Source organism: Mesorhizobium sp. B1-1-6, assembly GCF_006443035.1.
Lineage (GTDB): Bacteria > Pseudomonadota > Alphaproteobacteria > Rhizobiales > Rhizobiaceae > Mesorhizobium.
In genome coordinates this window covers 1-57,671 of the sequence record NZ_VFWR01000007.1, presented here as the reverse complement: position 1 = coordinate 57,671, position 57,671 = coordinate 1, and the positions used below count along the sequence as shown (strand labels likewise).

The following is a 57,671-nucleotide window of genomic DNA, read 5'->3' as shown; positions in this document are numbered from 1 at the left end:
CCGTCAAATGGCTAATATGGTGCGCCACGCGCAAGAATGGGAGCAACCCCGCAATAACACCGAGCGGATTGCTCAACACGCGCCCTGCAACTTCATCGGTCGATGCATCCCCACCTCGTCGGTCACGCGGCCCCTTTGCGATCATGACAGTGAGACCCGAAAGTGCTCTCAACGATGGTGTATTAAGGTCCGCGCATGGGCGGCTGGAAGCCTGAGCGATCAGAGGCACCGGCATGTCTTAATGAGGACGAATACGCCCACTTGCGTAAGGCAGCGCCAAAAGCCCCAGGGCGATCCAGAAGCCGGGCTCAGCCATTGCGGCGAGATATGACAGAAGTCGCTTCATGTTGCCCCACCCGTGCCCTGACGAATCCGCGGCCGATCATAAACTCGAGACAAGAGTCCGCTCTTGTGGGAGGAGAAGCGGGCTCTTAGCTGCGACCTAAGACCCAGCGGCCGGCGCAAGAGCCGCCCAGCGGACCCGATCGCCAGAAAAAAAGTCCGCCCGCGCCATTTGGGCGTCACTTTCGCGGCATCGCTGTCGGCCGCGGCGCGAGACAGGAACATCTGCGTCGTCTCGGCGAGATGGCTCTTGAGCCAATCCCCCCATCGCCTCCTCTTCGCGCAGATTGCTCGAAAGTATAGCTGGCGAGCGAGCCCTTCATCACCTCGTCGCCGGCAAACACGCCGCTGATCGACTGGGCCATGGCGGTGAGCTTGCCGCCTGCGTCTTTCATCGCGGAGGATCCCTCTCCGATCCGGTCAAGACAGCTTTTGAGGCGCGAGGCCTGCTGCCGCGTCTCGTCGAGATGCTGACGGATGTGGTTGCGGAGCTCCGGATAGCTCTCGAGGCGTGACAGTTGCCCGGAGAGCATCGTCTCGGCCTGCTCCTCCATAGCGTGAGCGTCCCTCAGCCACTGTATCAACCAGTCGCGCGATTGTGTCATGAAGCTCTCCCTTTGGGTTGCTCGCCCAAACCGCGAGCGGAGAGGATGGCTCCGCCCGGGCTATGGCAGGCTCGGCCAGAGGGCTGTCGACGCGCGGATTAACCACCGACGCGACTTCGAGCAGCGAGCCTCAACTGGCAGAGGGCCGGAGCCTGTAGCTTCTTTAGACCTCGGATAGGTTTTGGCGGTATCTATCGGGAAAAGGAGCGGGAAAGTCATGACCGAGTTCTGGCAGTCACTCCTCGCCAATCTTGCCCTAGTCTCCATCCTCGTGGTCGCCTGGGATCTTGTGGCGGACTTCACTGGGCGTCTGTCGACGCGGATGCAGTCGCTGGTTCTTGGTGTGGTCATGTGCATGGGCGCGATCATTTCCATGGCGACGGGCTTATCCGTCTCCGGCTTCGTCGTCGATCTCCGCGCCGCCTTCATTGCGGCTGCCGCGTTCTTCGGTGGATGGCCGGCGATGTTCATCGCTACTGCCGGCTCCATTGCCTATCGCATCTATCTCGGTGGACAGGGCGCGAGCGTCGGTGTCGTGGGGATCCTCATCACCGCTATAGTCGGTATTGCGTGGCACCACATCGTTACTGCCCGGTCTCGCACCATGTTCGACATATTCGGACTCGGCGTGTCGGTAGCTTTCGCCGGGCTGATCACGCTCCTGATCATCCCCTCGCAAGTCGTTGCCGACCTGGTGCAGCAGAGCACACTCCCATCACTCGTGTTCCGCTTCCTCAGCACCGTCCTCATAAGCGTTCTGCTGGACCGGCAGCAGCGGCGGCGCGATCTTGCGATGTCCAACATGATCTACCGGGCCATGGTCCGCGAACTCCCGGATTGCCTGAACATTAAGGATGTCGACGGCCGGTTCATCGCCGCCAATCCCGCTACTGCCGAAATGATGCGCGCCGCTTCGGTCGAACAGCTTATCGGCAAGACGGATTTCGATTTCTACTCTAAGGACGTGGCCGAGCGCTTCCGGCAGGATGAGATGGGCGCTCTGGAAGCCGGGCAGACGCTGCGCATCGACCAGCCGGCGGTTTTCCCGGACGGCAGACAAGGCTGGCTCTACACGCTGAAGGCACCGTTCCGCGACGAGACCGGCAAGATCAGCGGCGTCATCACCTACAATCGCGACATCACCGAGCAAAAGCGAAATGCCCAGCTGAAGAACGATTTCATCTCGACGGTCAGCCACGAATTGCGCACTCCACTGACCTCCATCCGCGGCTCACTTGGTTTGATCGCGGCCGGCGTCGCCGGCGAACTGCCGCCCAAGGCCGCCAATCTCGTCAACATCGCCCACACCAACAGTGAAAGGCTGGTTCTTCTCATCAACGACATCCTTGATATGGAGAAGATCGAATCTGGCGTGATCACCTTCAAGATCAGGCAGATGGCTGTCCGCCCGGTCCTGGAACAGGCGATTGCCGCCAGCACCAACTACATGGCCGACAGCCGAATCAGGATCGTCCTGGTCGACGATGCCCCGCGCGCCGAAGCCAACATAGATCCGGATCGCCTGCATCAGGTGATGGCCAACCTGCTGTCGAATGCGATCAAGTTCTCGCACACTGATGGCATCGTCACGGTGAAACTCCATCGTCGTGCCCCCGATATGCTGCGCATCTCGGTCGTGGACCAGGGCGCTGGCATCCCCGAGGCGTTCCGCAGTCGCATATTCGGGAAGTTCGAGCAGGCGGACGCCTCCAGCACTCGCAAGATAGGCGGTACTGGCCTGGGCTTGAGCATCGTCAAGGCCATCACTGAAAAGCTGGGCGGCGGCATCTCCTTCGAAACCGAGGAAGGCAAGGGAACCTCGTTTCACATTGACCTCCCCGAAGCGCACAGGCAGACCGAGAAGCCGGTTTCGGTCGAGCGCCGGGCGCGCAAGCGCGATGGCCGCCTGCGTGTCCTCATCTGCGAGGACGAGCCTGACATTGCTGTGGTGATCGCAGCACTTCTCGATGCAGAAGGCTTTGCCAGCGACGTCGCGCCCGATATCGACACCGCCAAGGCGCTGCTGAGCTCGCGCGACTACGTGGCGCTGACGCTCGACATCAAGCTGGCGGGGGAATCCGGAATCAAGCTCTTCCACGACATACGGGCATCACCGGTGAATTCCGACATTGCGGTCATCGTCATCTCCGCCGTCGCCGACGAGGCCAGGCGCTCGCTGAACGGCAGCGCCGTCGGCATCGTCGACTGGCTGGAGAAGCCGGTGGATTCGAAACGGCTTCACGCCGCTCTTGCCAAGATCGTCGGCCGTAGGGTCGAGCCGAAGCCACAAATCCTGCATGTCGAAGACGATGAGGGCGTGCTTGCGGTGATGTCAGAAGGGCTGGGTTCGGGCGTCTCGATCACCTCGGCGAAGACACTAAAGCAGGCCCAGGAGGCGATCGCCCGCTATCGCTTCGACCTAGTCATCCTGGATATCGCGCTTCCCGACGGATCGGGCCTCGACCTCCTGACCGATCTGCCGCTCGAGACTGCGGTCATCGTGTTCTCGGCGGCGGAACTCGACCAGAAGCTCGGCGATCGGGTGCAGGCGATCATGACCAAGACCAGAGCGTCGGAAATCGATGTGGCAAAGTTGGTACGGAACATGTTGGTTTCGTCCCGCAATGGCACTCGGCCTGCCGCGCACGCCAAGGAGTGATGCTAATGCCCGCAAGGATCCTCTATGTAGACGACGAGGACGATATCCGCGAAATCGCCCAGATGTCGCTGGAGCTCGAGCCGGAATTCGAGGTGCGATCCTGTTCTTCGGGCATGCAGGCGCTGGCCGATGCCGCCGAATGGCGGCCCGACCTCATCCTGCTCGATGTGATGATGCCGGACTTGGACGGACCGGAGACGCTGAGGCGCCTGGCCGAGTCCCGGCCGACGGCGTCGATACCCGTGGTGTTCATCACCGCGCGCACCCAGACGCATGAGGTCGAACGCTATCTGGCTATGGGGGCGGTGGGGGTGATCGCCAAACCTTTCGACCCGCTTGCGCTTGCCGGTGAAGTCAAAAGATTGCTTCTATCGCGCACCTGAGCCGACGTATGGCTTGGCCACCGAGCGCAGTTTGTCTGCACACTGTGCGATGCCGTTCAGGGCTCCTATACCATGTCGCCTTATTCATCTACTGATTGTGCCGAGGTGCAGGCGCAGCGAATCAGGTTGTCTATAATCGTGTGGCATCGGCGGACGTCGATGAGAGAGTCGAGACGAATATTTCTGTCTGCATGGACCGCATTGGCGGATGTCGGTTCATGGGATCACTCCGGGGGGCGACGGAACCGGAGCAAGGCTGGTGAACGGAGCGAAGGCAAGAGTTCTGATTTGCGATGACGATCCCTTGTTGATCGAGCTGATGGAATTCAGGCTCAGGGCAAAGGGATATGAGGTCATCAAAGCAGTAGACGGGGCGGAAGCGCTCTCGAAGGCAGAGCATGAGGCGCCGGACATCATCGTGCTCGACGCGATGATGCCCAAGGCCGACGGCCTGGAGGTCCTTGCCCGCATCAAGGGCGATCCGGCTTTGTCCGAAACCCCGGTCGTCATGCTGACCGCCCGCAAGGGCGAAAGGGACATCGTCTCGGCCCTCGAAAAAGGAGCCGACGACTACCTTGTGAAGCCATTCATCCCCGAGGAGCTTCTGGCGCGGTTGGCGCGTCTGCTCGCGCGAAAGAGCGGGAAACGCTGATGCGGCGCTGCCGGTGCGCAGCCCTTGGCGCATGTCTGATCCTGGCGATCGCTGCGCCCCAGGGCGCGGTGCTGGCGCAGACGGTGGATGAACTTTACGAGTTCGGCGTCAAGGCCAGGCAAGCGCAGCATTTTGACGAGGCGGTGGAGTTTTTACGGCGCGCCCTTGCGCTTAAACCCGATAACGCCGACGCCTTGGTGCAACTCGGTTTTGCCGAACTCGGCCGCGACAATCTGTCGGCGGCGCGCGACGCTTTTTCCAATGCCCTGTCCTTGGCCCCAACCTATCGGGACGCCAGCTTTGGCATGGCTGAGGTCGAGTTCCGCTCGGGCAATCTGGATGCCGCGCTTCCGCTAGCCGAAACGGCCCTGCGGGCCGAGCCCGGCAACGCTGACGCCGCCACGCTTATCGCGAATATCCAGAAGGCGAAGCAAGCCGCCGGCAGTGAGGTGAGACGATCTCCCGCGGTTCCGGCGCCGACAAAGAAACCGACTAGCCGGCGGCCCGATCCCGTCGCCGGTCTGATGGAGCAGGGCAGACGCCTGCGAGCGGCGGGAAAGCTGCCCGAGGCGGAGAAAGTCTATCGCCGGGCACTGGGACTGGCGCCGAAGAACACCGACATCCTCGTCGCCCTTGGCCTGGTCGTCGGCTCCAGCCAAAGCTTCGACGAGGCGGGGCTTTTCTTCGACCGCGCGCTTGCGATCAAGCCGGGCCTTCTCGACGCGCGGCTCGGCAAGGTGCGCCTGGCGATCTGGCGGGGCGACGCGCCGAGCGCCCGCCGCTTGGTCGATGGCGTGCTGGCCTCAGTGCCAGGCAATGTCGAGGCGCTCGAGCTGGATGCGAGAGTGGCTTTGCTCGAGGCCGATTACACGCGGGCCGGGCAGTCGTTCCAGCGCGTGCTTGCGGCCGATCCGCGCAATGCCGAGGCGCTGGTCGGGCTCGGCGATGTGCGCCGCGCCGAGGGTAAAGAGGAGGACGCGCGGGATGCCTACAGCCAAGCGCTCGCCGTCGAGCCTGGCTCTTTCGATATCGAGCAAAGGCTGGCCGTGCCGCCGCCGCGCAAATGGCGGCTCGACCTCGGCAGCGAGGTGAGCGATCTCACCAGCGAGCTCGGCGACTGGACCGACAGTTCGGCAGGCCTTGCCTATCGGCTGTCGCCGCGCACCACAATTTCCGGTCGCACCCGGCTGGCCACACGCTTCGGCCGCACCGACGTCCAGATCGAAGGCCGTATCGACCAGGCCTTCTCGCCGGCGTTCTCTGCCCATGCTCTGGCGGCGGCGACGCCGGACGCTGATTTCCTCGCGCGCTATTCGATCGGCGCCGGGGCTTCGTGGCAGGTCATGGCGCCGGCAAAGGCGTTCGGCCCGCTTTCGCTCAACATCGACGCCCGCTACGACAATTTCGCCAACACAAATGTCACCAGCATCTCGCCATGGGTGCAGACCTCTATCCTAGACGGCCGCCTGGGGCTTTCCGCCCGCTGGGTTCATGCGCAGGATGATATCGGCACGGGCGCAGACGGTTATGTGCTTCGCGTCGACCTTGCTGCGACACCGCACTTCAACGTGTTCGGCGGTTATGCCGACGCTCCCGAAATCTCCGACGGCACGCTGGTGCCGACGCGCGCGGTCTTTGGTGGTGTTTCCTGGGACATCAGCGATCCGCTGACGTTGCGCGCCAGCATCGCGCATGAAGAACGACCGAGATTCGACCGGAATACATTCGGTCTCGGCCTGACCGCGCGGTTCTGACCATGTGGTACATCTGGGATCTCTCCATACTGCTCAGCGCTCTTTCGCTGGTGATCATGCTGTTCCTGATCGCGAGACGCGTCCTGCAGGAGCGCCGGAGCAAGGCTGCGGCCGACCAGCGGCGTCAGCTTCTGACTGCGCTGATCGCCTTCACCGAGAGCCGCGACCGCGAGGTGTTGAAAACGGCCATTCTTTCGGTGCCGGCTGGCGTGGCGATCAATACCGGCTTCGAGTTCATTTCGCTTTTGCGCGGCGAGGAGCACGACGATGTCCTTGCTGCTTTCAAGGAATGTGGCCTGCCGGCCCTTGTCGGCAGGCAACTGGAAAAGGGCAACGGCGCCGAACGCATCCATGCGGCCGAGATGCTGGCGGCGCTGCGCTCGGAAGGTGCGGTGGCAAGCCTGCTTTCCGCGCTCAACCACGACCGCTCGCGCGAGGTCAGGATCGCCGTCGCCATAGCGCTCTGCGATCTGAACAGCCTGCCGCCGCTCGGCATTGCGCTGCGCAAGATCGGCGTGGCCGGGCAGCGCTCGCGACGCCTGATCGAGCTGTTCAGGCGCTTTCCGCACGCGCGCCTGGAGGAACTGGCGGACCATGTCGCGCGCGCCGACGCCGTGCCCTTCATAAGGGCGGCCGCGATCGACGCATTGGCCCGCGCCGGCGGCTTCCGCTTCGCCGATCTCTTCGCCCGCTTGGCCGACGACGCCTCGTCCGAGGTTGCCGCAGCGGCACTGCGGGCGCTCGGCCTCACCGGAAATGCCGACGCGCCGGCGATCCTCTCGACCGCGATGACAAAAGGCGACTGGGAGGTGCGCAGCGCGGCCGCCGATGCCGCCGGCCGCCTCGGCCTCGCCGAACTTGGCCGGCCGCTATCCAAGCTGATGGGCGACGAGGTGTGGAACGTGCGCTATGCCGCCGCCAACGCGCTGCGCTCCTTCGGCCAGCCGGGAGAGCGGTTGCTGCGCCAGATTGCCGACAGCGAGGTCTCGCGCAGCCAGCGCACCGCCTCGCTCATTCTTGCCGAGGGACCAGCCGTATGATCGCCGACTGGAGCGACGAGATCGTTCTTGCCGCCACCATCTTATCTTGGTTCATCATCGGGGCCGGGCTGGCGCAGACGACGATATACCTCCTGCAGCTCATCGTCGCCGGCTATGCATTGTCCAAGCGCCCACCGGTCGCGCGCTCGGCGCTGCTTTGGCACCGCTATGGCGATGTCGCGCCGCCGATCGCGCTATTGGTGCCCGCCTACAACGAGGCCTTGAACGTGGTCGAGAGCGTCCATTCCATGCTGGCGCTCGAATATCCCAATTTCGAGGTCATCGTCATCAACGACGGCTCGAAAGACGAGACCTTGCTGCGCCTTATCGAGGCGTTCAAGCTGGTAAAGTTCCATCGGCCCCATGAGGAGGCGCTCGCGCACAATCCGATCCGCGGCCTCTATTCGTCACCGATGACCGAGCGGCTGTTCGTCGTCGACAAGGAGAACGGCGGCAAGGCCGACGCCCAGAACGCCGGCATCAATGTCTGTCGCGCGCCGCTCTTTTGTGTCATCGACGGCGACTCTATCCTTGAGCCCGACGCGCTGATGCGTGCCGCCCAGCCATTCATCGACGACCCCGAGCGCACCATTGCCGTCGGCGGCACGATCCGCATCGCCAACGGCTCCAGGATCGAGGCAGGCAGGGTGCGCGAAGTCCGTCTGCCACGCCGTCTGTTGCCACTGCTCCAGGTGGTCGAATACCTGCGCGCCTTCCTGATGGCGCGGCTTGCCTGGAGCCGCATCAACACACTGATGCTGGTCTCCGGCGCTTTTGGCATGTTTCGCCGGGCCGAAGTGGTGGCGGTCGGCGGCTTCACCAAGGGTTCGATGGGCGAGGACCTCGACCTCGTCATCAAGCTGCACCGCTATATGCGGGATAAAAAGCGCAAATACCGCATCCAGTTCATTCCGGAGCCGGTGTGCTGGACCGAGGCGCCGGAATCGCTGAGCGTCCTTGCCCGGCAGCGCACGCGCTGGCAGCGCGGCTCGCTCGAATGCTTCTTCCGCTACCGCTCCATGCTCTTCAACCCGCGCTATGGCCGCGTCGGCTTTCTCGGCTTCGGCCACATCTTCATTGTCGACGTTCTGGGACCGGTGGCGGAGGTGCTGGGCTATATCCTCATCCCCGCCTTCTGGCTGCTCGGTGTCCTTTCGGCCGAATATCTTCTGGCCTTCACCTCGCTCATCTTCACCTATGGCGTCTGCGTGAGCGTATGCTCCCTCGTTCTCGAAGAGGCCGAGTTGCAGCGTTTTCCCCGCGCCAGGGACCTCGCGGTATTGACGGCGGTCGCCGTGATCGAGAATTTCGGCTACCGCCAGCTCAACAATTTCTGGCGCGTGAAGGGCTGGTGGCAATTTCTTCGGGCCGACCAGAGCTGGGGTGAGATGACCAGGACCGGCCTGGGCGGCGCGAAGAAGTGAGCCCCGTCTGCTGAGTCACTTCAGCGTCCGCTCGATCTCCGTGATAAGCGCATCGAGTGCGGCGTGCGAGGCCCCATCGTCCGCCTGCTCGATCAGCAATGTCTCCAACGCCGATGCCCGCGCGCTGATCTCCGCAAACCCGAATGTCCCCGCGGCCCCGGCGAGCGAGTGCGCGGTGGGAATCAGGGTGTCGTTGGAGCCCACTGACGGGCCTCTCTGACGCGCCGCCCTCAACTCCGCGAGTTGAGTGGCGCACCGAGCCAGGAAACGCTGTTGTAAGGGGGCGAAGGGATCATTCAGAATGGAAAGGGCCTCCATGGATGGCTTTAGAGGTATTCAAGCAGAAAACTCGGTGGAGTGGAACGAACTGCTTGCGGTCCACGCTCCTGTCAGAGCAGAACTGCGGCGCCCGCTTCAGCCAAATGCAATGGCGATGAGTTTTTGATGTCCAACCGCGGAATGAGCGAGCTGGTCGGCATAGACCTTCTTGAAGGCCGGCGAGCGGGGTGCATTCAACGTATTTTCAAATGTTTGGAGCCTGCTGCGGTATTCGGATAGGCCGACAGGTCGGCGGCCGCAGCACGTCCGCTATCATGCAATTGGCGAAAGTGTAGCATCCTGCCGCCATGAGCTCACGACCGGCAATACGGCTTGCATGGCCCAACAGTTTGCCTAGCCACCCGTCAAGCGCGGGACATCTGAAGCGCAACACGATTTCGTCCTTCCGATTTGGCACGAAAAAGAGCCAGATCGGCGGCATTGACGAAATCCTTCGGCGTTTCGTTCTCGGTGGGCACCGCTGTTGCGACGCCAACGCTGATGGTCACGCGATCCGAGCCGTGGGGTATGTTCAGCTCCCGCACGCTCTGGACGAGCTGCTCTGCGATCGCACTGGATTGTTCCAGTAAAGTGTCGACCAGCACGATGACGAACTCTTCGCCTCCGTACCGCGCAGCGAGATCGGTGGAACGGCCGGAACCGCTCTGGATTACGCGGGCGATTTGCTTGAGCACCTCGTCGCCGGCCATATGGCCATAGGTATCATTGTATCGTTTGAAGTTGTCGGCATCGATCATCAACAGCGACAATGGGGATTGTGCGCGAAAAGCACGCTTCCATTCAGACGCCAGATATTCGTCAAAATAGCGCCTGTTGCCGAGGCCCGTCAGGCCATCGATCCGCGTCAGACGTTCAAGCTCGAGATTAGCACTGATCAGCTGTCGCTGGCTTTCCCTTAGCGCTCGGTATGCAGCTTCTCGCTGGACGTGATCCAGATAGGCCCGCGTGTGATATCGAACGCGTGCAATCAGCTCGATACGATCCGGAAGCTTTACGAGATAATCGTTCGCTCCCGCAGCGAACGCTTCGCCCTTGGTGGCTGGGTCTTCCTTGCTCGACAGCACAATGACTGGTACCGCGCGTGTCGAAGCATGCTTCCGGTATTCTCGCACCAGATGCAGCCCATCGACCCCGGGCATGACGAGATCCTGCAGGATGACGGTTGGCTTTACCTCGTCGGCGACCGTGATCGCTCTCAATGGGTCGGTGCAGAAGTGTAACGAGATATCAGGCTCGCTGGCTAGAGCGCGCCTGACCGCCTCGCAAACCATGATCTGGTCATCGATGAGCAGAACCATGGATGAATAGTTATCTGCAAGTGGTGGGACCAGCTGTGGTTCTAGCGTCATCGGACGAACCCTTTCACCTGGAGCGCTGAAAGGGCTTCGATTATGCGTGAGCCGATCGCACTCAAAGGAAGAATATCAACAGCCGCGCCGACATCGGCGGCGGCCTTCGGCATGCCGTAGACGGCGCTGGTTGCTCTATCCTGCGCGATTGTGAGATGCCCCTTGTCGCGGAGCTGTCTCAACCCGTGCGCACCATCCCTGCCCATGCCTGTGAGCAGGACTCCAATCACCGAGCCAGGCCACCATTGCGCGGCACTTTCGAAGAACACATCTACGGACGGCCGATAAACGCTGTCCTCGGGGCTAGGCGTATAGCCAAGTTGCTGAGCTGACTTGAAAACCAGATGATTCGCGGAACTGGCAATGAGAACGGTGCCCGCTTGAGGACTATCGTTTTCCCGCGCTGGACGGATCGGGAGAGGCGTATGCTGGCCGAGCCAATCAGCAAGGCCTGGAACGAATTGGGCATCGAGATGCTGTACGAGCACGATGGCGGCGGCGAAATCAACGGGAAACGCGCTCAGGACTGCGGCAACGGCGGCCGGCCCGCCAGCAGAGGCACCGATTGCAATTAGCCGTCGAGCTGTCGGCTCAGCCGCACGGGACATCCTCCTTCTTGCCTTGCCCGGCGCATCGCCAATCAGCTTGCCGATCGTTGCTATCTTGTTGGTCAACAGCCGTGCGGATTGCGAGGACGCATCACCTTCGATGCCGACTGAGGGAATATCGACGGCGTCGAGCGCGCCATGCCCCATCGCTTCGTAGACGCCGGCGACGTTGGCTTCGATACTGGCTGTCACCAGCAAGATTGAACATGGGGTTTCCGCCATGATTCTGCGGGTCGCTTCCACCCCGTCCATCTCTGGCATCGCTAGATCCATGAGTATCAGATCCGGCAGATCACGTCTGCAGACCTCGACCGCCTCACGCCCATTGGTCGCAATCCATGCGACTTGGTGTTCGCCGGTCGACATGACCAGCCGGCGCAGAAGTTCAACCGCCATCGGCATGTCGTTGACTACGCCAATTCTCATTCGTTGGTCGCCAATTTCGATCTCATTCAGTCGCCTCGCCGATCATGTCCACGACGGCATGGATCAGCGCCTCGTCCTGAAAGGTACTCTTGGTCAGATAATAGTCGGCACCGGCGTCAAGCCCGCGCGAGCGATCTTCTTCCCGATCCTTGTATGAAACGATCATGATGGGTGTGTTCCTGAGATGGGCGTCCTTTCTGATCAGGCTCACCAGTTCGATACCATCCATGCGCGGCATGTCTATGTCAGTGACGACGAGATCAAAAGGACCAGATCGGACGGCATTCCACCCGTCCATACCGTCGACTGCCACTTCGACGTCATAACCGTGATTGCCCAGCATCTTGCGCTGGAGTTCGCGAACCGTGAGTGAATCGTCAATCACCAGCACGCGCTTGCGTCTGCTCGGTCCGGGACCGCCCGCGGCTCGCCGAAGGGCTCGAAATCCGCTGGACGACGCAAGCTTTTCCACCGATCGAACCAGATCATCGACGTCGAAGATCAGAACAGGCGAACCGTCCTCCATCAGGGCCGCTGCGCTGATGTCCTTGATCTTGGCAAACCGGGAATCGAGAGGTCTGATCACCAGTTCGCGTTCCCCGAGAAAACGGTCGACGATTAGGCCGTAGGCTTCCCCCCGACCCGTTTCCACCACGACGACCGAGAGTTCCTCTGGTTCGGACGCAGACTCTCCTCGATCCAGCACCTCGCGCGCTGTCACCAACCCGATCTGTCGATCGTTCAAGCGAAAATGCGGGCGGCCCTGCAGGAGGTTGATCTCCATCCGCTGCAATTTCATTGTCTTGGAGATGGCAGCGAGTGGAAACGCATAGGGCTCCCCATCGACTTCGACGAGTAAGGTGCGCAGGACTGACAACGTCAGCGGCAGTTGCAGTTGAAACCGGGTTCCTCGACCAAATTCCGAGGAGACGCTCGTGATTCCGCGGACCTCCTTCGTCATCGCCTGCACTGCGTCGAGTCCCACGCCACGGCCGGAGACGTCGGACAGGCCAACTTTCATCGAAAAGCCGGGCAGAAAAAGGAATGCCAGCAATTCCGTTTCGCTGAGCGCGTCGGCGCTTTCCCTGGTTGCAAACTGCCGGGCGACGACAGTCTCGCGCAGCTTCGAGAGCTCGATCCCTCTGCCGTCGTCCACCACGGCTATTTGCAGCAGTCCGGCATTGTGCCTCGCTTCGAGCCTGATGAGTCCCTCTTCGGGTTTGCCGGTTGCGAGGCGCTCATCAGGCGGTTCAAGCCCATGGTCTACCGCGTTGCGCAGAAGATGCCCCAAGGGGGCATCCAGCTGCTCGAGGATATCGCGGTCGATGCCGGTCGAGCCGCCTACGATCTCCAGTCGCACCTGCTTGCCAAGTGTACGACCGAGGTCGCGGACCGTTCTTGCGTAGTGTCTCACCCCGTCTTCAAAAGGTCGCATCCGGCTCGCCAACGTCTCCTCGTACAATCGGTTGGCAAGATCGGTGGCTTTCCGATCGACTGAATCCAACTCATCGAGACGCTCCGCCAAGAAGGCTTGGCTCAACCGAAGCTTTCGCTGCGTTTCAACCAGCGCCTCCACCACAGCCGCATCTTTTGCGACCGGCAGCAGCACTGCATCAAGATTGTCGAACGCACTTGCGATGTCTGATTGAAGGCGCTTCAGCCGCAGCAGCCCGTCAGCGAATGGCCTGAGCCGCCGAGCTTCCATCAGCGACTCGCCGGCCAAACCGAGCAATCGGTTCAGGCTGTCTGCCGTCACCCGAACCATTCTATCTGAGCCGATGCTCCCTCGGGCTTGAGCTTTCGGCTCGACAAGGGGGTTCGCTGACGAGGTTGCCGCCGGCACTTTTCGGCTATGCTCTGGGATTGCGAAATCAGCTGCCGAATCTTGGGGTGCGGGTTCGGGGAGGGACAGTTCCTCGAACTTCGCCAGAAAGCTTTCGACTTCCGGGTTGACGCTCTCGTTCGATGATCCCGATGCGATCAATTTCAGAAGGTCAGAGCCTTGCAGAAGCGCATCTATATGCTCCTTGCGTACCCTCAGATGCCCACGTTGCGCGGCGACCAAGCAATCTTCCATTGCATTTGCAACTTTGACGGCGGGCGTCAGATCGATGATGCGGGCTGCTCCTTTCAGCGAATGCGCGGCCCGCATGCATTCTTCCAGTGCGTCGGTGGCGACAGGATCGCGTTCGAGCGCCAGAAGGCCGGAGGTCAAAGCCTGTGATTGCGTCTCCAGTTCGGCCTGGAAAAGGCTCAACATCGAAACCTGGCTGAAGTCCTCATCTGTCATGCCATGCTCCGATCCATCATCGTGAGCAGTTGTCCCGGGTCGAGACAGCCAACAGCCCGTTCCCGCCAGGGCAAAACGGCAACAGTAGCCGCCGACAGCGTCTTGCCGATCGTAGCTGGCACGGCGAGAGTGTCGCGTGCCCGGTAGCGATGTAAGCCGTGGACCTCATCAACCGTGAAAGCAACCCGCTTGTCCCGCTCGCCCACCACGACGAGGCGGCGAAATATCTTGGCTTGTCTGCCTTGTTCCTCCTCCTTGGGTTCGTCGATCCCGAGCAATTCAGCGAGCGACAGGCAAATCAGCAATTCGCCCCGGACATTGGCGATGCCGAGCACTGCACTATTCCTGCGGTGTGGAAGGGAATGAACGGGACGGGATTCAGCCACTTCATGAAAAATGCCAGCTGGAAGCGCCAGCCATTCGTGCCCCAACCGGAAGAGAACGGCCGTCTGCGGCGCTTCATCGTCCGCCGAAACGACCGCTGCACGACCAGCGTCATCAGGCCATTCGCCGCGATATGCCGAGGGCGCCGCACGATCAAGGAGGCGCCGTGCAATCTTCCTATAGGTCGGGCAATTCCGGCAGTGGAGATGCTGCTCCAGTTGGGGACAGGACTTGTCACCCCGAACGCCTATCCGCCGCCAGCAGTCGTCGATTTCAATCTGCTCCACTGGCAGAGCGATCCTTGTCGAAGCCGGCATCAGGTGCCGCTCCTTTTCTGGACCCGGACCAGCCTTCCGGCCAGCGCCTCGGCGCCGCTGTGGTCGCCTTGCTTGCGAAGCAGCAAAGCCAGGTGGACCAGAGCCTCTCGATGATTTGGCGCGAGATAGAGTGCCTTGCGATAGCTTTGCGCGGCCTTGGATGCAGCGCCATCCGCATCCTGAACGAGGCCCAGCAGGTAGAAGATTTGCGCGGAAGGACCGAATTTCTCGAGATGGGCGAGGGCGACCTCCTGTGCCTCCTTTACCCGACCCGCATTGGCGATCCGTTCAACCGCGACTAGGCTTTCCGAGACCTGATCAACGGGCTTGGCCAGGGCCGGCGCACTGTTTTCCTTGCCGACGGTCAGTCGTGGCGGAAGAACGGGCTTGCTCTTGTTGAGCTTCGGGGTTGATGTCCGCACCGGGATAGCAGTTGTCGGCGCCGCGGCCTTGATGGGCTCCGATTCCAGGAAGGCAAAGGCCAAGGGCCATTCAGCGGAAATAAAGCCATGCAGCCTTGGAAGTGCTGCTTCCGCGGGACCGACCAGAAGAAGTCCGTCCGTGGCCAAGAGATCTTTCAGGCGGGTCAATGCGCGATCCTGCAGTTCGCGATTGAAATAGATCAGCAAATTCCGACAGAGTAGGATGTCATAGACCTCTTGCCCAAAAATTGCGCGAGTACCGAATAGGTTGCCGACCCTGAAGCGAACCTGTTTCAGCACCGCAGCACTGGGCCGCAACCCACCCTCGACCGCTTCGAAATAGCGGTCCCTGAATTCGAGATAGCTGCCGCGAAAGGAATTGCGCCCGTAGACGGCACGTTCAGCCAACGCGATATTGCGGGTACTGACGTCCACCGCATCGATGTTGAACTCGTGCGCTTCAAAGCCGGCATCGAACATGGCCATTGCGACCGAATAGGCCTCTTCACCGGTTGAACATGGCAGGCTCAAGACTTTTGTCGGCTGAGCACGCTTGTGCACGCGCGCATGCCGCGCCAACATCGTGAACGCTTCTCGGTCGCGAAAGAACCAAGTCTCCGGGATCACCACCGCATTGATCAGCTCCTGCAGCTCCTGCGGGGAACCGGTCAAGTGTTCCCTATAGGCCTGAGGATTGGCAATCCGGCACGCTGCCATCCGGTCTCTGACCGCCTGACGGACCACTGTCGGGCCAACGCTGGCACTGTCCAGTCCAATGGTTTCCATCAGGAGCTTTTCTATTGCGCCGGTCATTAAACACTCATCGCGGCCTGGCGGAGCAATGCGGTACGAATCTCTTCCGAAAGCAGCGCTTCCGCTTTGACCCACTGAATGATCTCCGTGCCATCCGAAGCCACCGGACCAAGATAAGACGGCGTTTCTGGCTCGAGGCCGAACGGCGCGAAGTCGGCAGGGTCTCGCTCGACCGTATCCGTCACCCGTTCCGCGACCAACCCAAGCAGGCGTTGCTCGCCATCTCGCGCCGGGTAGCGCGTAACAACGATCCGGGTGCTCAATAGGCGCTCCGATGGCCGGCCAAGCGCGAGAAGAGTAACATCGATCAGGGGAATGGGTATTCCGTTATAATTGACCAGGCCCACCACACCGGTTGGCGCACCCGGCAGAACTTTCACATCGATATAGGGCAGCACCTCTTCAATTTGGTGGACATCGATCAAGTAGCGATCCGAACCCATACTGAAGGCGAGGAATAACATTATCACCTCCTACTGCCAGTTCACTGTGCTCTCAGCTTGAACCTTGAAATGCTGCTTCGCATGCTGCCTGAGACTTGATTGAGCTCGTCGATCGCGAGCGTCGATTGCTGAAGGGACTCGACTGTTTGCTGAGCTGCCTCGCTTAGCTGGGTTAGCGTGTCGCTTATCTGTCCCGCGCCGATCGCCTGTGCTTGCATGCCTTCATTGGCGACTTCGAAACGTGGCACCAGCCCTTGGACCTGCTGGATGATCTCGAAGAGTTGACCGCCGACCTGCTGGATTTCGTGCATGCCCCGGCGGACCTGCTCGGAAAACTTGTCCATGCCCATCACACCGGCAGCGACTGCCGACTGGATGTCTTTGACCATCTGCTCGATATCGTAAGTGGAGACGGCCGTCTGGTCCGCAAGCCTTCGGATCTCTGTCGCCACCACTGCAAAGCCCCGGCCATATTGCCCGGCCTTCTCAGCCTCGATGGAAGCGTTGAGCGACAACAGGTTCGTCTGATCGGCCACTTTGGTGATGGTCGTCACCACCTGATTGATGCTGCCAGCTTTCTCGCTCAGGATCGCGAGTTTGGAATTGATCGCACCCGCCGCGTCCATGACCTGCTGCATGGTTCCTTCCATACGGGTCAGCCCCTCTTGCCCTCCGCCGGCGACGGCCGCCGTTTGCTCGGCAACTGTCGAGACCTCGTTCATCGTGCGAACCAGCTCGTTTGAAGTGGCGGAAATTTCCTTGGCTGTCGCGCGGATCTCAGTTGTGGTCGCGGCGATTTCAGTCGCTGTTGCCTGCTGCTGCTTGGAGGTTGCAGCAATCTCAGTTATCGACGTGCCGACCTGTATGCTGGACCTTTGTACCTGACCAATAAGAGTTGTGAGATCGTCTGCCATTGCGTTGAAGCCGTCGGCAAGCACGCTGAATTCGTCCCGGCGCCTCAGATCGAGGCGTTCGCTGAAGTCGCCTTGCCGTATCATTTGAACTGCGTCGACCAAACGTGTGAGCGGAGCTGTGATAGCGCGGAACAGCTGGTAACCCAAAAGAAGGGCTAGTCCGAGGGCTATCAACAAGCCCACGCTCAAACCGACTTCCGCCGTGCTAACGATTGAGCTGATTCGCTGCGTCGCGCTGTTTGCCTCGCCTCTGTGATCCTCGAGCATGGCTTGCAGAGCGGACTGCAATTTCACAAAGATCGGCTCTACCGTGTTCTTGATGACCGGGCTTTCATTGGGAGTTTCACCTTTCGACAAGGCAGCTCGGCTCGTGTCCAGCACAGCAGTTTCCGCCAGCCGAAATTGGTTGGCGAGTTCTTTGACGACTGCGTAATTCTGCTTGTCGATGTCGGAGACGATCGTTGCTTCATACTCGTCCATCAACCGCCGCACTTGGTCGCGATTGGTCGCGATCGTGCTTTCAAGCGTGCTTTTATCCGACGGGTTGTCCTGGAGGGCATATTCCTGAAGCAGGCTATGTGCCTTCATCTGCCCCATCATGATCTCGGTGCTGTGATAGAGGTCTGGAAGGATGCCCTTCTCGACCTCAGTTGCCTCCCGCTCCGCCTGAAGAAACCAGGCGTACGCGATAACGGCGATCACGGACATAACCACCAGAACGGCAGCGAAACTGACGAGGATGCGGTGGCGTATTGTCAGACTCGTCATGAACCGGTTCACCTATGGGGGCATCGAGGCCTGCGCGAAAAGCGCTCGTTCCGACGTTTCGAAAAGGTGCGTCGAAAAGCAGCAGTCTTATGCAGAATGGTTTCTTTTCCGTTCCATCGCTAATGATGGCGAAGCGGCTCGCCAGTCGGCGCCCCCAATAAGCGTGGTCAAAGGCATGTCTCGCCGTCGACATAGATGAACCCGACATCGGCTGGGGCGGCACGCACCGTCAAGTGGAGCGTGCATGAGCTGCTTGAGGCCAGGAGTTGAATGACTGCTTAGCCCGCTTGATGCCGAAAGCCGACCTCTCGCTTGCGGCCCCTAATTTCACCTTGAATCCAACGCAAAGTAAAAAAGGGCCGAGCTGAGACACATATGGTGTGCACGCCGAGCGGACTTTGCGCTGCCGCCCGGGAACCATCTTGGAACGAAGCCAAACGTTCTCTAATTGCAGATGCTGGTGACTTGGAAGGACGCGCACAACGGAAATCCAAGGAATTTTCGACGCACTCGCAACATCCAAGCATGAGCGGTGGAGAGAAGTTCTATACTCACCTGTTCGACCCGGGGCCTGATGACCGTCCCATGCCGGGGTTGATCCATATGGCGTGGCGTCGCAGGCGCGAACCTTCAAATTTTCCGTGATAAAGAGAATGCTGGATTCAGTAGGCTGACAATTGTAGTGCCGAGAATAGATGAGGCCCGCAATCGCTTGAAGAAATTGGAGTGAAGCTGACCGCTGAACCGGAGGCTGACTGCGGAAGGATCGCTACGAGTTCATCTGCAAGGCGTGGGCGTCACAGCCGGAACGCTTCAGACTCAATCCGCTCCAGCAAATGCCGGGACCAAACATTTAGGCGATCAACCGGGGTGGGCAAGATGTGCCGCGTGCGCAGATATCAGGGCCCTGAATCTGCCGCTCAACAGGCACCTCGCCGCTGGCCAATCGCTCGCCGCTGGAAAACGCGGCTGCGCTGGCTGAGGAAACATCTTCGGCTGGGCCGGCGACTCTATGCCATGAGCCTCCGGCAGGCTTGGACCGCGCGAAAAAAGGCGTCGCACGGCTGGGTCTGTCACACTACACCACGACGGACGAGGTCGACCAAGCCATAGAGGCCGTCGCCCGGCTCGCGGTCCGACGGGGGGAGCATTAAGTAGGCAAAAAGGGGACCAGCTGTGGCTGCTGTGGATAATGGGTCCTGGTGTCTTGCTGATTGGGCCAGCTAGCGCGCACTCTCACAGCTATGGTGGCAGAGCATGTCGAATTGGCCTTGTTTGAGCAGTCACTCGGCAACATCGAAGGCCTCAATCAACCGTTCTGTGATCGTGTGGCGGACGCTGCGGAAAAAACCGAAGGGTCGGTTCTGTTCGATGTCCGCGTTGACGGCGATACCTGGGTCCAGCGGATAGCTGCGATTGGATATGGCGTGATAGGTACAGCTATAATCGTGATGGGGAAGAACGGACAACTTAGATGCGCATCGGTAGACGGGGATACCGCTCTTTTGGTGTCAGAACTGGCTGCCTGGAATGCGTCTCCGCTTGGTGAGCAAGCGAAGATTGATCAACGCGGAGCAGCCAACATCCTGCTGGCGACGCTCCGTAGTTCAGGTCACTTCGGCAGTGGTGGCTGGCGTTCCTGAGCGAGGCTTATGCAGCCTTCTGGCTAACCACCAGCGGGATAGTCGAGTTCCAACGATCCAGATTTCCAGGGCGGCAAATTGCTTGCCCTGTGACGTCCCGTGACTGACGGTCAGGTCTCCCTACCTGGGCGGGTTGGGCTACAATACCGGCTTCGCCAAAGCGGTCGATCTTGCTGGAAGCTTGCTGCCGCGGTCACGGGTTGAGCCATGCCGCATGGCAGCTACGTACAGGCAGCCTTACAGCAGCAGAATGAAAACCGACCACCCTATTCCCGCCTGTACGGCACGCCCAGCATAGCCGGTGCGCTGGTCCGCGAGCGACGGATCATCAACGCAACGATCGCCGCAACATAAGGCATCATCAACATATATTGGTAGGGAATGGCGATACCGACGCCCTGGATTTGCAATTGCAGCGCGTCGAGGAAGGAGAACACCAGAGCCGCCACGAAAATCGGGTAGGGGCGCCATAGGCCGGCGATGACGATGATGATGGCCAGCCAGCCGCGCCCGTTGGTCATGTCCGGCACGAAACGCGCCGCCTGGCCGACGGAGAGAAACGCGCCGGCAACGCCCGCCATCAGGCCGCCGAAGAGCACGGCGGCATATTGCACCGGCGCGACCTTTACCCCCTTAACATCGAGGGCCTTGGGATTGTCGCCGGCGCAGCGCACGATCAGTCCATAACGCGTCCGGAACAGGAAGAGCCATACCGCCGGCACCATCAGAAAGGCTATGTAGGTCAGCACCCGCTGGTCAAACAGGATGGGGCCCAGCACGGGAATATCGCTCAGCCCCGGCACCGGCACATCGGCGAAGAAGGGGATGGTCGGCGTCTTGCCGTCGCCAGCGAAAGCGGAACGCAACCAGTATGTGGAAAGGCCGGCGCCGAGCAGGTTGACGGCAAGACCGGTGACGATCTGCTCTACTTTCAGCGTGATCACCAGCACGGCAAAGACGAGAGCCATCAGCGCGCCGGTAAATCCGGCAGCGAGGACGCCCAGCCATAACGACCCGCTTTCATAGGCGGCGAGATAGCCGGTGAAGGCTCCCATCAGCATCATGCCCTCAAGACCCATATTGTAGACGCCGCTGCGCTCGGCGATAAGTTCGCCAAGTGCGGCGAGCAGGAGCGGGGTGCTGATGCGGATGGTGGCCGCCGCCACACTGACCAGGATTGAGGTTTGAAAGAGTGCGTCAAGCACGGCCGACCCTCCGCAGGCGGAAATTGCACGCTGCCCAGCCAGCTAGGAAGAACAAAAGCAGGATCGCTTGGATGGCGTATATCAGCGCCGAGGGCACGCCGGTCTTGATCTGCATGAGCGTAGCGCCGTTGAGCAACGCTCCGAACAGCACCGAGGCAACGACGACGCCAAGCGGATGCAATTGGCCGAGGATGGCCACGATGATGCCGCTGTAGCCGTAACCTGCTATTACGCCTGCCTTCAGGCGGTAATGGACGCCGTAGACTTCCGTGATCCCCGCGAGCCCCGCAAGCGCGCCGGAAACCAGAAGCACAACTATGACCAGCCTTCGAGTATTGGTGCCCTGTACATCGAGCGCGCGCATGTTGGACCCGGCAGCCTTGATCTCATAGCCCAGCGGTGTGCGCGTCAACAGCATGTGAACCAAGCCAGCCGCCACAATCGCCAGCAGGAAGCCGGAATGCAGGCGTGAACCGGAAAACAGCAACGGAAGCACCGAGCCCGGATCGACCTTCGGCGTCTGTTCGAAGAAGGCGCCCGCCTCGCTCCATGGGCCGCGCAGCAGCAGCAGCGAAAGGACATAGACGATGATGTAGTTGAGCATGACGGTCGAGATCACCTCATCGACCGAGAAGCGGGTCTTCAGCACGCCCGCAAGGCCGGCATAGAGTGCGCCGCCGACAATGCCACCGATTATAACCACAGGAATTTGGATGAAAGGCGAAAATCCGGTGAGATTGTGCTGCGCCCAATAAGCGAACATGGCGCCGGCAAAAACCTGGCCTTCGGCGCCAATGTTCCAGATACGCGCGCGGAAGGCGACACAGGCGGCAAGACCGGTGAAGATCAGGGGCGTTGCCTTGACCAGCGTTTCGCCGGCGGCGCGCAACGAGCCAAAGCTGCCTTTCAGGAGAGCCGTGAAGGCGGCACCCGGGCTGGCGCCCGCGGCGGCGAAAAGCAGACTGCAAACCAAAACCGCCGCGATCGCCGCCAAAGCAAGTGCAACGATGCGCGCGGTCGGCCGCGGTTCCAGCCGGCGCTCGAGGCGCCACTCCACGAGATTGAAACCGGTCACGCCGCAGCCTCGCTCCCATGGCCGGCCATCAGGCTGCCGATTTCGTCATAGGTGGTTTTTTCCGTATCGAGCACCGCAAGGATGCGGCCGCGAAACATCACACATATACGACGGCTGAGAGCGAAAAGATCCTCCAGTTCCTCGCTCGCAAGCAGGATGGCGCAGCCTTCGTCGCGCTTGTGCAGGAGTTGTCGGTAAACGAATTCGATGGCGCCGACATCGAGTCCGCGCGTCGGCTGGTTGCACATCAGAAGCCGCTTCGCTTTGGCGAACTCGCGGGCGAGGATGACCTTCTGCGCGTTGCCGCCAGACAATTTGCGAGAGGGTGACGACGGCCCGGTTGCGGCAATCGAATAGGCAGCGATGACCATGCGCGCATTTGCGTCGAGCGCCGCGGTGTCGATGAATGGCCCATTGCGCCAGCGCGTTTGCCATTGTTGGCCAAGGACAAGATTCTCGCCGATATCGAGATCGGCAACGAGCCCGTCGCGGAAGCGGTCGCTGGGCACGTAGCCAATGCCTTTCGCAGCAATCGTCGCCGGTGAGTACGCCTGCAGAGTTTCGCCATCGAGCAAGACCGTGCCGCCGTCGGGCGCGGCGAGGCCTGCGAGGCACTCGAACAGCTCGTCTTGGCCATTCCCGGAAACGCCGGCGATGCCGACGATCTCGCCGGCTGCGATGTCGAGCGATGCGTTGTCCAGCACGGGCCTTCCATCGCGCAGGTGCGTGAGCCCACGCACCGAAAGCACCGTCTCGCCGGTCGCTTTCGCATCTGCGGCGCGCGCCGGCGCCGCAACGGAGCGGCCGACCATCATGGTGGTGAGTTGGTCGCGGCTGACGTTCGAGGTTATGACCGTTCCGACCAGTCTGCCCTTGCGCAGCACGCTGACCCGGTCGGATTGCATCACTTCCGACATCTTATGGCTGATCAGCACGACCGACAGATCTTCACTGGTGAGCCGCCGCACGATCGCAAACAGGCGGCGCGATTCCTCGGGCGTCAGCACCGCCGTCGGTTCGTCGAGGATAAGCAGTCTGGCGCCAGTGTAGAGCGCCTTGACGATCTCGACCCATTGCTGTTCGCCGACGGAAAGGTCGCCGACGTGCCGGTGTGGGTTGAGCGAGATGCCGTAGGTGGAGCAGATCGTCTCGATCCTGGAGAGAGCCTCAGCCCGGCCCAGCCGCCAGCCGGAGCCCGTTCCTACCGCCACATTCTCCAGCACAGTGAAGTTGGGCACCAAGACGAAATGCTGGTGCACCATACCGATGCCGGCGCGGATGGCTTCGCCCGGCGAGCCTAGCTGGACGGTCTTGCCGTCCACCCGAATTTCGCCGGCGTCTGGCTGGTAGAGCCCGTAGAGGCAGGACGACAGTGTCGACTTGCCTGCGCCATTCTCCCCCAACAAGCAATGCAATTCTCCGGGCATGACGTCGAGCGAGACGTCGTCATTGGCGGCAAGCGCAGCGAAACGCTTCGTCAGGTGCCGAACCGACAGGCGCGGTATCTTGCTCATCTCGGATCGGCCCGGCACCACCTCCGGCGTCAGTCCGATTTCGGCTCGTTCACATTGAGCTCGATTTTCTTCTTGCCGCCCTGGATGGCCTTGGCCGTTTCAGCCGCAAGCGCCTTTACGTCATCGGGCATTTTGGCTTCCCAGGCAGGATTGAGGATGAGGTCGCCCGAACCCTGCTGCCAGCTGAACCACCTTGGTTCCTTCGGCGCGTCGAATTTGGCGTTCATGGTCTTTGCCTTCCACCATTCATCGATGATCCAATTAATGTGCGGATCCCATTTGACGATGGTGGAGGCGACGATCGACTTCGGCGCCACTTTCGACATGTCCACATAATTGCCGAAGCAGCCTATGCCGCGCTCCTCGCAAACCTCGAAGGCGCCCGACATCTGGTAGATCATGTCCGCGCCGGCGGCGATCTGCGCCGAGGTCGCCTCGTTCGATTTAGCCGGATCGAACCAGGACTGGATGAAGGTGATCTTCTGTTTCACCTTTGGGTTCGCTTCCTTGGCGCTGGTGAAGAAGGCATTGATCTGATCGTTGGTATCTTCGGCCGGGAAGGTGGAGATGGCGCCGATGACATTCGACTTCGTGAGTTTGCCGGCCAGTTGCCCCATCACGTAGGCAGGCTCGTGCGCGTGGACGAATATCCAATAGGCATTGCCGCCGAGTCCGCGATTGCCCGAACCGCTCATGACGAACATCGTATCGGGGAATTCGTCCTTCAGCTTCTCGATCGCATCTGCATAGGCGGTGTCGCCGAACAAGATGTCGTAGTCGCCGGTCTCAGCATAGGTGCGGAACACCTGCTCGGCATTGTCGTAAACGTTCTCGGTATAATTGACCTCGATGTCGAGGCCGTGGGGCTTGGCGGCGATGATCCGGTCCATGGAACTCACGAAGGATGATTCCCACGGTGCTTCCTTGCCCGCCGAAAGAATGCCGGCGATCCTGAGCTTGGTCGGCTCTTCGGCTTGTACGCGGCCGCCCCACAGCCACGTCGCGGCCACGAGCGAAACAGCGACAACAAGGTTTTTCAGCATGGTTCCCTCCCTTTTCTAGCGTTCCCAGTCATGAGGCCGGCTTAACGGATCGACCACCGTCAGGTTTATGCAATCGATCAGGCCGAGATCGGTTATCGCGAAATCGGGTATCGCGGTGATCTGCAGCACGAACATGTACATGAAAGGCCATGGCAGCCTACAGCCGAGCGCGCGCGCGGCGGCGTCGAGCTCCTGCTCTTTCTTCGCCATCTCTGGAGGATCAATGTCCGATACGATTCCGCCGATCGGCAGGGGCAGGAATGACACGATCCGACCGCCGTCCGCCACCGCCTGGCCGCCATTGTTCTCGATAATGTGGTTGATTGCCAACGACATGTCGTGGGGATTGGTGCCCACACAAACGATGTTGTTATCATCAGGCGCCGTCGAAGTGGCGAGTGCGCCGGAGCGCAGTCCGAAGCCTGAAGCGAACGCGACCGGCCGATGGGAAGTGCGGCCGTAGCGTTCGACGACGGTGAGATACTGCACGTCCTGTGATGGATCCGCGTCTATATAGCCGTCGCGGACCGGGAGCACGACATCACGTCGCGTGCGTACGAATATTCTCTCGGGCGTAACGGCGATCGCCAGCACGGCCGCCTTGTCGCCCGCTCCGGGCGCGCGCACCAATAGGTCTTTCTGTGAAACCGGCGCTACCTTGAATGTGTTGGTGACAACGGCGCTGCGGGCAGGCGGCGCAAGATCGTCCACGAGCTTGCCGTCGCGGGCGGCCAGCTTGCCCTTCGCGATGACACCTGAGACATGGAAATCCGCGATATCCTTGACCAGCAGGATATCGGCGGCGAGCCCGGGCGAGATCGAGCCGACCTTCTGGCCGATGCGCAGCGCCTCGGCGCCGTTGATGGTCGCCATCTGGATGGCGGTGAGCGGCGGAACTCCCATCGCGACCGCCATGCGGATCATGTTGTCGAGGTGGCCGCGGGCCAGGATATCCGAGGCGACCACGTCATCGGTGCAGAAGCTGACCCGGCTCGTCGCGGCTATTCCCATCTCGGTGACCATCCGCAGGTTCTCTTCGAGAAAATGGGAGATCGAAGATTCGCGAATGACGACATGCATGCCTTTGCGCAGCTTCTCCAGCATCTCGTCCGCCGTGTAGCTCTCGTGGTCGGAGCGCACTCCGGCCTGCAGGTAGCTGTTCAATCGATTGCCGCGACACATCGGCGAGCAGCCGAGAATCGGCAGACGGCTCTTTTCGGCGATCTCGACCGCCTGCAGAACGTGCTCATCCATCGTGTCGACGAACTCGCGCACCGTCTCCCATATGCCGATGCATTCCGGCCAGGAATGGGTGGCGCGGTGATCGTCCGGTCCGAAATAATAGCCGACGTTGGAGCGAGGCAGTGTGTAGGGCGTCTTGCATGGTGCGCCCCAGAAGATCTTGAGAGGGGTTGCCTTGGCCTCGTCGAGGAATTCGCGGGCGCCTTCCAGGCCGGACACCACGAGGATCTGGTCGAGGCCCGACACAATCGAAGTGGTGCCGAGCGGCACCACCGCCTTGGCGAAGCTAGTTACCGACATCTTGGAACATTCAACGTGGAGGTGGCCGTCTATCAGGCCAGGGCAGAGGAAATAACCAGTAGCATCGATCATCTCGGTCTCGGGGCCGCGGTACTCCGAGACGTCTCCGACAGCGACGATGCGATCCTTGTAGACGGCGACGTCGGCCGGATAGATCTCACCCGAAGCGACGTTGACTAGTGTGCCGCCGGTGACGATGAGAGTCGATTTATGCTCGGCGCGACCAGCACGGATGAATTCGCGTATGTCGGACAAATTCATCTCCGCTCGTGTGGCCTCGCTCGGGCTTGGGACCAAGCTTCTCTGCGCCAAAAATCCCACCTTGCGCGCTCTGATCCTGTCGTATTAGGGTCGTCCATGCAAATGGCAGTTTCCGGCTAGTTCTGGACGCACCGTTCAAATTCTTGGACGATCGATGGATTTTGAAGCGATCGATTATTTTATCAAAGTGGCGGAGGCGCAGTCGCTCTCGCACGCCGCGAAACTGTATGGACTGCCCAAGTCCAGCCTCAGTCACAAAGTGCGCGCGTTGGAGGATTCGCTCGGTGTCGCACTGTTTGTGCGCGACGGTCGGGAACTGCATTTGAGCGATGCCGGGGCCGAGTTCCTCGACCATGCGCAACGCATCAAGGAAAGTTGCGAAGGAGCCAAAGCGGCGATCGCCGAGGCGGGCCACGATATCGCCGGCACGCTGACGATCGGCTCGACCGGCGAGTTCGGCACTTCCTTCACCTCGGAACTGCTGTTCGCCTTCCGCCAACAGTATCCGCAGGTGAATGTCGACGTGATCTTCCTTTCGCTCGGATATTTCCTGGCGCCCGAAAAGCACCAGCCTTTCGACGGCATATTCCATTGGGGCGAGCCGGCGAACTCAGACTACATCGCTCGCAAGCTCGGGGAGGCTTCCTTCTGTCTCTACGCCAGCCCGCGCTACATTGAGCAATTCGGGGAACCGTCGACGCCCGCAGACTTGGCGGGCCATGGGGCCGTCGCCTTCCGCCGCCCGAGCGGCGTGCAATCCTGGCATCTCGAGCGCGGCGCGGAAACGGTCGACTTCATGCCGACCGCGCAGTGCATGGCGAACGACTACTGGATGCTGAAATACTTCGCCGTAGCCGGCGAGGGCATCGTCTATCTGCCAGCCTTCTTCACCGAGATCGAGTGCAAGAACGGCGATCTGGTGCCGGTGCTCCCGCAATGGCGCTCGCCACTGGTTCCAATCAATCTGCTCTACATGCGACGCCGGTATGTGTCGCGTAAGTTCGCCGCCTTCCTTGATTTCTGCCTGGACTATTACCGCCAGCGCGCCGCTTACAGTTCGCCAAGATATTGCGTCGAGGTCGTGCGGCCCTTTGCGGGCGCGCGCGCTGGGGGAGAAAACAACAGATGATCAAGAGCTGGTTCGAATGCGCGCCGCAGTTGGTTGATGTCGCCATGGGACGCACGCCGGCCGACATGGTGGTCCGGAACGTGCGCTGGGTGAATGTCCATTCGTGCGAGATCATCCCCGCGACGGACATTGCCATCGCGGTCGGCCGCTTCGCCTTCATCGGCCCGAATGCCGACCATGCCGTGGGCCCCGAGACGCAGATTATCGACGGAGAGGGCCGCTACGCGCTGCCGGGGCTGTGCGATGCGCATATGCATGTCGAGAGCGGCATGGTCACCGTTACCGAGTTCGCGCGTGCGGTCATCCCGCATGGCACCACCTCGATGTTCATCGACCCGCACGAGATCGCCAACGTCCTGGGCATGCCGGGCGTCAAGCTGATGCACGACGAGGCTGCCGGACTGCCGATCAATGTGTTCGTGCAAATGCCGAGCTGCGTGCCGAGCGCTCCGGGCCTCGAGAACGCGGGTGCCAGCCTCGGTCCCGCCGACGTGCGTGAGGCGATGTCGTGGCCGAACATCGTCGGCCTCGGCGAGATGATGAACTTTCCTGGGGTGGTCGCCGGAAATGGCGACATGCTGGCCGAGATCGCTGCCACTCAGGCGGCAGGCAAGACGGTGGGCGGCCACTATGCCTCGAAGGATCTCGGTCTGCCCTTCCATGCCTATGTCGCCGCCGGTCCGTCCGACGATCACGAAGGCACCAGCCTGGCGGACTGCGTTGCGCGGGTGCGCCAGGGCATGCGCGCCATGTTACGGCTTGGCTCCGCCTGGTACGACGTCGCCGCGCAGATCAAGGCGCTGACCGAGCTCAGCCTGGACTCGCGCAATTTCGTGCTGTGTACCGACGACAGCCATTCCGGCACACTAGTCAATGACGGCCATATGAACCGCGTTGTGCGCCATGCCATCGCCCAGGGATTAAAGCCGATCACCGCGATTCAGATGGCCACCCTGAATACTGCTCAGCATTTCGGCATGGAGCGTGAGCTTGGCTCGATAACGCCCGGGCGGCGCGCCGACCTGGTTTTGACCTCCGATCTCACCGAACTCCCGGTCGAAACCGTCATCGCACGCGGCTGTGTGGTGTCGAACGACGGCAAGCTCGTCGCCGACATCACGCCCTACGACTATCCCGCCTCGACCAAGAACACGGTTCGCTTGGGCAAGAAGCTCTCAGCGGCGGACTTCGACATCGTGGCGCCCGAGGGTGCGAACCAGGTCATGGCGCGGGTCATCGGCGTGCTCGAGAACCAGGCACCGACCCGTGCCCTGGAGGCTTCGCTCGGCGTCTTGAATGGTATCGTTCAGATGGATCGGACCGGTGACGTCTGCCAGATCGCGCTGGTGGAACGGCATCACGGCACGGGAAAGGTCATCAACGCGTTTGTTTCCGGCTTCGGTTACGACAAACCATGCGCCATCGCCAGCACCGTCGCCCATGACAGTCATCACATGATCGTGGTGGGTACCGACAAGGACGACATGGCGCTGGCGGCGAATCGGCTGGGACAGGTCGGCGGCGGCGTCGTGCTGTTCAGCGAAGGACGCGAACTTGCGCTTGTCAAGCTGCCGATCGCCGGACTGATGTCTGACCAGCGCGCCGAAATCGTGGCAGAAGAAGCCAATGGCCTGATCGCGGCGATGCTTGCCTGCGGATGCGCCCTCAATAATGCCTATATGCAGCACTCTCTGCTGGCGCTTGTCGTCATCCCGGAATTGCGCATCTCCGACATCGGACTGATCGATGTGTTGAAGTTCCAGCCGACCGAAGTGCTGGTCGCCACGACCGCATAAGGAGGCGGATTTAACCTGACATCACCTTCGTCCTGATCATTTTCGGGTCACTCCTCGTCTCTTCGGCATTCATCCAATAAATCATAGCCCTTCCTCCCGCGCATAGGCAGCAAGAAGGTCCGGAAAGTCATTTTCGGGTTTCGCTTTCAGCAGTGCACGTGTGGTGATTGCATCAATATGATGATCCATCAAGGCAGCAGCCTTGTTCCGGTCGGCCGCGGCCAGGGCGGCAATGATCTCGTGATGCTCGGATACGGCACAGTCGGACGAATGCGGCCGCCCGTAGAGCGACAGGATGAGCGATGAACGCGAAACGAGTTCCGTGACATAGCGCAGCAACAGTTCGTTTCCGGTCAGCGAGGCAAGCAGCACATGAAATTCGCCGGCCAACTGAATCGACGACGCGGCATTGTTGGCTTTGGCCATCTCTTCCGCGTCGACATGAGCTTCGAGCTGTTTGATCTTTTGCGGCGTCAGCTTGCCGATCAGCGTGTCGACCACCAGCGCTTCAAGCGCCCGCCGCACCTCGAATATATTGTGGCCTTCCTCCAGGCTCGGCTGCGCGACGCAGGCGCCCTTGTGCGGGCGCAATTCGACCAGGCCTTCGCCGTTCAGTCTTGCCAGCGCCTGCCTGACAATGGTGCGGCTGACGCCCAGCCGCTCGCCGATCGAATCCTCAGGCAGCTTTGTTCCCGCAGTCAGCGCCTGGTCGAGTATGACGCGCTTCAACGTGCGATAGACCGCGTCGGACTTGGATACGGCGGATTTCGGATTTTTATTGCGAATGTTGATTGTCATGACCGATCCTGAAAATTCATATCCAAGCACACAAGAAGAAAAGCATCCGCAAAGCCGGAGTTTAGAGATGCAAACGGCCCGGCGTCGAGGGCCAATGCCGTCGGCTCGCGTGCCATCAAGGTTTATTCCAATCGTTGTGTGTCGTTTCTGGAGCCCTCATGCCATGAACATCCGATAGCTGGGAGGGAAAATCTCGGCGACCGTCGGATGTCGCCAGGTGCGTTGCGGATAACGCTGGACAAGCCGTTCGAACTGGGCCTGTGCGCGCTGGTGGGCTGCATCGAGATCGAAACCCGGAATGGTTCGGGCGCTCATCACGGTGCGCCCGTCAATGATGACCGTGTGCACATCGCGTCCGCTTGCGGACGTCGTCAGGCAGGCGATCGGATCGAGGACCTGTCCCAGATGGTTGCCGGACAGGTCGAACACGACGATGTCGGCGGCTGCTCCCGCCTGCAAACGTCCCAGGTCCGACCGGCCGAGCGCGTCGGCGCCGCCAATCGTTGCCGCGTCATAGAGATCGGCTGATTTCGGCGTCTCCAGATTGCCCGCCATGACGCGGCCGAGCATCAGGCCGACCTGCATGTTCTGCACCATGTCGGGTGGCCAGGTGTCCGTGCCCATGCCGATGCGCAGACCCTGGCCGCGAAGGCGGGCGAAATTGTCGAGCGCCGCGCCATGCCGCGCCATCACCAGCGGGCAATGCACCAATGTGGCACCCGAACCGGCGATGATTTCGAGATCATCGCCGTCGGCGTGGGTGCCATGCGGCAACAACGCTCTTTCGCTGAGAAAGCGGATGTCCTGGAGCCAGCGGGCGGATGTCGTGCCGAACCGGCGACGCACTGTCTCGATCTCGAATGAAGACTGGCAGCAATGCAGACGGACCGGCACGCCGAGGTCTCGCGCGGCATTGGCGGTCCTGCGCAACAGGTCGGCGGTCCAGAACTCGACACGGTCCGGTGCAAGCATGGTTCGCACCAATCCGCCGAAGCGTCCTTCGTGCTCCAGGCAAAAGGCAACGGCATCGTCCAGACCCTCCGCGCCGCGCTCTTCGTCCACCTCGACGACGATGCCGCCATCCACCTCGATGACGGAATGGCCGGCGCGAAAGGCAGGCCCGAGATAGACGCGAAGGCCCAACTCTGCGGCGCTTTCGGCGGCGGATGCGAATTCGTCCGATGTCTCGTTCCATGCACGATAAAACAGCGATGCGATCGGCAATGCAGTAGTGATGCCGTTGCGGATGAGTTGCGCGAAGGCATAGTGTTTTTGAAACGCCAGCTCCTCGCGCGCCAGCATTTCGACCGGCCCGGCTTCCACATAGTCGCGCGGCCAGACGCGGCCCTTCTTCCAGCCGGGTTGATGATCGAGGCCGAGCACGCCCGTATCCAGGTCCGAAAGCGCATCCAGATCGATGAAACCCGGGCCGATCAGCGCCCTGCCATGATCGATCCGCCGCTTTACAGGCCCGCCGTAGCGATGGCCGACGAAGACGATCCTGCCGTTCTCATGGACGACCTCGCCATTCTCCAGAAGGACATGGCGCCCGTCCCGGTGGCCGACAACCCATCGCGCGGTGAGCAGGACAGGTCCGTCGTCACGCTGGTTCGTCCGACGACTATGCGACATCGGGCAGATCTCCGGCCAGCGCACCGTCACGCACGAGCACGCGGCCGCCGCGGATGACCGTGCGCTTCCGTGGGGTCAGGGCCACGGCTTCCGCCAGGGTCCGCGCGCAAACCAGCACGACATCGCCGTGGCAACCGGGCGAAAGCCCATAATCCGTCAGGCCGATACCTTGCGCGCCGCCAAAGGTGCAAACGCGCGCCGTCTCTTCCAGATCGGCATCGTTGGTCATGCCGTTGCGCTGCGCAAGATATTTGGCCCGCTCCAGCATGTCGCCATTGCCCCATGGCTCCCAGGTGCCCTGGATGCCGTCGGAACCGGATGCCACGACGAGGCCGGACTGGCGCATCATGCGCAGCGGAACCGCCGGCGCGGATGGGCTGCCGACCGTCATGACGGCGATGTCTTCAGCCGCCAGCGCGTCGATCAACGTGTGCTGCCTATGCGTGTCCAGCATGCCGAGACAATAGGCATGGCTCACCATGACGCGGCCCTGAAGGGAGAGCGCCTTGGTCCGTTCGACGATCAGCTCAAGGCAGAAGGCGCCCAATTCTCCCGGTTCGTGCAGATGAATGTCGACCGGCTTGCCGTATCGATCCGCGAGCGCGAAGATTGCGTCCAGGTGGCGAACCGGATCCCGCTCGATCGTTGCCGGGTCGATGCCGCCGACAATATCGGCCCCCGCCTTCAATGCGTCCTCCATCAGCGCCTGCGTGCCTTCGCGTCCCAGCATGCCGCTTTGCGGGAAGGCGACGACCTGCACGTCGACCAATCCCTTGAAGGCTTCGCGCGTTGCAACGACACCCTCGATGTTGGTAATGCCGATTTCCGTATCCACATCGACATGGCTGCGGATATGCGTCACGCCGAAAGCCAGCGTCTGCACGATCTGACGCGCCGATTGCCTGCGCGCATCGATGCCGAGTTCCCGCTTGGCCTTCCTGTCGGCCAGGATCCTGTCGTTGCGCGTGGGTCCCACACGGTTCTGAAACCAGTCCATGCCGACAAGCGTCTTATCGAGATGCGTGTGCGCCTCGACCAGGCCGGGCAGGGCAACCTGTCCAAGCCCGTCGATTTCATGCGCCGCTTTCCCGCTGGTTGCGTGCGCGAACCGACCGTCGCGAATGTAGAGGTCCGTGACAGCGCCGCCCAAGGGCCTGACATTGCGAATGAGAAGGTCTTCGGTCATCTGGGTCTCCCTGTTTGCGCCCCGGAACTCGGCCTATGCCAGCCCGGCGCGTTTCATCATCAGATGGAAGGCTCCTTCGGCGCGATCCAGAATGGCGTCTTCATCGTGATCGACGAGGCGGCGTCCGCGCATGAGGACACGCCCGTCGACGATCGTCGTGTCAACATCCGCGCCGTTGGCGAAGCGTGCCAGCCGCTGCGCGGGGTGTGCCGGCGGCCACAGATGCGGCTGGCGCATGTTGACCAGGATGATGTCGGCGCGCTTGCCCGGGTCCAGCGAGCCGATTTCGTTCTCCATCGACAGGGCACGCGCGCCCTCGATGGTCGCCATCTCCAGCAATTGCATCGGCGGCAGGACCGCATCGTTCCTGAAGTGCCGGGCATGATAGCGGTGCGCCTGGAACATGTTGCGGAACATGTCGAAAGAGCGATCGGGCGCCGCCGCGTCGGTGCCGAGCGACACGGTGACACCCCTTTCCATCAGTTCCGTCGCCGGACAACGGCCCGAGACCGACATCAGAGCACTTGGATTATGCGCCACCTTGGCGTGGCTGCGTTTCAGCGCGGCGATGTCTGCCTCGGTCAGTTCGATGCAGTGCGCCAGCAGCGAATGCTCGTCGAACAGATCGAGCCGTTCCGCATTGGCGGCGATGGAACCGTCGCGATGGCCATCCTGGATGAACAGCACGTTTTTTGCGCGAGCAAGGTCGCGAGCATTGCGGGACAGATTGTATACCGTTTGTTCGTCAAGTTCGCGCCGAGTGAACACCGGGAGAGAGACCGCAATCCGCACCCGGCCATCGCGACCAGCCCAATCATCGATGATTTCCGCGCACACTGCCAACTGGGTTTCCGGCGAAATGGTGATTTCGACAGACGGAACGTATGCGTGGTCCCGATAGACATGGGACGAGGTCGGCCGGTTCGGCCCGACGGCGAGTATCTCGCGCACTCCCATTTCGGCGATGGCGGCAAGATGTGCCCGTGCTGCCCCCGGCGCCTCGGTGCGCATGATGTCCGGCCCGCCGCCAAACAGCAGGGCAGCGGTGGTCGTTCCGCATTTTATGCGCTCAAGGGCCGACAATGTGGCCTCGGCTGCCCAGAATTCCGTATCCGACGCCTCTGCATAGATACGCCCCGCGATAGTCATCCAGGCTTCGGAATCGTCTCCCAGGCCTTTGGTCAGCATGTGACCCGCATGCGCGTGCGTGTCGACGAGACCCGGCATGACAACCATTCCCGAAGCATCGATGCGCGCCACCTTCTGATCTGTGGCGGGGGCCGCGCCGTCGCCGGCGGTGACGATCCGGCCATCCTCCACCAGGACATGACCCCTCGAGAAAATCCGGCGCCCCGCATCCATGGTGACGATGACACCGTTTTCTATCAGCAAGGCCTGGGTCATTCGGAATCCCTTTTCGGAACGGTCACTTGAGCGGTTTTGCACATGAGAAACGAAATCGAACATGCCTGCCTTGATATTGTGCACAATGTGTGTACGATATCAATGGGGATAAATGGTATCCAATATATCGGAAACTTCGTATACAAATGGGAGAAGAGAATGAGAAAATGCGTTAGGGTCCTGCTCGCCGGACTTGCGATGGTGATGTCGGTGACAGCGCCTTCGCTTGCACAGACACTGCGCTGGTCATCGGCCGGCGACGTCATTTCGTACGATCCGAATGCCCAGGTCGACAGTTTTACCCAGAGCGTCCAGAACATGGTGTTCGACGGGCTGGTGCGCCGCAACAAGGAAATGGCTATCGAGCCTGCGCTTGCGACCTCCTGGGAGATCGTCTCGCCGACGCGCTGGCGCTTCAAGCTGCGGCAGGGCGTCAAGTTCCACGAAGGTCAACCCTTCAATGCCGATGATGTCGTCGCCACCATCCAACGTCAGATCGATCCCGGCGCGCGCAACCGAGAAAACCTCTCCGCCGTAACCGGCGTCGAGAAGGTTGACGACTACACGGTCGACCTGATCCTGCGCGGACCCTATCCGCTGCTCCTGAACGATCTCGTCGCCATCTACATGATGAGCAAGCCATGGATGGAGGAGCACAATGCCCTCAAGCCCGGCAATGCCTCGACGGGGGTCGTCACCTACGCCAGCAATCATGCCAATGGCACCGGCGCGTTCAAGCTGGTCAGCTACGAGCCGGACTCGCGCTCGGTCTTCGCCGTCAACAAGGAATGGTGGGACAAGCCGCAGCACAATCTGACGGGGGTGGAATTCCGCCCGATCGCTTCGAACGCCACGCGCGTCGCGGCGCTGCTTTCGGGCGAACTCGACATGATCGCGCCGGTTCCGTTGCAGGACATCGACCGGGTCGCCAACACCGCCGGCCTGAAGGTTGTCGAGAACCCGTCGCTGCGCGAGATCTTTCTCGGCTTCAGCTTCCGGCCGGAGCTTCATGCAGCGCCCGGCAAGCCCAATCCGCTGCTGAACGTGAAAGTGCGCCAGGCGCTTTGGCACGCGGTCGACCTGAACACGATCCAGAAGCGTTTGATGCGCGGAAAGTCGCGCACCTCCGGCACGCTGGTCGCGCCACAGGTCACCGGCTACGATCAGTCGATCGACGTACCGCTGGACTATGATGTCGCGAAGGCGAAATCCATGCTGGCGGAAGCCGGCTATCCCGACGGCTTCAAGGTTGGACTGGCCTGTTCCAACGACCGCTACATCGCCGACGAACAGATCTGCCTGGCAATCGCGTCGATGTGGGCCAAGATCGGCGTCGAGGCCGACGTGCACGTCGAAAGCAAGACGACCTATTTCCCTCGAATGGATAAGGGCGATCTCGATATCTATATGCTCGGATGGGCCTCGCTACCGCCGATGGATGGCTACAGCGTGCTGCAAGCCTTGCTGGCGACCAATGACGGCAATTATGGCGGCAGCAACCCCAACGGGCTTTCCAACGCCAAGATCGACGAATTGGCCCGTTCGGCATCGACCGAACTGGACGAGGCCAAGCGGGTGGATATGCTGAAGGCGGCCTTCAAGATCACGCATGATGAGGCCCTCTATCTGCCGCTGCACCAGCAGCCGGTCGCCTGGGCGATGAGCGACAAGGTCGACATGCCGCAATTCCCCGACGAGTATGTGCGTCCCTGGTTCGCGCATATGAACTAGGAAAATGCGCCGGTAAGGCGTGCCCGCGCTTGCGAGGGAGCTTTCGCGGACACGCCTGACTCGGTTGGAGCGCCTGCTATCCGTGGTGGATCGCGAGCTGCTCCAGCGGTGGCGCAAGCCCCGCCTGTCTCGATCCGCGCTTCTTGAAAGGTTTTTCCTGATGATCCGGATTCTATCGGTGCGGCTGTTGCAGGCCATCCTCGTGATGGTTGCCGTAACCGCCATCGCCTTCATCATGTTCCGTTTCGTCGGCGATCCGGTCGCCACGATGGTGCGCGAAGGCGCGAGCCAGGCTGAGAAGGATGCCTTGCGCGTCGCTCTCGGACTCGACAGGCCACTTTTCGTACAGTTCCTCGAATTCGTCGGGCGCGCGCTTCATGGCGACCTCGGCACCAGCTTTCGCTACCAGGAGCCTGTCGTCAGCCTGCTGTTGACCAGGCTTCCCGCAACGCTGGAACTGGTCGTGGTCGCGACCCTCCTGTCGCTGTTCATCGGCATCCCGACGGGGGTTCTCTGCGCCCTGAAGCCGAACGGCTTTCTGTCGCGGCTGATCCAGTCGCTGACCCTCGTCGGGATATCCATGCCGACATTCGTCACCGGCCTGCTGCTCATCCTGATCTTCGCCGTCAGTCTGCGCTGGCTGCCGTCCTCGGGGCGTGGCGAGCTTGTCGATCTCGGCTTCTGGAAGACAGGCTTCCTGACGGCCTCCGGCCTCAAATCGCTGATCCTGCCTTCGATCACACTGGCGCTGTTCCAGTTGACGCTGATCATGCGCCTCGTGCGCTCCGAGATGATCGACGTGCTCTCTTCGGACTATGTCCGCTTCGCCTTCGCGCGCGGTCTGCCCCGCCGCTACATCTACGGCCGTCTGGCGCTGCGCAATGCCTTGATGCCGGTCGTGACCGTCACCGGGCTGCAGATCGGACAACTCATCGCCTTCGCCATTGTCACCGAAACCGTCTTTCAGTGGCCGGGCATGGGGCTGCTTTTCACCAACGCCGTCGGCTATCCGGACATCCCCGTCCTCGCGGCCTATCTGCTGTTCGTCGGCTTCCTGTTCGTCGTGATCAACATGGTCGTCGACATGCTCTACGCATTGATCGATCCGCGGCTGAGGACAAAATGATGGCAACGCAGGTATCTCTGTCTCGCAGGCTTCCTCCCATCTCGGTCATGATCGCTGGCTTGATCCTGGTGACCATGCTGGTGCTGGTGATCTTCGCTCCGTTGATCGCACCCATCGATCCGCGCGATGTCTCCTCATATTCGCTGATCGACATGGAAATCCCGCCCGTGTTCATGGACGGTGGCGATCCGCGCTTCCTGCTGGGCACCGACAATCAGGGACGCGATCTGGTCTCGGTCATCCTCTTCGGCCTGCGCATATCGATGCTGATCGGCGCCGGGGCGGTATTGTTGGCCGCTGCCATAGGCGTCACGCTGGGATCGATAGCCGGCTATTTCGGCGGTATCATCGACAGCATCGTGATGCGGATCGCCGATGTTCTGGTGAGCTTTCCGACGATCCTCGTCGCGCTTCTGATCAGCGGCATAGCCCGCGCGCAATTGAGCGCCGATACGGTCTCGAGCTGGGCACCGGTCATCCTGATCTTCGCGATCGCCGTCAACGAATGGGTGCAATATGCCCGCACTGTGCGGGCCTCCAGCATGGTGGAAATTTCCCGCGACTATGTACGAGCCGCCAAGGTCATCGGTCTTCCGTCCCGCCGCATCATGATGCGGCACATCCTGCCCAACGTGATGAGCTCCGTCATGGTGATCGCCACCATCAATCTGGCGGGCGCGATCCTGACCGAGGCGACCCTGTCGTTCCTCGGCGCCGGCATGCCGGCCACCTATCCCTCGCTCGGCACGCTGATCCGCATCGGCAACGAGTTCCTGTTCTCTGGCCTGTGGTGGATCGCCGTTATGCCCGCCGTCGTGCTAGTCGTCCTGGTTCTGGCAGTCAACATAATCGGCGATTACCTGCGCGATCGCTTCAACCCCAAACTGATGGCGAACTGATGGAAAACACAACGCCACACGCACTCGACATCAGGAATCTGCGGGTCGAATATCCGCTTGCCAACGGCAGCATTCTCGCTGCCGTCGACGACATCGACCTGACGATCCGGCCCGGCGAGATACATGCGCTGGTGGGAGAATCCGGTGCGGGAAAAACCACCGTCGGCAATGCGCTGATGGGCTTGTTGCAGGCTCCCGGCAGGATTGCTTCCGGCACCATCACCATAGCGGGCAAGCCGATCGACATCCGAACCGGTCGCACCAAGGGGATCATTCCAGGCCGTGACGTCGGCGCGATCTTTCAGGATCCGATGACAAGCCTGAACCCGCTTTTCACCGTGGAAAGCCAGTTGTGCGAAGGCATGCTGGCGCATCTGAAGATCGGGCGCCGCGAAGCCAGGGCCCGCGCGCTCGAATTGATGAGAGCCGTTGGCATTCCCGAGCCGGAACGCCGGCTGGGCAATTATCCGCATCAATTGTCGGGCGGCCAACGCCAGCGTGTCGTCATCGCCACCGCACTTGCCTGCGACCCAAGGCTGATCGTCGCCGACGAGCCGACGACGGCGCTCGACGTGTCGGTGCAAGCGCAAATCCTCAAGTTGATCCGCGAACTTGCCGATGATCGCCGCGTCGGCGTCCTGCTGGTTACCCACAATATGGGCGTGGTTGCGGAAATTGCCGACCGGGTCACGATCATGCAGAACGGTTGCGTGGTCGAGAGTGGATTGACACACGATGTGCTGACGGCGCCCAAGGCACCTTACGCGCGCACGCTGATCGCCGCTGTTCCGCCGATCGACATTCGCCTTGACCGTTTGCCGGTCCCAAGCGAGGAAACGAAGACAACACTGGAGGCGCGCGAAGCCGTGCGCTCCAAGAACACCGGCACCGCTGCGGGGCGCAACGGCGAAACCGCGCTGACGGTACGCAATCTTTGCGTGGAATACGGCCAGCGCTCGTTCATCCCGGGCCGCAAGGCATCGGTCTTCAAGGCCGTGAAGGACGTCTCCTTCGAGGTGCGCCGCGGCGAAATCTTCGGGCTTGTCGGCGAGTCCGGTTGCGGCAAGACCACGGTCGCCAACACCATTGCCGGTCTCGTGACGCAGAGTTCGGGAACCATAGAGTTTCAGGGCACGGCATTGGCCGCCCGTCGCGACAAGACCGTGCGCCAGTCACTCCAGATGGTGTTCCAGGACCCGTATTCGGCCCTCAATCCAAGGCTGCGGATCAATTCGGCGATCGCGGAGCCAATCCTGTTCTACAAGCTTGCCTCCAGCGCAGCGGAAGCGCGGCTGGACGCCGAGACATTGCTCGAGGCGGTGGGCCTGCCGGCGCAGGCCGGCTCTCGGTTCGCCCATGCCTTTTCAGGCGGCCAGCGCCAGCGCATCGCGATTGCGAGGGCGCTCGGCCCCCGGCCATCGCTGCTGATCTGCGACGAGCCGACCTCGGCGCTCGACGTGTCGGTGCAGGCGCAAATTCTCAACCTGTTGAAGGACCTACGAGATCTTGCCGGGCTGTCGATGCTGTTCATCAGCCACGACCTCGCGGTGATACGGCAGATGTGCGACCGGGTCGCCGTGATGAAAGGCGGCGAGATCGTCGAACTCGCGGATACCGAAACATTGTTCTCCGCGCCCACTCACGAATACACGCGCGAACTCCTGCGCCTCGCGCCTTCGCTCGACCGCATCCTTTGCAGCGAAAAAAGAGAAGCGAGCCTGTGATGGCAGACATTCTGATCAGAAACGGCACCGTCATCGCTGTCGATCCCGATCGGCGGATCATGCCCGATGGCGCCGTAGCCATCGAGGGAGACCGCATCGTGGCCGTCGGCGCTTCGCAAGACGTGGCGCGGGACCATCCGGCGCGCGAGACGATCGACGCCCGCGGCATGGCCGTCATGCCAGGCTTCGTCGACAGCCACGCCCATGCCGGGCACGGGCTGATCAAGACGATGGGCGGCGGCCGCAGCGACCTCTGGTACAGGGCATGCCAAGGTGCCTATACGGTGGGTTCGACGCCGGAATTCTGGCATGCGGAGGCGCAGCTTGCCGCGCTGGAACGCCTGCGTTTCGGCGTGACGACCGGCGTGTCCTTGCTTGGCGGCGGCGATTCGGTCATGCGCACCGACGATCCGGCCTATGGCAACGCCCATATGGAAGGCGTGCTTGGCATCGGCACGCGCTCAGTGGTCGCCGTCGGCACCACGCGCCCGCCGCACCCCCTGACTTATGCACGTTGGAAGGGCGCCAGCCGTACCGATTATCCGGTGTCGTTCGACCAGCAGCTTGCCACCTCGCAAAAGCTGGCCGACCGCTGGCACGGCACCCACGAGGATCGTCTGCATCTCGCCCTGCTGACGCCGACCATGCATCAGGAACATCTCGATGGTCCCGGGGCAGGGGACGCCATCGCGCAATCGCGCAAGGTCAGGCAGATCGCCGAACAGCGCGGCCTGATCTTCACCCAGGATGGTCATACCAAGGGCAGCGTGAAGATCGCCGGGGAGATCGGCATTCTGGGGCCGCGCACACTGCTGTCGCATGCGACCGCCCTGACTGACGAAGAAATAGCGATCTGCGCCGAAACCGGCACGAGCATCGTGCACAATCCGAGCGCCGTGGCCGCCATTCTCGCGCGCTGCCCGGTCACGGAACTTCTCGACGCTGGCGTCGTGGTGGCCATCGGCTCCGATGCGACCGCGCCGGACCGCTCCGCGGACATGTTCCGTCACATGCAGCAATGCATGCACTATCATCGCACTCATTTCCACGATCCGAGCTGGCTTCCGCCGGGCAAGGCCCTGGAGATGTGCACCATCGACGGCGCGCGTGTCCTGGGCCTCGACCATCAGGTCGGATCGCTGGAGCCCGGCAAGAAGGCCGACGTCATTCTTGTCGACCTGCGGCGCCCGCATCTCTACCCGGCCAACATGCCGGAATTCCGTGTCACCTATTTTGCCAACGGCAACGACGTCCACACCGTGCTGGTCGGCGGACGCGTGCTGTTGCGAGACCGCAAGCCGGTTCATATCGATCAGGATGCCGTGCTCGATGCCGCGCAGCGGGAGACGGAACTGATGATCGAGCGGCTGGGCCTGCGCGATCTGCTCAGGACCCCGGACCGGTTCTGGCGGCACAGCCGCGACACGGATCTGATCGAATAGGCTTCAATATCGAGACAGTCCCATCAGCGATGCGGAACGGCAGCGATGCACGTTCCATCGGACGGCGGCTATAGGAATTTTCGCATGGTACGCATCGGCATCATCAATCCCAATTCGACCGTGTCGATGACGGGATCCATCGCCGTCGCGGCGCGGCTAACCGCGCAGGCGGGCACCGAAATCATCGCCATGCAGAACGACAGCGGCCCGGCTTCTATCGAAGGCGCGATCGATGGCGCGAAGGCGGTCCCAGGTCTTCTCGACCGTATCGAAGGGGCCGAGCGCAGTGACGCCGTGGACGCCTATATCATCGCCTGCTTCGACGATACCGGACTCGACGCCGCGCGGATGCTGACGCGCAAGCCGGTCATCGGCATAGGCGAGGCCGCCGCCCGTGTCGCCAGCATCGTGGCGAGGCGCTTCACGGTGATTACCACCTTGCCGGTTTCCGTTCCCATTCTCGAGGACAATCTGGTTCGCTACGGCCTTTCGCCATTCGCCACCGTGCGGGCGAGCGGCATTCCCGTCCTGGCGCTGGAAGCTAATGGCGAGGCGGCCTTGTCGATCATCAGCGAAGAAATCCAGGAGGCGCTGCGGGTCGATCGTGCCGACGCCATCGTGCTTGGCTGCGCCGGCATGGCCGACATGGCGAGGCGACTGGCGAGCCTTCACCGTGTCCCGGTCGTCGAAGGGGTGTCGGCGGCTGTCAGGCTCGCGGAATTGCTCGTCGGCCTGGAGCTCCGTCCCAGGCAGGATGCTTTCGCCACCTCTCGGCGGAGCATGACAGCTTCGCTCGCCGCGGCAACCTGCCCGGCTTCCACCCTTGGCCTGTCGGGGGGCTGATGCCGATGATCGAGCGCAGACTTTTGGGCGTCATCGTCGCCTGCATTCCATTGATAGCGTTGGGGCAGAACATGAATGAGACAAGGCTTCACTCGGCTGCGGCAAATGACGATGTCTCCATGATCAAGATGCTTGTTTCCGAGGGGGCCCGGATCGACGCGCGCGACAAGAACGGCCGCACGGCTCTTCTCGTCGCGACCCACGGCAACAAGGTCAGCGCTGCCAGGACTCTCATCGAGGCTGGCGCGGACGTCAACGCCAAGGACGATATCCAGGATAGTCCATATCTCTACGCCGGCGCGCGCGGGCATCTCGAAATCCTGAAGATGACGCTTGCGCACGGCGCCGACCTGAAGAGCACCAATCGCTATGGCGGTACCGCGCTCATTCCGGCTGCCGAACGCGGACATGTCGACACCGTCGGCGCGCTGATCGATGCCGGTATTGATGTCGATCACGTCAACAAGCTCGGCTGGACCGCGTTGCTGGAGGCCATCATCCTCGGCGATGGCGGGCAGCGTCATGTCGAGATCGTGAGGCGGCTGATCGAGGCCGGCGCCAACGTCAATCTCGCCGACAAGGACGGGGCGACGCCGCTGCGGCACGCGCGCAGGAACGGCTATGCGCAGATGATAACCCTGCTGGTGCAAGCGGGCGCCAGATGAACAGCGCGAAAATGTCGATGACCGCGCAGCCTGCAACCGACAGGCAATGGACCCTGCTTGCCCTCGTCGTGCTAATCGGGATCAACCTGCGTCCCTTTCTGACGGCGCCGGGACCGATATTGGCCGATATCGTGGCCGACACCGGGATGGGCTATGGCAGCCTGGCCATGCTGACGCTGTTGCCGATGCTGCTGATGGGCCTCGGTGCGTTCGTTGCACCGGGCATCCAGGCGGCCGTCGGAACGCGCCGGGGCCTGCTCGCGGCGCTAACGGTGCTGACAGCGGGCTCGCTGCTCAGGCTTGTCGTGCCCGGCGGCCTGTCGTTGATCCTGACGGCGGCACTTTGCGGGGCGGGGGTGGCCTTCATCCAGGCCGCGTTTCCGGGGATCATCAAGGCAAAGTTCCCGACCAGCACACCCGCCGTGACCGGCCTCTATTCCTGCATGATCATGGGCGGTGGGGCGTTCGGCGCACGTCTGGCGCCCCTGCTCGTCAACAACGGATACGACTGGCGGGCAGCCCTTGCCTGGCTCGCGGCTCCCGCCGCCATTGCGCTGTGCGCGGCATTCCGCGTCCTATCCGACGCCAAGGCTTCAAGACCCGATCGCGCCTTGACCGGTTTTCTGCTTCGCCGCCCACGGACCTGGGTTCTGATGGCGGCCTTCGGCCTGGTCAACTCCGGCTATTCCTCTATGGTCGCCTGGCTTGCGCCCTACTACCAGGCGCAAGGATGGAGCAGTGCCGCCAGCGGCAATCTTGTGGCCGTGATGGCCATTTGCCAAGCGGCTTCGGCCCTGGTGCTGCCTGTCCTGGCGCGTCGAGGCATCGACCGCCGTCCCTGGCTCTGGCTGACGCTGCTGCTGCAGGCGGCGGGCTTTGCCGGACTTGCGGTTTTTCCCGCACTGTCGCCCGTTCTGTGGGTGGGGATATGCGGGGCCGGTCTTGGCGGAAGCTTCTCGCTTGCAATGGTCACGGCGCTCGATCATCTGCCGCGCCCGGAGCAGGCGGGCGCGCTGGCTGCGCTGATGCAGGGCGGCGGTTTTCTGATCGCCGCGCTTGGTCCATTCGCCACCGCGCTCCTGCATGGCTGGAGCGGGAGCTTCAGCAGCGGATGGATCATGCATCTCGGCTGCGTGACCGTCACAGCGTTTCTCTATCTGCACTTCAACCCAAAACGGTACGCCGACGTCATGAGGGGCTCGGAACAAGAGCAGTGCGAAATGGTAGTTTAACGAAGCGGAATGCAAGTTCTGAACTCAATGACGACGTACGTCTCCGCGGGGTGAGCAGCAGGCGCTTGCGCCGCATCTCGGCCGTGGAGATCGGCTCTGCCGGATCATCGGGGCCGGGCTGGCGCAGACGACGATATACCTCCTGCAGCTCATCGTCGCCGGCTATGCGCTGTCCAAGCGCCCGCCGGTCGCGCGCTCTGTACTTCCCCTCCTCGGCCGACAGTTCTCCATCCGCCAAATCGCAATTGGGGTTGCAGGCGCCCAGACAACAGCCGGGCCGATAAAGTCACACGCCATCGTTGCGAAACTACACAAACATCATCACGATGATCGCTCCGATAACTATCAGGACAAGCCCACCGATAAGCATCGGCAGCAGAGTGTTGTCCGGGTCGATATCAGAATCAATGTCCTTTGTGACCTGTTGATCATTCTTCTTTGGTTCAGCCATGGCCCATCTCACATCCGAGCAAAAACAGCGCGCGTCGAAGCCGCGCAACATTATACGGTCTTGCGTGTCGCCCCGGTGCGAACGGGTGGTATCTGACCGCCGAGGAAGTCTTCGGGCATCAGTGTGATGTCGGCGAGCGTGTAGCGGTCAAGGACGTTCAGGAAGGAGGCTGTCGCTTCGTCAAACATGCCTGAAAGCTTGCAGGAGGCGGTTAGCACACACCGGTTTCCGGTCGCGAAACATTCGACCAGCGCGAAATCCGGCTCGGTTAACCGCACGACATCGCCAATCCGGATCATCTCAGGCCGGCGCCCGAGAATGAGACCACCGGAACGGCCGCGGATTGCCTTCATATAGCCGCCACGGGTCAGGGTGTTGGCGACCTTGTTCAGATGCGTCTTCGACACGTTGAAGGTGCGGGCAACCTCCTCGATCGTTATAAGCCGGCTACCGGCGGCGGCAGTGTACATCAGCATCCGCAATGCATAATCCGAAAAGCTGGTCAGCCGCATGAATCACGGCTTCCTGTTGATCGCTGTGCATTGTAGGAACCACTCACAAACCGGTCGTGCATCACAAGTCTCTCTCGACGATAGGTTCGATGCCGATCGTGGTCTCGCCGCGGTTGAAGGCGATCGCGAGACGGAAACTGTGAGCAATTCGCAGCGCGCGATCCATAAAAAGCGTCGCCACCTCGGCCGGGCAAATGCGACGCACCGTTGTCCGAAACAATATTAGCCAGCGACGGAAATGCGCCGCGCCGAGGCCAGCTATGACCAGGTGCGGCGGCAGTGGCCTGCCGTCGTATCGGGATGTCCGAAGTAGAGTAGCGGACCAGAAGTCACACATCTTCGCCAGATGCTGCGGCCATTTATCTGGCTCGATCCGATCGTGGAAAATGGGACCGAGAAGGTCATCACGGCGAATTTCGTCATAAAACCCGTGGACTACACCGCGGATCATTGCCTCGTCAAGTATGTTGGGCAATGGCACGCCGTCGACCACGATTGTTCTCTTGCTTCGACCGTTCGCGGTCATTCCGAAGCTCCTGTTTTCTCCGATGCAAGCTGGCTGAAGCCTTGGTTCGCTCTTCGATGTGATCCTCTATATAAGATATATTATCAATCTATCTTATTGCGTGGCAAGACGCCGTGATGCCGCACCAGAAATGGGTCTGTCCGACCAAGCGGCGAATGACGAGCCCTTAATCCTAGGCATTTCCGAACTGCCTGGACATCACCCCAGGCCCGAGGCCGGAAGTATCTAAATTGGCGGGGAATTCCCGATGTGGCTCAGTTTCGAGAGTCGCCAACGCCTCATCAGATGACCGTGCCAGCCGGAGTCGCTCCCGAACCTGAAGTGCGATCTACGACAACGGCAAATCCTTCACGACGGAAATCCTGGCGTCCTCAATTCGCACTCCACTCCATGTCAAACAGGCGGCGATCGCAGGCGCGGATGTCGCGACCGTACCACCAGCGATACTCAGAAACCTCGCCAGACATCCACTCACCGACAAGGGCCTCAAGTCGTTTCTTGCCGACTGGGGAAAGACTGGGCAGGCGATCTTGTAGTTGTGCGCAGTGGAATCGCGGAGGGAAAGCCATCATGAAAACTGCACTCAACTATCGATTAAATTCGTTTGCATGATGTCCGCGAGAGCGGGAGACTGCGGTCTGAGCCACTCAGCCCAGTACATGACGCAGTCGGAATGTCGGCGCGGATAATGCTGAGAATCTGAAGGCGCACTAGCCAGGCAGAAGGTACCCCGAAGCAGTGTGCCGCCTCGCCGCACGAGCGGTTTTGACACGGATCGCCAAGGACGAGAATATGGCTGAAGCTGATACCAAATCAAACGGACCGGATCTGGTCCAGGGGATCGCGCTGTCCGACCTTCCCGATGGCGGAAAGCTTGTCGGCCATTGCGGCGACGAGCAGGTGTTGCTGGTGCGCCGCGGGGCCGAGATCTTCGCCATCGGCGCGACATGCACACATTACGGCGGGCCGCTCGGTGACGGTCTTGTGGTGTCGGATTCCATTCGATGTCCGTGGCACCACGCTTGCTTCGATCTGCGCACAGGCGAGGCCTTGCGAGCGCCTGCCTTCAATCCACTCGCTTGCTGGTCGGTGGAACAGCGCGATGGGCGGATATTCGTGGGCGAGAAACTCAAACGGACGGCGCCGAAGCCGCGCGGCGGAAGCGCGGGCGGGGTCCCCGAGAAAGTCGTCATTGTCGGCGGCGGCGCGGCCGGTTTCGCGGCGGCCGAAATGCTGCGGCGAGAGCAGTACCAGGGCAGCATCGTCATGATCAGCGACGACCATGCGCCGCCCGTCGACCGGCCGAATCTCTCCAAGGACTACCTCGCAGGGAAGGCTCCGGAGGATTGGATTCCGCTGCGCGGCCAGAAATTCTATTCAAAAAACAACATCGACCTGCGTCTCGATACGAAGGCCGTCGATATCGACCTGCGTTCTCGCGAGGTCATTCTGGCTGACGGAAGCAGGATTCCTTACGATAGACTGCTACTTGCCACGGGGGCCGAACCGGTGCGCCTCTCCATCCCCGGCGCGGATCAGCCACATGTTCACACGCTGCGCTCGCTTGCAGATTGCAAGGTGATCATCGAGCGAGCCACGACTGCGCGCCGCGCCATCGTGCTTGGCGCCAGTTTCATTGGCTTGGAAGTTGCCGCAGCGCTGCGCGCGCGCAATATCGAAGTTCATGTCGTGGCGCCGGATAAACGACCCATGGAACGGGCCCTCGGTCCGCAAATGGGTGACTTCATCCGCGCACTCCATGAGGAGCATGGAGTCGTGTTCCATCTCGAGGACACCGCGAGCAGCATCGACGGCAACAAAGTGAAACTAAGCAGTGGCAACATGTTGACGGCGGATTTCGTCGTCGCCGGCGTCGGCGTGCGTCCGCGGACCGGGCTTGCCGAAAGGGCGGGGCTCACTCTTGACCGCGGCGTCGCCGTAAATGCCTTTCTGGAGACGAGCGCACCGGACATATTCGCGGCCGGCGACATTGCGCGGTGGCCGGATCCTCACACTGGCGAGAACATTCGGGTCGAGCACTGGGTGGTTGCAGAGAGGCAGGGGCAAACCGCGGCCCTGAACATCCTCGGCCATCGCGAGAAATTCGCGGCCGTGCCGTTCTTCTGGAGCCAGCACTACGACGTTCCCATCAACTATGTCGGCCATGCCGGGCAATGGGACGAGATTGCTGTCGATGGAGACATCGGTGCCAGGGACTGCCTGCTGCGCTTCAAGCGCGAAGGGCGCACGCTGGCTGTCGCTTCGATCTTCCGTGACATCGAAAGTCTAGGGGCGGAGATGGAAATGGAGCGCCAAATGGCAAGGTAGCAAGCGCTCTTGGGCACCGCGATCCGTAGAGAGCGCAACCCGGATGGCGCAGCGGTGCGTCGCTGTGACTGAAAGGAGTTCGACTTATGTCCACAGTGCAACAGGAACCGAGCACCACCAACGGATTGGACGCGGTTCATTCAAAGATCGTCAAGTTCGCTACCGGTGTGGCCAGGGAAGCGTCCGATGAGGCGCCGACCTCGGTCGAAATCTTTTCGGACAGGGGCCGCTGGTACTGCAGGGTCCGTCGCGGCGATGAAAAGACTCGGCCAATGGGTCCCTATTCCAAACAACAGGCTGAGCGGATCCAAGAGGCTCGGAGACTGTTGATTGCCAAAAGAGGCACCGCTCGGATCATGTTCGAGTAGGGAGGACATTCACAATCACGTCGGCCGGCGTACTTCTCACCACAACCATCGTTCATCATCGACTTTTTTGAAACTGTGCAGGTAGACCTCCGGCTTTGAGGGTTGTCGCGTTGTGAAGCCGCGTTGCGCGGCAGGGTGTCTGTTGACGTTTTCCCCTTGGCCAAGCCGGCATCGTCGCAGCGTCGCCAGAGGGCGCCTCTTCTGGCAATTTTCATCGTTCCACCCACCTGGTAGCCTGATCCTCCAGGCAGGACGGCCTGTCTTCGTCGCCTCGACCAACCAGGAAATTTCCGCAACAAGGTTCTTGTCGGATGGAAGGATACGCGTGAAGCCAAGCGTGCGATTACCGATGCCGTGCCCCTTTTTCAAATGGCTCAGGAGGTTGGTATAATCACGATCGAGGATGCCGCGACCGATGAAACCTGGAATAGCCTGAACGATGCGTCGCCTTCCATTCGAGCCACGGCGTAAGGGCGAAGGCTGACGTGTCTCCGGAAAGATCTGATGGTGGATCAATCGCTGATATGGCCGATGCGATGCATGCGGATCTGACCATATCCGGCGCCTGAGGCTACAGCAGGTTCAGGGAGTGGATCTTTGGCGGTGCTACCCGCTCGCGGCTTGAGAATGGTCGACTGAACCGGTCATGCCGATTTGATCGTGATACACAAATCGTGGATGCACATTGTCAAAAGCTGAAATTCCGCGCGGCTCGAGCGCTCCGGGTTGACCTGACAAGGCTGTCAGGCAGGCATCGGATGAGCATGCACTCGTTACTCGCCTTCCGTGGCGATCAACATCCAATTGCGCTTTGTTGACGGGGTGTCACAGGCGAACGTCCACGTATCGATCACCTCAACGATCTGCTGGGGATCGCCGGCGACGAACGCATCGTTGGCCGAGCGTGTAACGCTGACCACGTCGGAAACGAAGCGAACGGCAATCTCAGCGGTGCCGTTCTCCGCAAGAGCGTCGACGACCTTTGCTTCCTTCGTGCCAATGAAGGTGAGTTGCAGCATCTCCCCTCGATCCCGGCGGCCGGCAATCGCTCGTCCGAAGATATCGAGCACTTCCGGCCCGACGAGACGCTTCAACGTTGGGATGTCGCTGTCCGCATACGCGCGCAGGATAGCTTCATAAGCCATATTGGCACCGGTCAGAAACGCGGCAAGGTCGAAAGTTGGGTCGATCTCTCGGATCGCATCCAAGCGTGTGTCCGTATAGGATATATCGTCGATACTGCCGGTTCGCTGCTCTGTCGGCGCATCGTCCTGCTTGGCCTTGTCGTTGCCCGAGCGCGGCAGAGTTTGGCCCCAACTGCCCAGCAATGCCCAATAAAACGCTATGATCGCCACGAGCAGGATCTGGTTGTTTGGATCTGTGGTTTCGTTCATGACGTTCTCCCGACAGAATGTCGAAGCAGGCGCCGGTTCGGAACCGGAGCTGAATTTCAGGCAACGCGCGGCAGCTTCTCCCATTGATGGAAGGGCGGCGGCGATGGCAGTTGCCATTCCAGCGTGGTCGCCCCTTCGCCCCAAGGATTGGCGCTTGCTGGGCGTCTGCGGCTGAAGGCCTCGGCAACCGCGATGAAGAAAACGACGAGCCCGGCCGTTGAGATGTAGGAACCGATCGACGAGACGAAATTCCAGCCGGCAAAAGCATCGGGATAGTCGGCGTAACGTCGCGGCATGCCGGCCATGCCCAGAAAATGCTGCGGGAAAAAGACGAGGTTGACGCCGATGAACATCAGCCAGAAATGCAGCTTGCCGAGCGTTTCGCTGTACATATAGCCGGTCATCTTCGGGAACCAGTAGTAGAAGCCGGCAAAGATCGCGAAGACTGCCCCCAAAGACAGCACATAGTGGAAGTGAGCGATCACGAAATAAGTGTCGTGGTACACGCGGTCGATACCGGGGTTCGCAACCATGATGCCAGTGACGCCACCAATGGTGAACAGCAGGACGAAACCGAGAGCCCACATCATGGGTGTCTTGAACTCTATCGATCCTCCCCACATGGTCGCCAACCACGAAAACACCTTCACGCCGGTTGGAACGGCGATGACCATCGATGCGAAGGCGAAGTAGCGCTGCGTGTCGACCGACAGGCCGGTCGTATACATATGATGCGCCCAGACGACAAAGCCGATCGCGCCGATTGCCACCATTGCATAGGCCATGCCGAGATAGCCGAAGATCGGCTTCTTGGCGAAGGTTGAGATGACGTGGCTGATGATGCCGAAGCCAGGCAGGATCATGATGTAGACTTCGGGATGGCCGAAGAACCAGAACAGATGCTGGTAGAGGATCGGATCACCGCCGCCGGACGGCGAAAAGAAGGTCGTCCCGAAATTGCGATCGGTCAACAGCATGGTGACCGCGCCGGCGAGCACCGGCAGCGACATGAGAAGCATGAAGGCGGTGACCAGCATCGACCAGGCGAACAGAGGCATCTTGTGCATGGTCATGCCGGGTGCGCGCATGTTGAAGATGGTCGTGATGAAGTTGATCGCGCCGAGGATCGAGGAGGCCCCCGAAAGGTGGATAGACAGAATAACGAGGTCGACGGCGGGACCTGGCTGGCCATCCGTCGAATAAGGCGGATAGAGCGTCCAGCCGCCGCCATGGCCGAGCGTACCGGGCGCTCCCGGAACGAACATCGAGGTGATGAAGAGGATGAATGACACCACCAGCAGCCAGAACGAGATGTTGTTCAAGCGGGGGAAAGCCATGTCGGGTGCGCCAATCATGATCGGCACCATCCAGTTGCCGAAGCCACCAATCAGCGCCGGCATGAGCACGAAAAAGATCATGACCAGCCCATGGGCACTGACGACCACATTGTAGACGCCCGGATCGCCAAATATCTGCAAACCCGGTTCCTGCAACTCCATGCGGACCAACACGGAAAGCGCCGTACCGAAGACGCCTGCCATGATCGAGAACAGCAGGTAAAGCGTCCCAATATCCTTGTGGTTGGTCGAGAACAGCCATCGGACGAGAAACCGGGGCTTGTGATCATCCAAGGTCGAGGCTGGATTGGACATGATGTGCTTTCTGCTCTCCACTGCCGGCAGGCAGACGGGCTCAACGATGGACGATCCCTGCGATCCGCCATCACACGAGGCCAGCTCTTGCCCGCGTTTATTCATTCATCCGTGACGACCACATCCATCGGAATGTCGTGCGGCTGCGGATAGATGGTTCGGATCCTGCTACGGGCGTAACCGACGCCGACGACGAGAGGCCGCCTGGGCGCCGCGGCCAGGGTCCGGTCGAAGAAGCCGCCACCATAACCCAGGCGATAGTTAGCCTCGTCGAAACCGACAACGGGCGCGATGACCACATCCGGTTGGACGGCAGGTCCATGAGAGGGGACAAGAATATTCCAGAATCCGCGTTCGAGCGGGGCTCCCGGCCCCCAGATGCGAAACTCCAGCGGCCAGCCTTTCTTGATGACGACTGGAAGCGCAATCCGCCCGCCGCGCTCGATCACCTTTATCGCCCAGTTGCGGAGGTCGGGCTCACCGCGGAACGGCCAATAGCCGCTGACGATCCGCCCGCTCACCCGACCGACGGCCAGGTCGAGAACGGAAGCGATGCGTAAAGACCTCGCATTGCGTTCCTCGGCGTCGATCGCGAGACGCTCATCGATTAGACGCTTGCGTTCCGCCTTGCGCCATCGACAGACATCGGGCCATGCGTCCTGAACGGCCGGCTCAGTGCCGTACCCCGGGACAAGCTCATCCATAAAGCATGGTGGAGAGGCGTATTCTCTCGTCTCCGGACATACATCCTCCTGATCAGACATCGCACGCTCCATATCCGTTACAGCGGAGACCCTCGCCTACGTGGACGTTGCGCTGCGTAAAACAGGAAGGCAAACGGAATTAAATGCTGTATTGATGCAAGATTATTGCACTAATCGGGAACCAGCATGGACATCGACCGCGCGCGCACGTTTTTGGAAATCGTCCATTCCGGCAGCTTTCTGAGAGCTGCCGACCGACTCCACGTCACCCAGACCACTGTCAGCGCGCGGATACGCACGTTGGAGGAAGAGCTCGGACGTCAGCTCTTTGTCCGCAATCGCAATGGTGCGCAGTTGACGCAGGCGGGCCGGGAGTTCGAGCGGTTCGCGCAATCATTCGTGCAAATCTGGGAACGAGCACGCCACCAGCTCGCCATCCCATCGGGACGGACAAGCGTCGTTGCCCTTGGCGGGGAGCTCAGCCTGTGGAACCCGCTGCTGCTCGATTGGCTGGTCTGGATGAAGAAGGCCAGGCCGGAAATCGCCATCCAAGCCCAGGTCGGCGTGCCGGACCAGCTCCTCGAGCAGCTCAGGACTGGCGTTCTCGACATCGCGGTGCTCTATGCGCCGAAGCTGCTGCCAGGCTTCAGGGTGGAGCTCCTCGTGGAGGAGCAGCTCGTCTTGGTTCGGAGCACGGACAGGGACTCAGAGTTGGACGCCTCAAGGGACTATGTCTATGTCGATTGGGGGCCGCTGTTTGCGGCCCAACATGGCGCCAGTTCCTCTGCCTTCGGGGAGCCGGGATTGATGGTCGGCCTTGGTCCGCTTGGGCTGAGCTACATCCTGCGCGCCGGCGGAATGGGCTATTTCCGTAGGGGCGCGGCAGCGCCCCATATCGAGGCCGGGCAGTTGGAGGTCGTGGAGGGCGCGCCGGAATTCACCTATCCGGCCTATGCAGTCTATCCGGATGCAAGCGCGTCGCGAACCGACGTACAGGAGGCGCTACGTGGATTGAAGCAGGTGGTGAAATGACCGCGTTCTTTCAGTTCCAAATCACTGATCACGCGGCCGGAAAGAAATCCACCGCCATGGATTGATCGAACATGCCTTATCCGTTCCACACCATCGGTCACTCGACCCGGTCGATCGCCGAATTCGTCGCCCTGTTGCGGGTTGGCGAGATTACCCTCGTGGTCGACATAAGGACCATCCGGCGATCGCGGGCGAATCCGCAATTCAACAGCGAAACGCTGCCGGACAGCCTTGCGGATTTCGCGATCGGATATGAGCATATTGCCGAGCTTGGCGGCCTGCGCGGCAAGGCGCACCCCATTCCACCGACGCTCAATGCATTCTGGATCAACCAGAGTTTTCACAACTACGCCGACTACGCGCTGTCGGCGGAGTTTCATGGCGGCCTGGAGCGGCTTGTGTCCCTTGGCAGGCAGCAGCGGTGCGCCATCATGTGCTCGGAAACGCTTTGGTGGCGTTGCCACAGAAGAATCGTCGCGGACTATCTGATCAGTCGTGGCGAGTCTGTTTTTCATCTGATGGGCCATGACAAGGTCGAGCCGGCGAAGCTCACCGACGGTGTGGAGGCAAGGCTCGACGGAACGCTTGTCTACCCGCCTTCCCCGCGTTCTGGGCAGTCGAGGCCTCAGGCGGCCGACGGCCCCGGGTCGTCAAACCCGTCGTTGAAAGCCGCCATGGCCCTGTTTTCCGCGTTGGGTTCTGCCTCATCAGAGTGATGGACGACGCGCAAAACCGGTCCGTTCGGTCGCCACGGCTCCGGCGCTGCACTCCCCGCCAGCTTCAATCTCTCACGCCTTGCGGCTTCCGGTTGGTAGACCACTTCATGCACAGTCAGTGTTTCATGGCCGCCTTGCGCGGTCGGAATGGACATGGACTGACCTTCGGCCAGACCAAGCAGCGCGAGGCCGCGCGGGTTGGTGATCGGCAAAAGCATGCCAACCAGACCGCGCATCTCGTCATGTGCGACGATGCGGGTCTCGGCAGGGCCGTCGTTTACACGATAGGTCACTCGGGTGCTGAGCGTCACGACCGTTGGCGGAATGTCTTCTCGAAACATCACAATTGCGCTCGAAATCTTCCGTTGAAGGACAACGGACAAGGCATCGCCGCGGGGATGGCGCTCTTGCATCACTTCAAGAATCGTGAAGTCCTTGGTGGTCAGTTGGCAGCTATCGATAGTGGGCATGGTGCGTCTCCAAGACGGACCCGTGAAAGGGTTCCGGCGTCAAGCATTTGATCGGATGTGGAAGCTACCCCCTGTGCCGGACCAGAACAGGCCGGCGCAGGGGTCACACTCCCGCGATCAAACTGCCTGCGTGATTGAGGAGACGGATGGAAACGCCCATGTCTAGGCGTCTGCCGGGATCGCCGAAGACGCTGGTGCGCGCCGATCGACTGCATCGCCGTCCGCAGCGGGTTGGCCTACGGCGAGCACCGACAGTTTGTGCCGGCGCCCATCGCGCGCGGTCCACATGATCGACTGTTCGGCCGAGAGGCCGATCAGGGCCGTGCCGATCGGCGTGAGGACTGAAACCTTGCCTTCGGAGATATCCGCGTCGCCAGGAAAAACCAGCGTGACTGTCTTGGCATTGCCAGTATCGGGCTTGAATGTCACCGTCGAACCCATCTGGACGGTGCCGGCGGAGACCGAACCATCGGCGACTATACGTGCCCGCTCGAGTTCGGCGAGCAGTTCATCGGAGGCCTCCGGATTGCGCGCGGCCACGGTGCTCGCAACCGCCGACAGACGCGCATGGTCTGACTGTGAGATGCGGATGTTCGGCTTGCGCCGGGTTTTCGTGTTGTCTTGCATTTGAATACTCATGCTTCCGCTCGGACCAGCCGCCACGGAGGGTGCCGGAATCGGGCCAATTCGTGAAAATCTCGATGGAACGCCGATGCTCCGGAGGCTTGAGGCCCTGCGGAACCATCCCATGTGTGGGCAAACACACCGCCCCTCGGCTCGGGGCGCGCATGGCAGCCGAGCCGGGGGCTACATTCCCGCTATGGGGCAAACCCGGAAAAGAAAATCGCGACGGATTCTGACTGCGGCGTTCATAGGACCATAGTTGGTGAAGCAATCCGGGAAGTCAAGTCAGCCACCTCGGTGCAGTCTGGCGGCTATCAATCCTAAACTTAGTCAGAGCGAGCGCCAAGCAACGTTCTTATCACCAGCTCTCTTCCGGCCCGGTTTATTCCGGTCCCGCTGGGTCTTTCTTCAGCCAGTCCGAGAAAGACAAGACGTTCGGCCAAGGCTTTCGATAGAGATGGGTAGGGTCCGCGGTTCATTCGCTTGAGTGCCGTCTGCTCCTCGTTGGTGAGATCGTTCCAGATAACTGTCATGAGAGCCATCTCCCTTGTGTGCACTATCAAGCCGATGCCGATCCTGAATTGTCCAGCGACGGGCTGCGACCATGAATTCATTGGGCCCGGAAGGTCTTGCTTATGGAACGGCATCTGTTCCGACAATGCCGCCTTCATTCTCCAGAACGCCGATCCGCTTGACTTCCGAGCGGTTGAGCTTCAGGCGAACGCCGATACCGCCGCCGTTCTCGGCAATGAAAACGGCGCCGGCGCTTTCAAGCGCGGTTTGCAGCGTGTCGCAGATATCTCGGTCAGGAAGGTTGATCCGGCGCTCGAATTCTTCGATGACCAGCGCATCCACGCCTGAATTGCCGGCGAGCTTTTCACGGGTCCATTCGACCAGTGCGCGAGCGGCACGGCATTGAGCACCAGTGATCATCCTCAAAATCTCCTTCTGGATCGCTTTGGGAGCGAATTGCCGCCTGCTGAAACCCAGGACGCTGGGAGTGCGACGGCCGCGTCCGTAAAAAATGCATATCGAATCCGAAAAGGAAAGGGTTGCGCCCCTCACCGCGATCGAATCATGATGCAAAATAATTGTGCTGAAGCGGCAATAAATTTCGTTTGTCTTGCAGATAAGGATGAGTGAAGCTCGTGCGTAGCGAAACGACAGATTGGGTGCCAGCCAGCAGGTCTCAACGCTAGGGGACTGTTTGGCGATATCGCGCGAAGGGCACCTTGGGCTCGGCAATGACAATAATGGACAGGCTTGAACACGATTTCGGCAGGATTCTTTCTGGCCCGGACATTCGGCGTCATGTCGTCGGTCGAATGGTATCTGCCAATCGCCCTGACGCAGATGACGGCATCCCAATCGTACCCGTGGATGACAATGCTCTCAAAACCCGGCTGCGCGAGGAACTGCTCCTGCAAGCACGGACCCGGCTGCCGATCACCTATGCAAGACTGGCCAAGAGCATGGTTGGTTCGCAAGCAACAGGCGTGATCCAGGGTGCACTCGAACAACTGATGGACGACGATGCGGACGAAGGCCTGCCATTGCTTGCGGCCGTTGCCGTGAACGCGCTCGATCCTGGTTTGCCCGCTCCCTGGTTCTTCCACAAAGCCGAGGACATGGGGCTGTTCGCTGGCGATCCGGCCGATCTGGAAGCGTACGCTTTCCATGCAAGGGAGTTTTGTCGCGCGATCCATCTCCATGCTGGCAACGGGCAAGGCTCTGGAACGACCTTGCCGCCGGTACTGCCGCCTGCAGGCCGGTGAAGGAGAACGAAATGCTGATCGCCAAGGACGTCATGACGTCGCCGGCCATCGCGGTAGGGCCTGACAGTACGGTGGACGAGGTCGCCGATATTCTTCTGTCGCACGGGATCAGCGCCGTGCCGGTGATCGATCGAGGTGCGCTGCTGGGCATCGTCAGTGAAGGAGACCTGATCCGCCGGGCGGAGATCGGAACAGCACCGCAGGGTCGTTCCTGGTGGCTTCATTTATTCACCAACAACGCGGTTCAGGCGGAAGACTATGTCAAATCTCATTCCGATCATGTGATCGACGTCATGACACAGCAGGTTGCGACGGTGGTCGAGAGTACGCCAGTCGCCGAGATCGCAACCCTGCTTGAGCACAATCGGATCAAGCGTGTCCCAGTGCTGCGCGACGGGCAGGTGGTTGGGATCGTCAGTCGCGCTAATCTGGTGCGAGCGCTGGTCATTGCCAGGAAAGGGTGGCGCGCTCCGGCCTTGCATGACGACAGCAGCATCAGGATGGAGATTGTCGATGCCTTGCGATCCGAATCGTGGCCCTCGAGTTCGGACGTGATCGTGAACAACGGCGTGGTCACCCTGTGGGGAACGTATCTGTCGGAGCAGGAGCGGAAAGCCTCGATCGTCCTGGCTGAAAACACCGCTGGCGTGCGGGCTATCGATGACCATCGCATTCCCTTCGATATGACCTACGGCTTGGTCTGAAGGCCACCGAATGACATTCGTGGTCACCGACAATTGCATCAAATGCAAATACATGGACTGCGTGGAAGTCTGCCCGGTGGACTGCTTCTACGAAGGCGAGAACATGCTCGTCATCCATCCCGATGAATGCATCGACTGCGGCGTCTGCGAGCCGGAATGCCCGGCGAAGGCCATTTTTCCCGATACCGAGCCTGGTCTCGACGATTGGCTCGCGCTGAACGCCGAGTATGCGTTTGTGTGGCCCAATATTGCGATCAAGCGCGATCCACCCGCCGACGCCAAGGCGTTCGACGGCGAAGCGGACAAGCTCGCGAAATATTTTTCGCCGGAACCTGGGTCGGGTGACTGAGCAAAATGAACGCATGTGCGCACCAGCCGTCGCCACTTTATCTGGGCATCGACACTGGCGGCACGTACACCGATGCCGTGCTGTGGTCGGAATCCACAGGCATCGTGGCCAAGGCCAAGTCGCTGACCACGCGACACGATCTTGCCGAGGGCATCGCCGGCGCCGCAGACGCTGTTTTGTCCGAGGCAGTCATCGAGCCCAGCGCGATCAAGCTCGTCTCGATGTCGACCACGCTGGCCACCAA

General features: G+C 61.1%; 50 protein-coding genes and 2 pseudogenes. 25 read left to right on the top strand and 27 right to left on the bottom strand.

Annotation, left to right across the window (positions count from 1 at the left end):
• Positions 1-521: 521 nt before the first annotated feature.
• Positions 522-947 (bottom strand): DUF892 family protein, encoded by a 426-nt coding sequence (locus tag FJ979_RS15360; RefSeq protein WP_246679315.1) that lies wholly within the window; start codon positions 945-947, stop codon positions 522-524.
• 217 nt (positions 948-1,164) lie between these two features.
• Between FJ979_RS15360 and FJ979_RS15355 the strand changes: the two genes are divergently transcribed.
• From FJ979_RS15355 to FJ979_RS15330, 6 genes are all read left to right on the top strand, one after another.
• Positions 1,165-3,606 carry an ATP-binding protein gene (locus tag FJ979_RS15355; protein ID WP_140500732.1) on the top strand — a complete coding sequence of 814 codons (2,442 nt, stop codon included), beginning with the start codon at positions 1,165-1,167 and terminating at the stop codon, positions 3,604-3,606.
• 5 nt (positions 3,607-3,611) lie between these two features.
• Positions 3,612-3,989, top strand: coding sequence for a response regulator (locus FJ979_RS15350; RefSeq protein ID WP_140500731.1), 378 nt, complete (start codon positions 3,612-3,614; stop codon positions 3,987-3,989).
• A 259-nt stretch (positions 3,990-4,248) separates the two neighbouring features.
• Positions 4,249-4,641 (top strand): response regulator, encoded by a 393-nt coding sequence (locus FJ979_RS15345; RefSeq protein WP_140500730.1) that lies wholly within the window; start codon positions 4,249-4,251, stop codon positions 4,639-4,641.
• Entirely contained in the window at positions 4,641-6,395 is a 1,755-nt protein-coding gene (locus FJ979_RS15340) for a YaiO family outer membrane beta-barrel protein (RefSeq protein ID WP_140581982.1), read from the top strand. Before FJ979_RS15345 ends, FJ979_RS15340 begins: the two co-directional genes overlap by 1 nt.
• 2 nt (positions 6,396-6,397) lie before the next feature.
• Positions 6,398-7,435 carry a HEAT repeat domain-containing protein gene (locus tag FJ979_RS15335; protein WP_140581979.1) on the top strand — a complete coding sequence of 346 codons (1,038 nt, stop codon included), beginning with the start codon at positions 6,398-6,400 and terminating at the stop codon, positions 7,433-7,435.
• Positions 7,432-8,859, top strand: a complete 1,428-nt coding sequence (locus FJ979_RS15330) for a glycosyltransferase family 2 protein (protein WP_181168449.1) — start codon at positions 7,432-7,434, stop codon at positions 8,857-8,859. The genes FJ979_RS15335 and FJ979_RS15330 overlap by 4 nt, the downstream gene beginning before the upstream one ends.
• A gap of 15 nt (positions 8,860-8,874) precedes the next feature.
• Here FJ979_RS15330 and FJ979_RS15325 read toward each other — a convergent pair whose 3' ends face one another.
• The 8 genes from FJ979_RS15325 to FJ979_RS15290 form a co-directional block, all read right to left on the bottom strand.
• Positions 8,875-9,177, bottom strand: a complete 303-nt coding sequence (locus FJ979_RS15325; protein WP_181168652.1) for an Hpt domain-containing protein — start codon at positions 9,175-9,177, stop codon at positions 8,875-8,877.
• A gap of 365 nt (positions 9,178-9,542) precedes the next feature.
• Entirely contained in the window at positions 9,543-10,496 is a 954-nt protein-coding gene (locus FJ979_RS15320) for a PleD family two-component system response regulator (protein ID WP_281406002.1), read from the bottom strand.
• A gap of 47 nt (positions 10,497-10,543) precedes the next feature.
• Entirely contained in the window at positions 10,544-11,581 is a 1,038-nt protein-coding gene (locus FJ979_RS15315) for a chemotaxis response regulator protein-glutamate methylesterase (protein ID WP_140581973.1), read from the bottom strand.
• Positions 11,582-11,603: 22 nt separating this feature from the next.
• On the bottom strand, positions 11,604-13,871 hold the full coding sequence (locus tag FJ979_RS15310; RefSeq protein ID WP_140581971.1) for a hybrid sensor histidine kinase/response regulator: 2,268 nt from the start codon (positions 13,869-13,871) through the stop codon (positions 11,604-11,606).
• On the bottom strand, positions 13,868-14,572 hold the full coding sequence (locus FJ979_RS15305; RefSeq protein ID WP_140581968.1) for a chemotaxis protein CheW: 705 nt from the start codon (positions 14,570-14,572) through the stop codon (positions 13,868-13,870). Before FJ979_RS15305 ends, FJ979_RS15310 begins: the two co-directional genes overlap by 4 nt.
• Positions 14,572-15,807: a protein-glutamate O-methyltransferase CheR gene (locus tag FJ979_RS15300; protein WP_140500723.1), complete on the bottom strand. Its 1,236-nt coding sequence runs from the start codon at positions 15,805-15,807 to the stop codon at positions 14,572-14,574. Before FJ979_RS15300 ends, FJ979_RS15305 begins: the two co-directional genes overlap by 1 nt.
• The gene (locus FJ979_RS15295; protein ID WP_140518206.1) at positions 15,807-16,271 is read right to left on the bottom strand and encodes a chemotaxis protein CheW; all 465 of its coding nucleotides are present in this window, start codon (positions 16,269-16,271) and stop codon (positions 15,807-15,809) included. The genes FJ979_RS15300 and FJ979_RS15295 overlap by 1 nt, the downstream gene beginning before the upstream one ends.
• 20 nt (positions 16,272-16,291) lie before the next feature.
• Complete coding sequence (locus FJ979_RS15290; protein WP_140581965.1) at positions 16,292-17,932, bottom strand: methyl-accepting chemotaxis protein; 1,641 nt, start codon at positions 17,930-17,932, stop codon at positions 16,292-16,294.
• A 1,265-nt stretch (positions 17,933-19,197) separates the two neighbouring features.
• On the opposite strand from FJ979_RS15290, the gene FJ979_RS15280 reads away from it, so the two are divergent.
• Entirely contained in the window at positions 19,198-19,575 is a 378-nt protein-coding gene (locus FJ979_RS15280) for a hypothetical protein (RefSeq protein ID WP_224684749.1), read from the top strand.
• Between the two features lie 266 nt (positions 19,576-19,841).
• Here FJ979_RS15280 and FJ979_RS15275 read toward each other — a convergent pair whose 3' ends face one another.
• The 5 genes from FJ979_RS15275 to FJ979_RS15255 are packed head-to-tail and all read right to left on the bottom strand — an operon-like array spanning position 19,842 to position 26,209.
• Entirely contained in the window at positions 19,842-20,780 is a 939-nt protein-coding gene (locus FJ979_RS15275; protein WP_140581962.1) for an ABC transporter permease, read from the bottom strand.
• Complete coding sequence (locus FJ979_RS15270) at positions 20,773-21,855, bottom strand: ABC transporter permease (protein ID WP_224681965.1); 1,083 nt, start codon at positions 21,853-21,855, stop codon at positions 20,773-20,775. The genes FJ979_RS15275 and FJ979_RS15270 overlap by 8 nt, the downstream gene beginning before the upstream one ends.
• Positions 21,852-23,369, bottom strand: coding sequence for an ABC transporter ATP-binding protein (locus FJ979_RS15265; protein WP_140581960.1), 1,518 nt, complete (start codon positions 23,367-23,369; stop codon positions 21,852-21,854). The genes FJ979_RS15270 and FJ979_RS15265 overlap by 4 nt, the downstream gene beginning before the upstream one ends.
• 29 nt (positions 23,370-23,398) lie before the next feature.
• Entirely contained in the window at positions 23,399-24,412 is a 1,014-nt protein-coding gene (locus tag FJ979_RS15260) for a BMP family ABC transporter substrate-binding protein (protein ID WP_140581957.1), read from the bottom strand.
• Between the two features lie 15 nt (positions 24,413-24,427).
• Positions 24,428-26,209, bottom strand: a complete 1,782-nt coding sequence (locus tag FJ979_RS15255) for an adenine deaminase (RefSeq protein WP_140518203.1) — start codon at positions 26,207-26,209, stop codon at positions 24,428-24,430.
• A 160-nt stretch (positions 26,210-26,369) separates the two neighbouring features.
• Here FJ979_RS15255 and FJ979_RS15250 point away from each other — a divergent pair, with 160 nt between their 5' ends.
• Both FJ979_RS15250 and ade read left to right on the top strand, forming a co-directional pair.
• A complete protein-coding gene (locus tag FJ979_RS15250) occupies positions 26,370-27,344 on the top strand; it encodes a LysR family transcriptional regulator (protein WP_140500716.1) in 975 nt (324 codons plus the stop codon).
• Positions 27,341-29,140, top strand: coding sequence for an adenine deaminase (ade, locus tag FJ979_RS15245; RefSeq protein ID WP_140581954.1), 1,800 nt, complete (start codon positions 27,341-27,343; stop codon positions 29,138-29,140). The genes FJ979_RS15250 and ade overlap by 4 nt, the downstream gene beginning before the upstream one ends.
• Positions 29,141-29,221: 81 nt before the next feature.
• Here the strand turns inward: ade and FJ979_RS15240 are convergent, their stop codons facing one another.
• From FJ979_RS15240 to FJ979_RS15225, 4 genes are all read right to left on the bottom strand, one after another.
• Complete coding sequence (locus tag FJ979_RS15240; protein ID WP_140500714.1) at positions 29,222-29,938, bottom strand: GntR family transcriptional regulator; 717 nt, start codon at positions 29,936-29,938, stop codon at positions 29,222-29,224.
• A gap of 156 nt (positions 29,939-30,094) precedes the next feature.
• Positions 30,095-31,570 carry an amidohydrolase family protein gene (locus FJ979_RS15235; protein WP_140581951.1) on the bottom strand — a complete coding sequence of 492 codons (1,476 nt, stop codon included), beginning with the start codon at positions 31,568-31,570 and terminating at the stop codon, positions 30,095-30,097.
• Positions 31,560-32,756, bottom strand: a complete 1,197-nt coding sequence (locus tag FJ979_RS15230) for an amidohydrolase (protein ID WP_140500712.1) — start codon at positions 32,754-32,756, stop codon at positions 31,560-31,562. Before FJ979_RS15230 ends, FJ979_RS15235 begins: the two co-directional genes overlap by 11 nt.
• 33 nt (positions 32,757-32,789) lie before the next feature.
• Positions 32,790-34,160, bottom strand: coding sequence for an amidohydrolase family protein (locus FJ979_RS15225; RefSeq protein ID WP_140581949.1), 1,371 nt, complete (start codon positions 34,158-34,160; stop codon positions 32,790-32,792).
• Between the two features lie 159 nt (positions 34,161-34,319).
• On the opposite strand from FJ979_RS15225, the gene FJ979_RS15220 reads away from it, so the two are divergent.
• From FJ979_RS15220 to FJ979_RS15185, 8 genes are all read left to right on the top strand, one after another.
• The gene (locus FJ979_RS15220) at positions 34,320-35,891 is read left to right on the top strand and encodes an ABC transporter substrate-binding protein (RefSeq protein WP_140581946.1); all 1,572 of its coding nucleotides are present in this window, start codon (positions 34,320-34,322) and stop codon (positions 35,889-35,891) included.
• A gap of 160 nt (positions 35,892-36,051) precedes the next feature.
• A complete protein-coding gene (locus FJ979_RS15215) occupies positions 36,052-37,017 on the top strand; it encodes an ABC transporter permease (RefSeq protein ID WP_140500709.1) in 966 nt (321 codons plus the stop codon).
• Entirely contained in the window at positions 37,017-37,916 is a 900-nt protein-coding gene (locus FJ979_RS15210) for an ABC transporter permease (protein WP_140518197.1), read from the top strand. The genes FJ979_RS15215 and FJ979_RS15210 overlap by 1 nt, the downstream gene beginning before the upstream one ends.
• On the top strand, positions 37,916-39,640 hold the full coding sequence (locus tag FJ979_RS15205; RefSeq protein WP_140581943.1) for an ABC transporter ATP-binding protein: 1,725 nt from the start codon (positions 37,916-37,918) through the stop codon (positions 39,638-39,640). The genes FJ979_RS15210 and FJ979_RS15205 overlap by 1 nt, the downstream gene beginning before the upstream one ends.
• The gene (locus FJ979_RS15200) at positions 39,640-41,082 is read left to right on the top strand and encodes an amidohydrolase family protein (RefSeq protein ID WP_140581940.1); all 1,443 of its coding nucleotides are present in this window, start codon (positions 39,640-39,642) and stop codon (positions 41,080-41,082) included. The genes FJ979_RS15205 and FJ979_RS15200 overlap by 1 nt, the downstream gene beginning before the upstream one ends.
• A gap of 84 nt (positions 41,083-41,166) precedes the next feature.
• Positions 41,167-41,925: an aspartate/glutamate racemase family protein gene (locus FJ979_RS15195; protein WP_140581938.1), complete on the top strand. Its 759-nt coding sequence runs from the start codon at positions 41,167-41,169 to the stop codon at positions 41,923-41,925.
• Positions 41,926-41,930: 5 nt separating this feature from the next.
• Positions 41,931-42,590, top strand: coding sequence for an ankyrin repeat domain-containing protein (locus FJ979_RS15190; protein ID WP_140581935.1), 660 nt, complete (start codon positions 41,931-41,933; stop codon positions 42,588-42,590).
• Positions 42,587-43,822 carry a cyanate transporter gene (locus FJ979_RS15185; protein WP_246679313.1) on the top strand — a complete coding sequence of 412 codons (1,236 nt, stop codon included), beginning with the start codon at positions 42,587-42,589 and terminating at the stop codon, positions 43,820-43,822. The genes FJ979_RS15190 and FJ979_RS15185 overlap by 4 nt, the downstream gene beginning before the upstream one ends.
• 307 nt (positions 43,823-44,129) lie before the next feature.
• Here FJ979_RS15185 and FJ979_RS32555 read toward each other — a convergent pair whose 3' ends face one another.
• The 3 genes from FJ979_RS32555 to FJ979_RS15175 all read right to left on the bottom strand — a co-directional run bounded on the left by FJ979_RS32555 (position 44,130) and on the right by FJ979_RS15175 (position 45,311).
• Entirely contained in the window at positions 44,130-44,273 is a 144-nt protein-coding gene (locus tag FJ979_RS32555; RefSeq protein ID WP_181165452.1) for a hypothetical protein, read from the bottom strand.
• Positions 44,274-44,323: 50 nt separating this feature from the next.
• Positions 44,324-44,785, bottom strand: coding sequence for an Rrf2 family transcriptional regulator (locus tag FJ979_RS15180; protein ID WP_140518192.1), 462 nt, complete (start codon positions 44,783-44,785; stop codon positions 44,324-44,326).
• A 61-nt stretch (positions 44,786-44,846) separates the two neighbouring features.
• Positions 44,847-45,311, bottom strand: coding sequence for a group III truncated hemoglobin (locus tag FJ979_RS15175; protein ID WP_140500702.1), 465 nt, complete (start codon positions 45,309-45,311; stop codon positions 44,847-44,849).
• Between the two features lie 326 nt (positions 45,312-45,637).
• Here FJ979_RS15175 and FJ979_RS15170 point away from each other — a divergent pair.
• Positions 45,638-45,847: pseudogene (locus tag FJ979_RS15170) on the top strand (transaldolase family protein); the annotation flags it as partial.
• A gap of 256 nt (positions 45,848-46,103) precedes the next feature.
• Positions 46,104-47,639, top strand: a complete 1,536-nt coding sequence (locus FJ979_RS15165; protein WP_140525735.1) for an FAD-dependent oxidoreductase — start codon at positions 46,104-46,106, stop codon at positions 47,637-47,639.
• Positions 47,640-48,780: 1,141 nt separating this feature from the next.
• On the opposite strand, the gene FJ979_RS15160 is transcribed toward FJ979_RS15165, so the two are convergent.
• The 3 genes from FJ979_RS15160 to FJ979_RS15150 all read right to left on the bottom strand — a co-directional run bounded on the left by FJ979_RS15160 (position 48,781) and on the right by FJ979_RS15150 (position 51,817).
• Positions 48,781-49,401: a Tim44/TimA family putative adaptor protein gene (locus tag FJ979_RS15160; protein WP_181181780.1), complete on the bottom strand. Its 621-nt coding sequence runs from the start codon at positions 49,399-49,401 to the stop codon at positions 48,781-48,783.
• A gap of 56 nt (positions 49,402-49,457) precedes the next feature.
• On the bottom strand, positions 49,458-51,053 hold the full coding sequence (gene ctaD, locus FJ979_RS15155) for a cytochrome c oxidase subunit I (protein WP_140581930.1): 1,596 nt from the start codon (positions 51,051-51,053) through the stop codon (positions 49,458-49,460).
• Between the two features lie 101 nt (positions 51,054-51,154).
• Positions 51,155-51,817: a 5-formyltetrahydrofolate cyclo-ligase gene (locus FJ979_RS15150; protein ID WP_140581928.1), complete on the bottom strand. Its 663-nt coding sequence runs from the start codon at positions 51,815-51,817 to the stop codon at positions 51,155-51,157.
• A gap of 126 nt (positions 51,818-51,943) precedes the next feature.
• On the opposite strand from FJ979_RS15150, the gene FJ979_RS15145 reads away from it, so the two are divergent.
• Both FJ979_RS15145 and FJ979_RS15140 read left to right on the top strand, forming a co-directional pair.
• Positions 51,944-52,789 (top strand): LysR family transcriptional regulator, encoded by an 846-nt coding sequence (locus tag FJ979_RS15145; RefSeq protein WP_140518333.1) that lies wholly within the window; start codon positions 51,944-51,946, stop codon positions 52,787-52,789.
• Positions 52,790-52,860: 71 nt separating this feature from the next.
• Positions 52,861-53,385, top strand: a pseudogene (locus tag FJ979_RS15140) (DUF488 domain-containing protein); the annotation flags it as partial.
• A 29-nt stretch (positions 53,386-53,414) separates the two neighbouring features.
• Here FJ979_RS15140 and FJ979_RS15135 read toward each other — a convergent pair.
• The 3 genes from FJ979_RS15135 to FJ979_RS33080 all read right to left on the bottom strand — a co-directional run bounded on the left by FJ979_RS15135 (position 53,415) and on the right by FJ979_RS33080 (position 55,850).
• Positions 53,415-53,975 carry a nucleoside-diphosphate kinase gene (locus tag FJ979_RS15135; RefSeq protein ID WP_140525741.1) on the bottom strand — a complete coding sequence of 187 codons (561 nt, stop codon included), beginning with the start codon at positions 53,973-53,975 and terminating at the stop codon, positions 53,415-53,417.
• A 162-nt stretch (positions 53,976-54,137) separates the two neighbouring features.
• Positions 54,138-54,602, bottom strand: a complete 465-nt coding sequence (rnk, locus tag FJ979_RS15130; protein ID WP_140525742.1) for a nucleoside diphosphate kinase regulator — start codon at positions 54,600-54,602, stop codon at positions 54,138-54,140.
• A 630-nt stretch (positions 54,603-55,232) separates the two neighbouring features.
• Positions 55,233-55,850: a hypothetical protein gene (locus FJ979_RS33080; RefSeq protein ID WP_246671102.1), complete on the bottom strand. Its 618-nt coding sequence runs from the start codon at positions 55,848-55,850 to the stop codon at positions 55,233-55,235.
• 2 nt (positions 55,851-55,852) lie between these two features.
• Between FJ979_RS33080 and FJ979_RS15120 the strand changes: the two genes are divergently transcribed.
• The 4 genes from FJ979_RS15120 to FJ979_RS15105 all read left to right on the top strand — a co-directional run.
• Positions 55,853-56,374, top strand: a complete 522-nt coding sequence (locus tag FJ979_RS15120; protein WP_140525743.1) for a hypothetical protein — start codon at positions 55,853-55,855, stop codon at positions 56,372-56,374.
• 11 nt (positions 56,375-56,385) lie between these two features.
• Positions 56,386-57,078, top strand: a complete 693-nt coding sequence (locus FJ979_RS15115) for a CBS domain-containing protein (protein ID WP_140558742.1) — start codon at positions 56,386-56,388, stop codon at positions 57,076-57,078.
• Between the two features lie 10 nt (positions 57,079-57,088).
• Positions 57,089-57,427, top strand: coding sequence for a ferredoxin FdxA (gene fdxA / locus FJ979_RS15110; RefSeq protein ID WP_140525745.1), 339 nt, complete (start codon positions 57,089-57,091; stop codon positions 57,425-57,427).
• 5 nt (positions 57,428-57,432) lie between these two features.
• A partial coding sequence (locus tag FJ979_RS15105; protein ID WP_281406001.1) for a hydantoinase/oxoprolinase N-terminal domain-containing protein occupies positions 57,433-57,671 on the top strand: 239 nt, incomplete at its 3' end.

Bases quoted from the DNA above. Each gene is read 5' to 3' on its own strand.
- FJ979_RS15310 (WP_140581971.1), bottom strand. From the start codon at position 13,871: ATGACAGATGAGGACTTCAGCCAGGTTTCGATGTTGAGCCTTTTCCAG.
- FJ979_RS15200 (WP_140581940.1), top strand. From the start codon at position 39,640: ATGGCAGACATTCTGATCAGAAACGGCACCGTCATCGCTGTCGATCCC.
- FJ979_RS15355 (WP_140500732.1), top strand. From the start codon at position 1,165: ATGACCGAGTTCTGGCAGTCACTCCTCGCCAATCTTGCCCTAGTCTCC.
- FJ979_RS15185 (WP_246679313.1), top strand. From the start codon at position 42,587: ATGAACAGCGCGAAAATGTCGATGACCGCGCAGCCTGCAACCGACAGG.
- FJ979_RS15190 (WP_140581935.1), top strand. From the start codon at position 41,931: ATGATCGAGCGCAGACTTTTGGGCGTCATCGTCGCCTGCATTCCATTG.
- FJ979_RS15230 (WP_140500712.1), bottom strand. From the start codon at position 32,756: ATGACCGAAGACCTTCTCATTCGCAATGTCAGGCCCTTGGGCGGCGCT.
- FJ979_RS15150 (WP_140581928.1), bottom strand. From the start codon at position 51,817: ATGTCTGATCAGGAGGATGTATGTCCGGAGACGAGAGAATACGCCTCT.
- FJ979_RS15350 (WP_140500731.1), top strand. From the start codon at position 3,612: ATGCCCGCAAGGATCCTCTATGTAGACGACGAGGACGATATCCGCGAA.
- FJ979_RS15145 (WP_140518333.1), top strand. From the start codon at position 51,944: ATGGACATCGACCGCGCGCGCACGTTTTTGGAAATCGTCCATTCCGGC.
- FJ979_RS15325 (WP_181168652.1), bottom strand. From the start codon at position 9,177: ATGGAGGCCCTTTCCATTCTGAATGATCCCTTCGCCCCCTTACAACAG.
- FJ979_RS15215 (WP_140500709.1), top strand. From the start codon at position 36,052: ATGATCCGGATTCTATCGGTGCGGCTGTTGCAGGCCATCCTCGTGATG.
- FJ979_RS32555 (WP_181165452.1), bottom strand. From the start codon at position 44,273: ATGGCTGAACCAAAGAAGAATGATCAACAGGTCACAAAGGACATTGAT.
- FJ979_RS15315 (WP_140581973.1), bottom strand. From the start codon at position 11,581: ATGAGAATTGGCGTAGTCAACGACATGCCGATGGCGGTTGAACTTCTG.
- FJ979_RS15305 (WP_140581968.1), bottom strand. From the start codon at position 14,572: ATGCCGGCTTCGACAAGGATCGCTCTGCCAGTGGAGCAGATTGAAATC.
- FJ979_RS15175 (WP_140500702.1), bottom strand. From the start codon at position 45,311: ATGACCGCGAACGGTCGAAGCAAGAGAACAATCGTGGTCGACGGCGTG.
- FJ979_RS15360 (WP_246679315.1), bottom strand. From the start codon at position 947: ATGACACAATCGCGCGACTGGTTGATACAGTGGCTGAGGGACGCTCAC.
- FJ979_RS15115 (WP_140558742.1), top strand. From the start codon at position 56,386: ATGCTGATCGCCAAGGACGTCATGACGTCGCCGGCCATCGCGGTAGGG.
- FJ979_RS15300 (WP_140500723.1), bottom strand. From the start codon at position 15,807: ATGACCGGCGCAATAGAAAAGCTCCTGATGGAAACCATTGGACTGGAC.
- FJ979_RS15340 (WP_140581982.1), top strand. From the start codon at position 4,641: ATGCGGCGCTGCCGGTGCGCAGCCCTTGGCGCATGTCTGATCCTGGCG.
- ade (WP_140581954.1), top strand. From the start codon at position 27,341: ATGATCAAGAGCTGGTTCGAATGCGCGCCGCAGTTGGTTGATGTCGCC.
- FJ979_RS15290 (WP_140581965.1), bottom strand. From the start codon at position 17,932: ATGACGAGTCTGACAATACGCCACCGCATCCTCGTCAGTTTCGCTGCC.
- FJ979_RS15295 (WP_140518206.1), bottom strand. From the start codon at position 16,271: ATGTTATTCCTCGCCTTCAGTATGGGTTCGGATCGCTACTTGATCGAT.
- rnk (WP_140525742.1), bottom strand. From the start codon at position 54,602: ATGCAAGACAACACGAAAACCCGGCGCAAGCCGAACATCCGCATCTCA.
- FJ979_RS15135 (WP_140525741.1), bottom strand. From the start codon at position 53,975: ATGCCCACTATCGATAGCTGCCAACTGACCACCAAGGACTTCACGATT.
- FJ979_RS15210 (WP_140518197.1), top strand. From the start codon at position 37,017: ATGGCAACGCAGGTATCTCTGTCTCGCAGGCTTCCTCCCATCTCGGTC.
- FJ979_RS15220 (WP_140581946.1), top strand. From the start codon at position 34,320: ATGAGAAAATGCGTTAGGGTCCTGCTCGCCGGACTTGCGATGGTGATG.
- FJ979_RS15260 (WP_140581957.1), bottom strand. From the start codon at position 24,412: ATGCTGAAAAACCTTGTTGTCGCTGTTTCGCTCGTGGCCGCGACGTGG.
- FJ979_RS15320 (WP_281406002.1), bottom strand. From the start codon at position 10,496: ATGGTTCTGCTCATCGATGACCAGATCATGGTTTGCGAGGCGGTCAGG.
- fdxA (WP_140525745.1), top strand. From the start codon at position 57,089: ATGACATTCGTGGTCACCGACAATTGCATCAAATGCAAATACATGGAC.
- FJ979_RS15160 (WP_181181780.1), bottom strand. From the start codon at position 49,401: ATGAACGAAACCACAGATCCAAACAACCAGATCCTGCTCGTGGCGATC.
- FJ979_RS15250 (WP_140500716.1), top strand. From the start codon at position 26,370: ATGGATTTTGAAGCGATCGATTATTTTATCAAAGTGGCGGAGGCGCAG.
- FJ979_RS15330 (WP_181168449.1), top strand. From the start codon at position 7,432: ATGATCGCCGACTGGAGCGACGAGATCGTTCTTGCCGCCACCATCTTA.
- FJ979_RS15235 (WP_140581951.1), bottom strand. From the start codon at position 31,570: ATGTCGCATAGTCGTCGGACGAACCAGCGTGACGACGGACCTGTCCTG.
- FJ979_RS15165 (WP_140525735.1), top strand. From the start codon at position 46,104: ATGGCTGAAGCTGATACCAAATCAAACGGACCGGATCTGGTCCAGGGG.
- FJ979_RS15335 (WP_140581979.1), top strand. From the start codon at position 6,398: ATGTGGTACATCTGGGATCTCTCCATACTGCTCAGCGCTCTTTCGCTG.
- FJ979_RS15180 (WP_140518192.1), bottom strand. From the start codon at position 44,785: ATGCGGCTGACCAGCTTTTCGGATTATGCATTGCGGATGCTGATGTAC.
- FJ979_RS15195 (WP_140581938.1), top strand. From the start codon at position 41,167: ATGGTACGCATCGGCATCATCAATCCCAATTCGACCGTGTCGATGACG.
- ctaD (WP_140581930.1), bottom strand. From the start codon at position 51,053: ATGTCCAATCCAGCCTCGACCTTGGATGATCACAAGCCCCGGTTTCTC.
- FJ979_RS15240 (WP_140500714.1), bottom strand. From the start codon at position 29,938: ATGACAATCAACATTCGCAATAAAAATCCGAAATCCGCCGTATCCAAG.
- FJ979_RS15205 (WP_140581943.1), top strand. From the start codon at position 37,916: ATGGAAAACACAACGCCACACGCACTCGACATCAGGAATCTGCGGGTC.
- FJ979_RS15225 (WP_140581949.1), bottom strand. From the start codon at position 34,160: ATGACCCAGGCCTTGCTGATAGAAAACGGTGTCATCGTCACCATGGAT.
- FJ979_RS15265 (WP_140581960.1), bottom strand. From the start codon at position 23,369: ATGAGCAAGATACCGCGCCTGTCGGTTCGGCACCTGACGAAGCGTTTC.
- FJ979_RS15120 (WP_140525743.1), top strand. From the start codon at position 55,853: ATGGACAGGCTTGAACACGATTTCGGCAGGATTCTTTCTGGCCCGGAC.